At 45.6% G+C, this 57,671-nt stretch carries 49 protein-coding genes and 2 pseudogenes (1 of these 51 running past the window's edge); 25 read left to right on the top strand and 26 right to left on the bottom strand.

The annotated features are described in order from the left end of the window. Positions 1 to 225 carry the 3' portion of a hypothetical protein gene (locus W234_RS0100480; protein ID WP_037058521.1) on the top strand. The gene continues 216 nt to the left of window position 1, outside the view, so only the last 225 of its 441 coding nucleotides appear in the window; its start codon lies beyond the left edge, outside the window; it ends in the stop codon at positions 223 to 225. Between the two features lie 121 nt (positions 226 to 346). Next, positions 347 to 1,879 (top strand): acetyl-CoA hydrolase/transferase family protein, encoded by a 1,533-nt coding sequence (locus W234_RS0100475; RefSeq protein ID WP_025643702.1) that lies wholly within the window; start codon positions 347 to 349, stop codon positions 1,877 to 1,879. A gap of 115 nt (positions 1,880 to 1,994) precedes the next feature. On the opposite strand, the gene W234_RS0100470 is transcribed toward W234_RS0100475, so the two are convergent. Continuing rightward, complete coding sequence (locus tag W234_RS0100470; protein WP_025643701.1) at positions 1,995 to 3,185, bottom strand: glycerate kinase; 1,191 nt, start codon at positions 3,183 to 3,185, stop codon at positions 1,995 to 1,997. 312 nt (positions 3,186 to 3,497) lie between these two features. Here W234_RS0100470 and W234_RS13545 point away from each other — a divergent pair, with 312 nt between their 5' ends. The 3 genes from W234_RS13545 (at position 3,498) to W234_RS0100455 (ending at position 5,454) form a co-directional block, all read left to right on the top strand. Further along, entirely contained in the window at positions 3,498 to 3,824 is a 327-nt protein-coding gene (locus tag W234_RS13545) for a tautomerase family protein (RefSeq protein WP_051397452.1), read from the top strand. A gap of 90 nt (positions 3,825 to 3,914) precedes the next feature. Beyond that, positions 3,915 to 4,490, top strand: coding sequence for a GNAT family N-acetyltransferase (locus W234_RS0100460; RefSeq protein ID WP_037058519.1), 576 nt, complete (start codon positions 3,915 to 3,917; stop codon positions 4,488 to 4,490). Between the two features lie 106 nt (positions 4,491 to 4,596). After that, entirely contained in the window at positions 4,597 to 5,454 is an 858-nt protein-coding gene (locus tag W234_RS0100455) for a universal stress protein (RefSeq protein WP_025643699.1), read from the top strand. A gap of 65 nt (positions 5,455 to 5,519) precedes the next feature. Here W234_RS0100455 and W234_RS0100450 read toward each other — a convergent pair whose 3' ends face one another. After that, positions 5,520 to 6,518 (bottom strand): GlxA family transcriptional regulator, encoded by a 999-nt coding sequence (locus W234_RS0100450; RefSeq protein WP_025643698.1) that lies wholly within the window; start codon positions 6,516 to 6,518, stop codon positions 5,520 to 5,522. 167 nt (positions 6,519 to 6,685) lie between these two features. Here W234_RS0100450 and W234_RS0100445 point away from each other — a divergent pair, with 167 nt between their 5' ends. The 4 genes from W234_RS0100445 to W234_RS0100430 are packed head-to-tail and all read left to right on the top strand — an operon-like array spanning position 6,686 to position 11,159. Then, on the top strand, positions 6,686 to 8,491 hold the full coding sequence (locus W234_RS0100445) for an acyl-CoA dehydrogenase (protein ID WP_025643697.1): 1,806 nt from the start codon (positions 6,686 to 6,688) through the stop codon (positions 8,489 to 8,491). A gap of 46 nt (positions 8,492 to 8,537) precedes the next feature. After that, a complete protein-coding gene (locus tag W234_RS0100440) occupies positions 8,538 to 9,557 on the top strand; it encodes an NADP-dependent oxidoreductase (protein WP_037058517.1) in 1,020 nt (339 codons plus the stop codon). 3 nt (positions 9,558 to 9,560) lie between these two features. Then, a complete protein-coding gene (locus tag W234_RS0100435; protein ID WP_025643695.1) occupies positions 9,561 to 10,364 on the top strand; it encodes an SDR family NAD(P)-dependent oxidoreductase in 804 nt (267 codons plus the stop codon). Between the two features lie 33 nt (positions 10,365 to 10,397). Further along, positions 10,398 to 11,159: an SDR family oxidoreductase gene (locus W234_RS0100430; protein ID WP_025643694.1), complete on the top strand. Its 762-nt coding sequence runs from the start codon at positions 10,398 to 10,400 to the stop codon at positions 11,157 to 11,159. A 145-nt stretch (positions 11,160 to 11,304) separates the two neighbouring features. Here W234_RS0100430 and W234_RS0100425 read toward each other — a convergent pair whose 3' ends face one another. Further along, positions 11,305 to 12,501 carry an aromatic amino acid transaminase gene (locus W234_RS0100425; protein ID WP_025643693.1) on the bottom strand — a complete coding sequence of 399 codons (1,197 nt, stop codon included), beginning with the start codon at positions 12,499 to 12,501 and terminating at the stop codon, positions 11,305 to 11,307. A 247-nt stretch (positions 12,502 to 12,748) separates the two neighbouring features. Here W234_RS0100425 and W234_RS0100420 point away from each other — a divergent pair, with 247 nt between their 5' ends. After that, complete coding sequence (locus tag W234_RS0100420; RefSeq protein WP_025643692.1) at positions 12,749 to 13,462, top strand: DUF6977 family protein; 714 nt, start codon at positions 12,749 to 12,751, stop codon at positions 13,460 to 13,462. A gap of 242 nt (positions 13,463 to 13,704) precedes the next feature. Beyond that, positions 13,705 to 14,685, top strand: a complete 981-nt coding sequence (gene rluF, locus W234_RS0100415; protein ID WP_025643691.1) for a 23S rRNA pseudouridine(2604) synthase RluF — start codon at positions 13,705 to 13,707, stop codon at positions 14,683 to 14,685. 286 nt (positions 14,686 to 14,971) lie between these two features. Here rluF and W234_RS0100410 read toward each other — a convergent pair whose 3' ends face one another. Continuing rightward, positions 14,972 to 15,499 (bottom strand): peroxiredoxin, encoded by a 528-nt coding sequence (locus tag W234_RS0100410; protein ID WP_037058515.1) that lies wholly within the window; start codon positions 15,497 to 15,499, stop codon positions 14,972 to 14,974. A 320-nt stretch (positions 15,500 to 15,819) separates the two neighbouring features. Between W234_RS0100410 and W234_RS0100405 the strand changes: the two genes are divergently transcribed. After that, complete coding sequence (locus W234_RS0100405; protein WP_051397451.1) at positions 15,820 to 18,006, top strand: TonB-dependent siderophore receptor; 2,187 nt, start codon at positions 15,820 to 15,822, stop codon at positions 18,004 to 18,006. A 135-nt stretch (positions 18,007 to 18,141) separates the two neighbouring features. On the opposite strand, the gene W234_RS0100400 is transcribed toward W234_RS0100405, so the two are convergent. After that, positions 18,142 to 19,350, bottom strand: a complete 1,209-nt coding sequence (locus tag W234_RS0100400; protein ID WP_025643685.1) for an SIP domain-containing protein — start codon at positions 19,348 to 19,350, stop codon at positions 18,142 to 18,144. 162 nt (positions 19,351 to 19,512) lie between these two features. Here W234_RS0100400 and W234_RS0100395 point away from each other — a divergent pair, with 162 nt between their 5' ends. From W234_RS0100395 to W234_RS0100375, 5 genes are all read left to right on the top strand, one after another. After that, positions 19,513 to 20,277, top strand: a complete 765-nt coding sequence (locus tag W234_RS0100395; protein WP_025643683.1) for an ABC transporter ATP-binding protein — start codon at positions 19,513 to 19,515, stop codon at positions 20,275 to 20,277. A 66-nt stretch (positions 20,278 to 20,343) separates the two neighbouring features. Beyond that, entirely contained in the window at positions 20,344 to 21,330 is a 987-nt protein-coding gene (locus W234_RS0100390; protein ID WP_025643682.1) for an ABC transporter substrate-binding protein, read from the top strand. Next, a complete protein-coding gene (gene fhuB / locus W234_RS0100385) occupies positions 21,327 to 23,309 on the top strand; it encodes a Fe(3+)-hydroxamate ABC transporter permease FhuB (RefSeq protein WP_037058513.1) in 1,983 nt (660 codons plus the stop codon). The genes W234_RS0100390 and fhuB overlap by 4 nt, the downstream gene beginning before the upstream one ends. 65 nt (positions 23,310 to 23,374) lie before the next feature. Further along, positions 23,375 to 25,231 carry an ATP-binding cassette domain-containing protein gene (locus W234_RS0100380; RefSeq protein WP_025643679.1) on the top strand — a complete coding sequence of 619 codons (1,857 nt, stop codon included), beginning with the start codon at positions 23,375 to 23,377 and terminating at the stop codon, positions 25,229 to 25,231. 175 nt (positions 25,232 to 25,406) lie between these two features. Further along, complete coding sequence (locus tag W234_RS0100375; RefSeq protein ID WP_025643678.1) at positions 25,407 to 27,788, top strand: TonB-dependent receptor; 2,382 nt, start codon at positions 25,407 to 25,409, stop codon at positions 27,786 to 27,788. A 178-nt stretch (positions 27,789 to 27,966) separates the two neighbouring features. On the opposite strand, the gene W234_RS0100370 is transcribed toward W234_RS0100375, so the two are convergent. Beyond that, positions 27,967 to 30,291: a TonB-dependent receptor gene (locus W234_RS0100370; RefSeq protein ID WP_025643677.1), complete on the bottom strand. Its 2,325-nt coding sequence runs from the start codon at positions 30,289 to 30,291 to the stop codon at positions 27,967 to 27,969. A 608-nt stretch (positions 30,292 to 30,899) separates the two neighbouring features. On the opposite strand from W234_RS0100370, the gene W234_RS0100365 reads away from it, so the two are divergent. Further along, complete coding sequence (locus tag W234_RS0100365) at positions 30,900 to 31,178, top strand: peptidylprolyl isomerase (protein WP_025643676.1); 279 nt, start codon at positions 30,900 to 30,902, stop codon at positions 31,176 to 31,178. A gap of 299 nt (positions 31,179 to 31,477) precedes the next feature. On the opposite strand, the gene W234_RS0100360 is transcribed toward W234_RS0100365, so the two are convergent. From W234_RS0100360 to urtA, 20 genes and pseudogenes are all read right to left on the bottom strand, one after another. Further along, positions 31,478 to 31,933, bottom strand: a complete 456-nt coding sequence (locus tag W234_RS0100360; protein WP_025643675.1) for an acetyl-CoA carboxylase biotin carboxyl carrier protein — start codon at positions 31,931 to 31,933, stop codon at positions 31,478 to 31,480. Between the two features lie 53 nt (positions 31,934 to 31,986). Beyond that, complete coding sequence (locus W234_RS0100355) at positions 31,987 to 33,174, bottom strand: NRAMP family divalent metal transporter (protein ID WP_025643672.1); 1,188 nt, start codon at positions 33,172 to 33,174, stop codon at positions 31,987 to 31,989. 71 nt (positions 33,175 to 33,245) lie between these two features. After that, positions 33,246 to 33,980 carry a 5-oxoprolinase subunit PxpA gene (gene pxpA, locus W234_RS0100350; RefSeq protein ID WP_025643670.1) on the bottom strand — a complete coding sequence of 245 codons (735 nt, stop codon included), beginning with the start codon at positions 33,978 to 33,980 and terminating at the stop codon, positions 33,246 to 33,248. Next, entirely contained in the window at positions 33,970 to 34,893 is a 924-nt protein-coding gene (locus tag W234_RS0100345; protein ID WP_037058511.1) for a biotin-dependent carboxyltransferase family protein, read from the bottom strand. The genes pxpA and W234_RS0100345 overlap by 11 nt, the downstream gene beginning before the upstream one ends. Before the next feature lie 47 nt (positions 34,894 to 34,940). Then, positions 34,941 to 35,636, bottom strand: coding sequence for a 5-oxoprolinase subunit PxpB (gene pxpB, locus W234_RS0100340; RefSeq protein ID WP_025643666.1), 696 nt, complete (start codon positions 35,634 to 35,636; stop codon positions 34,941 to 34,943). Positions 35,637 to 35,759: 123 nt separating this feature from the next. Next, positions 35,760 to 37,109, bottom strand: coding sequence for an acetyl-CoA carboxylase biotin carboxylase subunit (accC, locus tag W234_RS13540; protein ID WP_037058509.1), 1,350 nt, complete (start codon positions 37,107 to 37,109; stop codon positions 35,760 to 35,762). A gap of 83 nt (positions 37,110 to 37,192) precedes the next feature. Further along, on the bottom strand, positions 37,193 to 37,744 hold the full coding sequence (locus tag W234_RS0100330) for an acetyl-CoA carboxylase biotin carboxyl carrier protein (RefSeq protein ID WP_025643664.1): 552 nt from the start codon (positions 37,742 to 37,744) through the stop codon (positions 37,193 to 37,195). Between the two features lie 165 nt (positions 37,745 to 37,909). After that, a complete protein-coding gene (locus tag W234_RS0100325) occupies positions 37,910 to 38,215 on the bottom strand; it encodes an IS630 transposase-related protein (protein WP_319802568.1) in 306 nt (101 codons plus the stop codon). 677 nt (positions 38,216 to 38,892) lie between these two features. After that, entirely contained in the window at positions 38,893 to 39,606 is a 714-nt protein-coding gene (locus tag W234_RS0100315) for a HupE/UreJ family protein (protein ID WP_025643658.1), read from the bottom strand. A 176-nt stretch (positions 39,607 to 39,782) separates the two neighbouring features. After that, the gene (gene ureG / locus W234_RS0100310; RefSeq protein WP_025643656.1) at positions 39,783 to 40,436 is read right to left on the bottom strand and encodes an urease accessory protein UreG; all 654 of its coding nucleotides are present in this window, start codon (positions 40,434 to 40,436) and stop codon (positions 39,783 to 39,785) included. A gap of 85 nt (positions 40,437 to 40,521) precedes the next feature. Continuing rightward, the gene (locus tag W234_RS0100305; RefSeq protein WP_025643654.1) at positions 40,522 to 41,358 is read right to left on the bottom strand and encodes an urease accessory protein UreF; all 837 of its coding nucleotides are present in this window, start codon (positions 41,356 to 41,358) and stop codon (positions 40,522 to 40,524) included. Further along, positions 41,351 to 41,965, bottom strand: a complete 615-nt coding sequence (gene ureE / locus W234_RS0100300; RefSeq protein WP_025643652.1) for an urease accessory protein UreE — start codon at positions 41,963 to 41,965, stop codon at positions 41,351 to 41,353. Before ureE ends, W234_RS0100305 begins: the two co-directional genes overlap by 8 nt. 81 nt (positions 41,966 to 42,046) lie before the next feature. Continuing rightward, positions 42,047 to 44,191 carry an urease subunit alpha gene (ureC, locus tag W234_RS0100295; RefSeq protein ID WP_084212585.1) on the bottom strand — a complete coding sequence of 715 codons (2,145 nt, stop codon included), beginning with the start codon at positions 44,189 to 44,191 and terminating at the stop codon, positions 42,047 to 42,049. A 32-nt stretch (positions 44,192 to 44,223) separates the two neighbouring features. Further along, entirely contained in the window at positions 44,224 to 44,526 is a 303-nt protein-coding gene (gene ureA / locus W234_RS0100290; protein WP_025643648.1) for an urease subunit gamma, read from the bottom strand. 307 nt (positions 44,527 to 44,833) lie between these two features. Then, complete coding sequence (locus W234_RS0100285) at positions 44,834 to 45,823, bottom strand: urease accessory protein UreD (protein WP_025643646.1); 990 nt, start codon at positions 45,821 to 45,823, stop codon at positions 44,834 to 44,836. Between the two features lie 72 nt (positions 45,824 to 45,895). After that, positions 45,896 to 46,594, bottom strand: a complete 699-nt coding sequence (gene urtE / locus W234_RS0100280) for an urea ABC transporter ATP-binding subunit UrtE (protein ID WP_025643645.1) — start codon at positions 46,592 to 46,594, stop codon at positions 45,896 to 45,898. 46 nt (positions 46,595 to 46,640) lie between these two features. Further along, positions 46,641 to 47,402, bottom strand: a pseudogene (gene urtD, locus W234_RS0100275) (urea ABC transporter ATP-binding protein UrtD); the annotation flags it as partial. 139 nt (positions 47,403 to 47,541) lie between these two features. Next, a complete protein-coding gene (gene urtC / locus W234_RS0100270; RefSeq protein WP_025643641.1) occupies positions 47,542 to 48,621 on the bottom strand; it encodes an urea ABC transporter permease subunit UrtC in 1,080 nt (359 codons plus the stop codon). 10 nt (positions 48,622 to 48,631) lie between these two features. Then, entirely contained in the window at positions 48,632 to 50,467 is a 1,836-nt protein-coding gene (urtB, locus tag W234_RS0100265) for an urea ABC transporter permease subunit UrtB (RefSeq protein ID WP_025643639.1), read from the bottom strand. Between the two features lie 121 nt (positions 50,468 to 50,588). Next, positions 50,589 to 51,938 carry an urea ABC transporter substrate-binding protein gene (urtA, locus tag W234_RS0100260; protein ID WP_084212584.1) on the bottom strand — a complete coding sequence of 450 codons (1,350 nt, stop codon included), beginning with the start codon at positions 51,936 to 51,938 and terminating at the stop codon, positions 50,589 to 50,591. A 591-nt stretch (positions 51,939 to 52,529) separates the two neighbouring features. On the opposite strand from urtA, the gene W234_RS0100255 reads away from it, so the two are divergent. From W234_RS0100255 to W234_RS0100225, 7 genes and pseudogenes are all read left to right on the top strand, one after another. Next, positions 52,530 to 53,186, top strand: a complete 657-nt coding sequence (locus tag W234_RS0100255; protein WP_025643635.1) for an IS1595 family transposase — start codon at positions 52,530 to 52,532, stop codon at positions 53,184 to 53,186. Between the two features lie 114 nt (positions 53,187 to 53,300). Further along, positions 53,301 to 54,170, top strand: coding sequence for a PP2C family protein-serine/threonine phosphatase (locus W234_RS0100250; RefSeq protein ID WP_025643633.1), 870 nt, complete (start codon positions 53,301 to 53,303; stop codon positions 54,168 to 54,170). 63 nt (positions 54,171 to 54,233) lie between these two features. Further along, entirely contained in the window at positions 54,234 to 55,325 is a 1,092-nt protein-coding gene (locus W234_RS0100245; RefSeq protein WP_025643631.1) for a helix-turn-helix transcriptional regulator, read from the top strand. A 26-nt stretch (positions 55,326 to 55,351) separates the two neighbouring features. Beyond that, entirely contained in the window at positions 55,352 to 56,029 is a 678-nt protein-coding gene (locus W234_RS0100240; RefSeq protein ID WP_025643628.1) for a hypothetical protein, read from the top strand. A gap of 211 nt (positions 56,030 to 56,240) precedes the next feature. Beyond that, entirely contained in the window at positions 56,241 to 56,816 is a 576-nt protein-coding gene (locus W234_RS0100235; RefSeq protein ID WP_025643626.1) for a PD-(D/E)XK nuclease family protein, read from the top strand. Positions 56,817 to 56,821: 5 nt separating this feature from the next. Beyond that, positions 56,822 to 57,262 (top strand): transposase family protein, encoded by a 441-nt coding sequence (locus W234_RS0100230; protein ID WP_025643546.1) that lies wholly within the window; start codon positions 56,822 to 56,824, stop codon positions 57,260 to 57,262. A gap of 8 nt (positions 57,263 to 57,270) precedes the next feature. Then, a pseudogene (locus tag W234_RS0100225) lies at positions 57,271 to 57,654 on the top strand (transposase family protein); the annotation flags it as partial. Positions 57,655 to 57,671 lie beyond the last annotated feature (17 nt).

The following is a 57,671-nucleotide window of genomic DNA, read 5'->3' as shown; positions in this document are numbered from 1 at the left end:
ATTATTTATGATAAAGCACTAGCCAAAGCGCAAGCTATCAATGCCAAGGATCACTTAGCTTCGATAGCTTTTTCGATGGCAGTTTTGCAAATTGAATTAAATCAAACCGATAAAGCTATCGAAAATCTGCAGAATGCTAAAATCGCCGCGAATAAAAGCGAAGATAAAGAATTTAAGGTTGAAATCGATGAGCTGCTAACGACCTTGTTAGCAAAGCAAGATTGATACTACAGCCAGGACTTAGTTTTTCAATATGAAACGGACGCTGCATTTGTAGCGTTGTTTTTACACGCTCTTATTACTGTATTAAGAGTTTAATTTAATAAGGAAGTTGAAGGAAAATAATATGAGTTCAATGAATCATGAAGGTCGCGTACTGCACGAAGGACTAAACAAAAAAATCATGTCGGCTGAGGAAGCAGCTCGCTTTATCAAAAACGATATGAATGTTGGTATGAGCGGATTTACAGGGGCGGGCTATCCAAAAGCTATTCCAGCTGCCCTTGCTAAGCACATGGAAGCGGCGCACGCTCGCGGTGAAGACTTTCAAATTGGTTTATTAACGGGCGCCTCTACTGCTACCGAATGTGACGGCGTATTAGCAGAGGCTAACGGCATCAAATGGCGTACGCCGTATCAATCAGAGCCAGCCTTGCGTAAGCAAATCAACGCGGGTAAAGCCTTTTATTTTGATATGCACTTATCACACGTCGCTCAGCAAAGCACCATAGGCTTTTATGGTGATATGCATATGGCGGTGGTAGAAGTGGCTGGTATCTTGCCTGACGGTCGCCTGATTCCATCGACCTCAATTGGTACGAGTAATGCTTGGCTTGAAAATGCCGATAAGATTATCCTAGAAGTTAATGCTCAGCAGAGCTTAATGCTTGAGGGTATGCATGATGTCTTTAACGATATCGGTATGCCGCCCAATCGTAAGCCAATTCCGCTAGTCACTCCAGGTGGCCGCATTGGTGTGCCCTACTTACATTGCGATTTAGATAAAGTGGTCGCTGTGGTATTAACTGACTCGCCAGATCGTAACAGTAAGTTCGCTGATCCGGACGAAAAATCAAACAAAATCGCCAGCCACATCATTGATTTTTTCCATGAGGAAGTCAAAAAAGGCCGCATGCCGAAGAATCTACTACCGATCCAATCAGGCGTCGGTAACGTCGCTAATGCAGTACTAGCTGGACTTGAGAATAGTCCGTTCGAGAACTTAACCGGTTATACCGAAGTACTACAAGACGGTATGCTCGATCTGATTATGTCTGGTAAAATGACGATGGCTTCGGCGACAGCGCTATCGTTAAGCCCAGTAGCGCTAGAGACTTTTAATGCCAATATCGAAGAGCTGCGCGCGCGCATCGTACTACGTCCACAAGAGATTACCAACCATCCTGAGGTCTCACGTCGCCTAGGTGTGCTTGCGATCAATGCGATGATTGAGTGCGATCTGTATGGCAACGTCAACTCGACTCACGTTATGGGTACGAGCATGATGAACGGCCTAGGTGGTTCAGGAGACTTTGCCCGTAACGCTTACACTTCGTTCTTTGTCAGCCCGTCAACGGCGAAAGACGGCGCTATTTCTTGTATTACGCCGATGGTCTCGCATCATGATCACACTGAGCATGACGTCATGGTAATCGTCACTGAGCAGGGCTTGGCCGATCTACGCGGTTTAGCGCCACGTCAGCGCGCGCAAGCCATTATCGATAATTGCGCGCATCCAGACTATCGTCCGATGCTGCAAGATTACTTCGATCGTGCTTCTGCCGCTGAAAAGGCCGGCATGCAAACGCCGCATATCTTAGAAGAGTCTTTGTCTTGGCATCAGCGTTTCGTTGAGACGGGTGATATGCGCATTAAGTAAGTTTTTTTAGTATAAACCTGAGTAACAAACACCCCTTGGTTATTGCATAGCTAAGGGGTGTTTTTTTTATAAGACTGTTTTTGGATGCGCTACTAAAAGTCTGACTAGCAGCGGCCTAGTTCAGTTTTTCCCCTAAACACATCGCTGCGGCAAGATTTAGAGCAGTGGTCTCGATATTGGTATAAGCGCTATTGAATACCTCATCAATAGGCGCAAGCTGCTGAATACTAGGCATGACCACAGCGAACAAAGTGTTCATGGCAGATTCATTATGAGCGCTTTTATGATAGTCCTCATGGTCAACCGCACCGCAGATTGCGATGACCGGTTTATTTTGCGCTTTTGCCATCAGGCCAACACCATTAGCGACTTTCCCCATCATGGTCTGAGCATCGAGCTTTCCTTCTCCAGTAATGACCAAGTCAGCCTTAGCAATATGCGCTGATAAACGCGTAGCCTTAGCGATAAGATCAAAGCCGGATTGCAGCTCTGAATCAAGAAAAGCCATAAACGCAAACCCTAATCCACCTGCCGCTCCAGCACCTGCTACTTTTTGATAGTCATCATTATCATCTTGCATGTTCTGCTGCGTATAAATATGGGCAAAATGCGCTAGTGCTTTATCTAAAATAGCGACTTGCTTGTCGCTCCCGCCCTTTTGTGGACCGAAGACAGCACTAGCTCCATTGACGCCGCATAGAGGGTTAGTTACATCACAGGCGACTGCAAAAGGGCGCGTACTTTGTGCCAGTAACGCTTTAGTTTTTGGGTGTAAGGTAGAGGTATCGATACGCTGCACATTGGCTAATTGCGCGCCGCCTTGGGTTAACGCATTATCATTCGCATCATAAAATCTAACGCCTAAAGCCATAAGCATACCAAGGCCTGCGTCATTAGTAGCGCTACCGCCCAAACCTATGATAAAGCGCTGTGCACCGTTCTCTAACGCATCTAAGATAAGTTCACCTACGCCGTAGCTACTCGTTATTAAGGGGTTTTGCTCGGCACTCGTCAATAAGGCTAAACCGCAAGCTTCTGCAATTTCTATCACCGCGGTGTTATCCGCTAGCAGCAAGTAATTTGCATCAACAGCTCTCATTAAAGGGTCATGCACCTTGGTCGTTATCCAGCGCCCCTCAAGCGCGTAGGATAGCGCTGCAGTAGTGCCTTCGCCGCCATCAGCCATTGGTAGTAGCGTGTAGGTAGCATCCGTAAATACTTGCCTAAACCCAGATTCGATAGCCCGGCAGACCTCTAAAGCTTCAAGACTTTGTTTAAAGGAGTCGGGCGCAATTAAGATGTTCATAGCTGACCTCTAAGCGTATTATTTAGACCATAATAATAGTCTATCTGCTACCATAGCGGTTTATTTAGCTTACGTTACTTTTTTTGAAGTTTTCTCAATATATAATGAGCTTATTGTCTTAGAGTTTTATTGAGTTTAATGTGACCTTAAGGTTGTATAGATCGTTATTGCTTAACCCAGCTATTTTTGCAACTATGTTTGTCTGCTTTGTTTTTAGCTAAAGAAGTTATTTGTAGTAAAGAGTGGATGACAAACTGAACGTACTTACTTTTTACCGTTAATATACCACTATCAAGGATGATTTTATGACTATTGCTACCTTACTGTATGCAGTCGGTACTAGGGATGCCAGAAGGCAAAAAGGCTCAGCGTTTTGTACCGCTTAATGCGGAAGATTTTTATTATCCTAGTGATCGGTCAGCGGCTTATACCGTCATCGAAATCAACATGATGGCAGGGCGGACGATGGCTACGCAAAAAGCGCTCATCAAAACGTTATTTCAGCAGATTGAATCTCAGCTTGGTATCAAGACGATCGATGTTGAGATTACCATTAAAGAGCAGCCTGCGCATTGTTGGGGTTTTCGTGGAATGACGGGTGATGAGGCGGGTGATTTGAGTTATAGAGTCAGTGTTTAAAGCGATTCAAACGGTGTAAACAATTTATCTATAATTTTTTAGTCCATTCTTCCTCTAGCCCAAAACCCACCTTAATTGCGGTTTCAAACTATGATAAAACCGACTGCGACGCTAGCAACCGAACGTTTGCTGTTAAGGCAATGGCAGCCTAGTGATTTGCCAGTTTTTGCCGAGATGAATGCAGATAGCGAAGTCATGCAGTATTTTCCTAAGGTACTCTCTAAACAGACAAGTAATCTCATCGCCAATAAATGCCAACAACTGATTGAGGATAACGGCTGGGGGTTTTGGGCCGTTAGTCTTAAAGAGGGTGCTGCTGATACCTTTATTGGCATGGTGGGGTTAAACCAAATTCACGCCGATATGCCTTTTACAGGTGTAGAGATTGCATGGCGCCTGCATAAAGACTATTGGCGTAACGGCTACGCGTTAGAGGCCGCACAGGCGGCGCTAAAATACGCTTTTGACGTCTTAGCTCTTGAGGAAGTAGTCGCCTTTACCGCTATAAGCAATCAGCCGTCACAGCGCCTGATGCAGCGCTTAGGAATGACTAATACTAATCAGGTCTTTGATCACCCTATGTTAAATGCCAATCATCCGCTTGCGCCGCATGTACTATATAGAATAAGCCGAGAAGACTGGCAGCAATTACAAATCAGAGATTAGATATTTGTTTTAAATTTTAGAAATACTATCAATACGGGTTAATAATCTGCTATAAATATGAGTATCAATATTAGGATAATGCACTCAGCGTATTTAAGGATAAATTATGGCGACGCAACATATTTTAGCTTGTATTGATGGCTCGGCAGTGACCGAGTCCATTTGTGGTTACGCCGCATGGTACGCTAATCGGCTGAGTCTGCCGGTTGCTTTGTTGAATACAATCGAAGTGCCAGCCTCAGTTAGGCGTGACCTCTCAGGGAGCATTGGCGTTGACAGTCGTCAGATTCTATTACAGGAGTTGTCGGAGATAGATGAACGCCGAGCCAAGGTGGCTAACAATTATAGCGCCGCCTTGGTGAATGACGCAAAAAGCTATATCAATAGCCATTTCGATGTCGCCGTTGATATCTATCAGCGTCATAGCAAGCTATTACCTGCTATCGAGCATTTCAGTGATATGAACCGCGCGATCGTCATGGGGCGCCGCGGTGAGGACCACAAAAATAGCCGCATCAATATTGGCAGTCAAATCGAAACCGTTGCGCGCGCATCGAATGTACCCATTTTGATTTGTTCAGAGCCGTTTCAAGAGCCAAGCAGTTATATGATTGCTTTTGACGCGAGTAAAACTGCTATCAAAGTCATCAAACGCATCGCTAAGAGCGAAGTGCTAAAAAAGCTACCAGGCCACTTAGTGATGGTGGGTAATCACGATAGCACTTCCAAAAATAGCCTATCCGCGGCAGCTGCAGAGTTACTAAATGCAGGCTATAGTATTGACTGTCACCATCTGCCGCAAGGCGATGCAGTCAATGGCCTACTCAATTTTCAACTAGAACATCATATCGATATTATGGTGATTGGCGCTTATGGTCATTCTAAGTGGCAGCAGATGTTCCTAGGCAGTACGACGACTGAGATTTTGGCGAGTACAGTCTCGCCAGTGATTTTAGTGCGTTAATTTTTGGATCAGCTATATTGAATACAGCTATAAAACCTAAATTTGCGGCTTGCAAGACTTCGTCTTTAAATCGCTAGCCGCGAAAACTTATCTCGATACTCCTTTGGCGTCAGCTCGGTCGCTCGCTTAAAAAGCCGGGTAAATGAGGAAAGATCGCTATAGCCAACCTGATAGGCAAGCGACTTGATAGTGACGGCTTGTGATTCAAGCAGCCTCTTGGCCTGCTCAATTCGCACTGCTTGAATATATTCAATAGGGCGCATATCGATACTGGTCTGAAAGCGTCTATTCAGCGTACGCGGCGTGACATTGACAATGGTAGCTAAATCACTGACTTGTAGCGGCTGAGCGAAGTTGTTTTCGATATACTCTTGCACTTGTTTGACTAGTGTATCGCCGTGCGGCTTATGCAGCGTCACGTTGGTATAGCTGTTTTGACTGCCTCTTTTGCTATCAATAATCTGAGTCTTGGCTACTTGCGTTGAGACCTCACGGCCGCAATAACGCTCAATGAGTAGCAGTGCTAAATCATAAAAAGCGCTCCCTCCTGCCGCGCAAAATATATTCCCTGATTGAGTGACAAACTGATTGTCTTGTAAGTCAACTAAGGGGTAATCACTTTTAAATTTATCAGCGTAGCCCCAATGGGTAGTCGCGGTTTTGCCATCGAGGAGTCCTGCCTCAGCTAGAAAAAAAGCGCCGCTACAATTGCTTGCGATATCAGCCTCAGTTGCGTCCAAACGCTGCAAATGCGGTAGCAGCTTTGCGTTTTGTTTGAGTACCTTGTCTATCGAGTCGCCAATGGTTGGGATAAGGAGTAAGTCACACTTGCTCACTGTAGTGATATCGCAGTGTGCTTGAATCACTAGCCGATTACTGGCGGTGATATCCACACCGCCAAGGCTTGCAATCTGCACCTTAAACTTTGGCTTTACTTCTAAATCCAAAAAACGCTGCCAGCTGACGCCAGTAAAAGAAAACAAGTCCAGCGCTCCTGAAAGCACGCTACCGAGCACGCCATCAAATCCGAGGATAATCACTTCATAGGGCTTGGTTTGCGGCATTGGCTACTCTCCTTATTGACTATTATTATGCAGGCACTCTTTATACCAGTGTCATACCAATGTCGTTTTTCACCTCAATTATGTCATAAATGACAATACGGTAAAGCAAAAATTTAGCTTATGATTACTCTAATGCTAATGATGAGCTTTAATAACAAGGGAATATTATGGCGACCGATACTTTGATTAACGAATATGAACTACCTTTCCAGCTCTACGATGTGTTAGATGTTGAGCGTTTAACTGAACATACTAAGTTTTCAGAACATAACCGCGAAACCTTTGATGCCGTGCTAGATACTGCAGATAAGATCGCGACGGATTTGTTTTTACCGCACAATCATCTCGCGGACAAAGATGAGCCGCAGTTCGATGGCAAAACCGTCAGCATGATCGACGATGTCAAAGTCGCCTTTGATGCTTTTCGTGACTCCGGCTTTATCGCTGGTCGTTACTCTTTTGAAGTTGGTGGTATGCAGCTACCTGAGACGGTAATGACCGCAGTCGCAGGTTATTTTATGGCGGCGAATCCGTCGACTACCGCTTATCCGTTCTTGACGACAGCCGCGATCAATGTTATCTCGCATTTTGCCAGTGAGGACGTCAAAGATGCCTTTATGCCGCGTATGCTGACAGGTGAGTTCACCGGTACGATGGCGTTGACCGAACCGCACGCGGGCTCTTCACTAGCGGATATCAAAACAACTGCCACCGAGCAAGAAGACGGCTCATATCGCATTAAAGGCAGCAAAATCTACATCTCAGGCGGCGACCATGAGCTGTCTGACAATATTGTGCATTTAGTGCTGGCCAAAATCCCAGGCGGACCTGCCGGCGTGAAGGGCATCTCGCTCTTTGTGGTGCCGAAGTATCGCTTAAAAGAGGATGGCTCCATCGGCGAGCGTAACGATGTACATTTGACAGGGCTGCTGCATAAGCTTGGCTACCGCGGTACGACGTCTACCGCGCTGAGCTTCGGTGATAAAGGCGAATGTTATGGTTACCTAGTCGGCGAGCCGCACTTTGGTCTACGCTATATGTTCAAGATGATGAATGAAGCGCGTATCGGTGTCGGCTTTGGCGCGGCGATGATCGGCTATCGTGGCTATCAGTACTCGCTTGATTATGCTAAAGACAGAACCCAAGGCCGTATCGCTCCGAACAATAAGCCTGAGCATGACGCTACGGCTATTATCAATCATGGCGATGTCAAGCGGATGCTGCTTGCGCAAAAAGCTTATACCGAAGGCGCAATAGCATTGTGTCTGTACGGCTCAAACTTAATTGACCGTATCAATACCAGCGATGATGACACGCTACAGAACGAGCTATCCGAATTATTAGATTTATTAACGCCAGTGATCAAAGCTTGGCCATCAGAGTATGGGCCCAAAGCCAATGATTTAGGCATTCAGGTATTAGGCGGCGCCGGATATACACGCGAATATCATGCCGAGCAATTCTGGCGTGATAACCGTCTGAACCCTATTCATGAAGGCACGAACGGCGTACAGGCGCTTGATTTGTCATTTCGTAAAATTTGGCAAAATCAAGGCTTAGGGATGCAAGTTCTTAAGCGTGAGATTACTAATGACTTGCAAAGTATCACGACGCCTGAGTCGGCGAAGCTCGCAGGCAAGCTGATGCCTTACACTGAGCATTTGCATGAAGTGCTTGTGCATTTAAGCAAAATACTACCGACCGAAAAAGCGCTGACATTGACGGGTAACGCGCAAGCATTGATGAATATCTTTGCCTCAATCGTGGTGAGCTGGATGTGGATTCGTCAAGCAAGCACAGCTGAGCAGCTATTGGCTCAGGAACAGGCGAGCGATAAGCAAAACTTCTACCATGGTAAAATTCAAGCGGCCAAATACTTTATCGACTGGGAGTTGCCAACGATTCAGCGTGATATTGACTTATTAAACAACGATAATTCAGTCTGTACCGATATGGAAGTAGAGTGGTTTTAGACTCGATAAATGGCACGAACACAAAATTAATTTAAAGGAATAAATAATGACAGCTGAAAATACACCGATCAATAAGCAGTGGCGACTCAAAGAGAGACCGACAGGCAAACCGAGCCGCGATACTTGGGACTATACCGAGACCGAAGTACCTAGTATTGGTGATGGCGAGATCTTAATTAGAATTGATTATATCTCTATTGATCCTGCGATGCGCGGTTGGTTAAACGATGCCAAATCCTACATTGAGCCGGTGCAAATAGGCGATGTCATGCGTGCTGGTACGGTTGGCGAAGTCATCGAAAGTAATAACGACAAATTCAACGTTGGTGATTTCGTCTCTGGTCATAACGGTGTGCAGTCCTATGCGGTCAGTGATGGCAAGGGTTTGTATAAGGTCGATCCGAATCTAGCGCCGCTGCCTTATTATCTTGGCGTGCTCGGTATGCCAGGAATGACTGGCTATTTCGGTCTGCTAAAGACCGGCGAGCCCAAAGCTGGCGAGACGGTAGTGGTCTCAGGAGCGGCGGGAGCTGTCGGCGGCCTAGTTGGACAAATCGCCAAAATCAAAGGCTGCCGTGTCGTTGGTATCGCCGGTGGTCCTGAGAAATGTCAGTTTTTGATTGATGAGTTAGGCTTCGATGCCGCGGTCGATTACAAAAACGAGAACGTCAAAAAAGCGCTTCAGCAAGCATGTCCTGACGGCGTTGATGTATATTTCGATAACGTCGGTGGTGAGATTCTAGATGACGTCTTAACTCAAATTAATGTCCATGCGCGTATTGTGATTTGCGGTGCGATTAGTCAGTATAATAATACGACAGCGGTCAAAGGCCCTGCCAACTATCTATCTTTGCTGGTCAATCGCGCGCGTATGGAAGGCATCGTCGTGTTTGATAATATCAAAGAGTACCCGGTAGCGATGAAAGATATCGCCGGCTGGATTCAAGCAGGAGATATCACGGTAAAAGATCATATCGTCAAAGGGATTGAGACGTTCCCAGAGACGCTAATGATGTTATTTAATGGTGAAAACTTTGGCAAACTTATTTTACAAGTAAAGGAATAACTGATGACTAGCAATGGACTTGCAGCAAACAATTTAAGCAACCTACCTGCCTCAAACGTTGCAGGCAAACGCATTTTGATTACGGGCGGCGCCTCCGGCATTGGTGCGGCGAGCGCTAAGTTATTAGCCAGTCGCGGCGCAAAGGTCGTGATCGGCGATAGAAACGAAGAGCTTGGTGATAGCGTCTATAAAGAAGCGCTAGAGGCCAATCATAGCATTACCTTTAGACGAGTCGATGTCACCGATGGTGATGATGTTCGCGCGCTATTTAAGTTCGCTATGAGCGAGCTTGGTGGCCTTGATGTGGTCATTAATAATGCCGGTATCGACCATGCACCCAAACCGATGCATGAGCTGAGCGATGACGATTTTGATAAAAATATCGCGGTGAATCTCAAAGGCGTTTGGCACTGTATGCGAGCGGCAGTTGCTTGCTTAGCGCCTAATGGCGGCGGCCATGTGATCAATGTGGCCTCTATCGCAGGCTTGCGCTCTGCGCCATTATTATCTGCTTATAGTGCAGCTAAGCATGGCGTTATGGGGCTCACAAAGTCAGCGGCTCACGAGTATGCTCGCGCAAACATTCGCTTCAATGCCGTGTGCCCAAGCTTCATTGATACACCGATGGTACAGAACACCATGGCAAAAATGGATGAGCGTGCTCAGCAGGCCACTATTAAAGCCAGTCCGCTGCGCCGCTTAGGTCAAGTAGAAGAAATCTCAGGCGCTATCGCTTGGCTTGCCAGCGATGAGAGCAGCTTTATGAATGGTCATGCCTTTACTTTAGATGGTGGTATGTTAGCGTAATCATTAGATATTTAAGAATATTATGGAGGAGTAATGAAAGATTTATTTGATTTAACAGGGAAGATTGCCTTAGTTACAGGCGCGAGTCGCGGTATTGGCGAATCTATTGCGCGCTTGCTGGCATCACGCGGTGCGCACGTTATCGTTTCAAGCCGTAAGATTGACGCTTGCCAAGCGGTTGCTGATAGTATTGTAGAGAACGGCGATAAAGCCAGTGCTTATGCTTGTCACGTCGGCGAGATGGATCAGATTGATGCCATCTTTGAGCACATCAAAAGCGAATTTGGTCAAATCGATATCTTAGTCAATAATGCCGCGGCCAACCCTTATTATGGCCATATCTTAGATACTGATTTGGGCGCATTTAAAAAGACTGTCGATGTCAATATTCGTGGTTATTTCTTTATGTCTATTGCAGCGGGCAAAATGATGAAAGAGCAGGGCGGCGGCGTTATTTTAAACACCGCCTCGGTCAACGGCATTGTCGCTGGTGACAAGCAAGGCATCTATTCAATTACCAAAGCTGCTGTTATCAGCATGACTAAATCGTTTGCCAAAGAATGTGGCCCGTTCAATATCCGTGTCAACGCTTTATTACCAGGCCTTACTGATACCAAATTTGCCTCAGCACTGACGTCAAATGATAAAGTATTAAATATGGCACTACATGCGATTCCGCTAGGGCGCGTGGCCGACCCTGATGAGATGGCAGGCACCGTATTGTACTTAGTGTCAGACGCGTCGAGTTATACTACTGGCGCTTGTGTGCTCGTGGATGGTGGTATGCTTGCGTAATCATTACCTTTTTTAAAATTAATTAGCAATTGATTTTAAATAGACTGAAAATGAAAGAGGACAGAATATAGTTATTCTGTCCTTTTTTTAATTAATGATGTGATTAATGTAATTAAAGCGATAAGCTGTTCTGACCGCTCAACTTTTAATTTGTGAGCACCGACGCGATCGACTCAGCGACGTAGTCGACATTATTGACATTAAGACCTGCCATACACATCCGCGAGTTGGACACCAAATAAACCCCAAACTCATTTTGCAAACGCTCAATCTGCGCCGCTGTAAGACCAGTAAAGCTGAACATGCCTTTTTGCCGAGTCAAATAGTCAAAATTATGCTCAGGCAGCTTAGCCTCTAATACCGATTTAAGCTTTAAGCGCATTGCTTGGATACGATCGCGCATCCCATAGACCTCGCTTACCCATTGCTGCTGTAGCTCTTCATCATTCATCACGATGTCGACCACATGACCACCGTGCGAAGGCGGGCTGGTATAGATACGGCGCACGGTGTAGTTGAGCTGCCCGAACACACGCTCAGTCTCATCGCTAGTGGGGCAAACTACAGAGAGACCGCCAACACGTTCACCATATAGTGATAGGTTTTTGGAGAACGAGTTACTAACGAATACCGGCAGACCCATATCAGCCGCTTTGCGTATAGCATAAGCGTCTTGCTCCATATCTTCGCCAAAGCCTTGATAAGCAATGTCCATAAAGGGAATAAGCTGGCGCTGTTTGATAATATCCAATACCTTATCCCATTGCTCAGTAGATAGATCCATACCTGTCGGGTTGTGGCAGCAAGGATGCATAAGCACTACGTCATACGGGTTTAGTTGGTCAATAAAATCGAGCATTGCTTCAAACTTTAGGCGACTAGTAGCGTTATCATAATAAGGGTAGCTGCCCACTTCGATATCACAGCCTGCAAAGATAGCAATATGATTACTCCAAGTTGGGTCACTGACGTAGCATTTAGACTGCGGAAACCATTCTCGAATAAACTCAGCGCCGACCTTGAGCGCGCCTGAACCGCCAAGGGTAGCAATAGTCGCCACCCGCTTCTGTGCTAATATTTTAGAGTCTTGACCGAAGAGTAGGTTTTGACAAGCGACCCGATGCCCGAGCAATCCTGCCATCGGCAGATAGGGGCGCGGGGTGACCGGATTGGCGATCATGCGCTCAGCCGTCTTGACGCATTCAAGCACCGGTAGCTTACCAGCTTCATCGTAATAGACGCCGATGCCTAAATTGACTTTATGCGGATTACTATCAGCGACGAACTTATCCATCAAGCTTAAAATAGGATCGCCAGGGTAGTAGTCGATATGTGCAAACATAATACTTTCTCTTATCAATAAACCATCAAAAAGCATAAGCCAGAACTGCAGTTAACTCAATACTGAATTTGGCTGACGACCGCTTTAATTAAATCAAGAGGCTAACAGGCTAACAGGCTCAGGATAACAATAAACGTTGGCCTTGTAGAGAGGTTGAAGGTTATATCACCCGCGAGTCGTTATCAAAGCCAATATCAACTCAACTCTTGCTATAATGCCTATCGAAATCGAATAAAGACTATAAACCATGCCACAAAATCAAAACGCTGTAGAACAAAGACCGGTATTTATGCCCAGAGTCAATAGTGACAACCTAGTCAAAACAGATATGGTTCGCTTTGAGCGCCATGTCGGATTTGCCAGCCGTCAAAAGAAAAAATCTATCAACGACTTGCATCAGGTCATCCGTAAAAAATACGGCTTTAATAATGTTTTAGAGCTATCAAGTAAATCGGGCAATAAGTTAAGTTTCTTAGTCAGCCCACTCAGTTTGCAGCTCACTGATGAGCACAGTGGCGGGCAATATAGCGTGGAGAATATCTTTCAGGCGAGTAAGGTGTTTGAGCGCGGTGGCCCCTTTACTGACCTGCTTGATGCGCCGCCAAGACAAGCCAAAAAAGATGAGCGCTTACACCATTCAGGTCAGCTTATTGGTTACAATGACTCTGAGATGGAGTGGAATTTAGAGCCGCTAACCATGTTTTATGATTGGCTATACGTCAACGCGCTTAAACAAAATACACAGCTCCATAGCGAGGTAATGCAGTATCAAGCCTTTACCGATATCACCTTCAATCCCAAAAAGTCTATTCACAGCGCCGCTTATGCTTTAGCGCTATTTGTGGCACTAAACAAACGAGATTTGCTCGATAATATAGAAGACCCGATAGCCTTTTATGATTTATGTGAGGGCTTTAAAGTGAGTAATACCGAGCACCTTTTGCAGAGCGGTTGGTTCTAATCGTTAGATGATCGCTACATCTACTGCTCATTCGTATAGGTTTGAGACTTTAAAAGCATCAATAAGATATTTTAAAGTCATTCTGGTTAACCCTATAATGGATACAGGCTGCTCGAAATAAAACTAATACTCAATTTCCTATATAATAAAATCAACTCAGTTCTACTCATACATTACGACTCATTCATTTGATATAAGCTTTCTTGGCAATAAAAGCTTTTCATCAGCTAAAACGGTGCTCTATGTTCAATAACTCGACTCGCTTAAATAAATACATCAGAGAAAGTGGTATCTGCTCTCGTAGAGATGCGGACCGCTTTATTGAGCAAGGCAACGTATATATCAATGGCAAGCGGGCTCAAATCGGCGATCAAGTGATGCCTGGAGACACAGTAAAAGTCAACGGACAGCTCATTGAGCCGCAAGACGCTGATGACTTTGTATTTATTGCACTCAATAAGCCAGTTGGTATCGTGAGTACGACGGAAAAAGCTGAAAAAAATAACATCGTGGATTTTGTCAGACATGGGATACGTATCTTTCCTATTGGCCGTTTGGATAAAGACTCGCAAGGTTTGATATTTTTGACCAGCAATGGTGATTTGGTCAATAAGGTATTACGGGCCGGTAATAACCACGAAAAAGAGTATTTAGTAACAGTAAACAAGCCAATCACTGAGAGCTTTATTAAGGGTATGGCAGGCGGGGTACCGATTTTGGGACAAATGACCAAAAAATGCCCAGTGTCTAAAGTAGCGCCCACGGTGTTCAACATTACTTTAGTGCAAGGTCTAAACCGTCAAATCCGCCGTATGTGTGAGCATTTTGGCTATGAAGTCGTCAAGCTTGAGCGTACGCGGATTATGAATGTCAATCTCAAGGGTCTTGCTATTGGAGACTGGCGCGACTTGACCCAAAAAGAGATGTCCGTTTTACTTAAGTCGATAGAAGGCTCTGCGTCAGAGGACAGTAACGCTTCTAAGAGGTCTGCTAATACACGCCGCAAAAAATCTAATAATAATCGCTCTTCACAATCAAAAGGTACAAACGATAACAGTAATCGCTCCAAGAATGGCACTAAAACTCCAGCGCCTTCTAAAGGCGGTCGCCCTTTTGGACGTGGTAAGGCTACCGGCGGTAAGAGTTCTGGCGGTAATGGTAAGCGACCTACTAAAGGCAGAGGGGGCAAAGGGGGTAGAGGTTCGAAGCGTTCCTCTAAATGATAGAGTCAGTTGAAGATAAAAATGTTATGAATCTATTAAACGCGCTACTGGAATGCTCTTTTTAAAACATAAGTTGCGCAGCATCGAAGGAACGCAGCACGCCAGTAAAATTTATACCAGTAGCGCTATAACACTTTTAAAATGAATGGACTATAGCGTCAGACACGTACATATCATTTAAAAAAACGATTTAACACAACGCAAAAAAATCCTCACTACTTGTCAATGAGTTGTGAGGATTTTTTTTGAGCTATCTTTGAATGATTGTAATACCAGTCAGTAGATATTAGGCGTTGCTCTTTAGATACTCTAACATGGTGTCAGCATCTGATACTTCGAACGGGTCTATTGGGCAGTTGTCACCGAAGTTAGGTTCTTTGAACACCTTTTTGATTTCTTTATTATCGACATACATCGAATAACGCCATGAGCGCATGCCAAAGCCAAGATTGCTCTTATCTACTAGCATGCCCATTTTACGAGTGAACTCACCATTACCATCAGGTAGCAAGAAGACGTTTTCACGGTTTTGCTTGAGACCCCATTGATACATGACAAAGGCATCATTGACAGAAACGCAAACGATTTCATCTACGCCAAGCGCCTTAAACTCCTCATATAGCTCTTCATAACGCGGTAGATGGCTGGTCGAACACGTAGGCGTAAAGGCGCCAGGTAGTGAGAACACGACCACTTTTTTATTAGCGAATAACTCATCCGTGGTCAGGTCATACCAAGTGAAGGGGTTATCACCGCCGATAGACTCATCACGAACACGAGTTTTGAACGTTACGTCAGGTACATGGCTAATCATTATTTTCTCCTATTTGGGGTGTGATCTTTATGGTTTTAATAGTGCATCGATATGATAGTAGTTATTGCAACTTATAAGCAAATTTTTAAGGTTGTAATATGGTTTGAATACTCGTGGTCTATTGTTAACGGTGACTCATTCGAATAAAACTCAGCCATGCTATACACTTTAAATTTATAAATAGTAACGATTATCATTTACAAATGAGAATGTTTATTATATATTCTATCTGCTTTGTTACTCTATGTAGAGTCGATAACGATCTAGTAGCATCTCCATAGTTGCTATTTTCTTTTTCAAAACCAAACGAAGAATATCTTATGCCTAAACCTTCTCACAAGAAACCTTTAGTAAAAGCGATACAGCTCAGTTTTTTAATGAGTATCAGTTATCAAGCCTATGCCGCGACTGATCTTAACGATATGAGTAATGATATTAGTGAACCCGGCACCTCAGCGCAAACCACTGTGCCTAGTACCACTTTAGAGGATATTACCGTCTACGCAGACAGCTATCGCACGACTGGCACCAAGACCGCCTTAGACCCTGAAGATGCGCCTATGAGCTATACCCGCATCGATCAGGACCTTTTACAAAAGCGCCAAGCGGATAGTGTCAATGCTGCTCTACGCTATGAACCAGGTGTGAGCACTGAGAGTCGTGGCACGGTCTCTATCTTTGACGAGTACAACATTCGTGGATTTAAAACCTACTCAAACTTTTATGATGGACTGAGGCTGCCCTACGATGGCGCTTGGAATCTGATGCCACAAGTCGATGTCTATGCGACTGAAGCGGTCGAAGTGGTGAAAGGGCCAGCGTCCTCGCTATACGGCTATGCTTCACCGGGCGGCATGGTCAACCAAGTCGCCAAAGCCCCTAAAAGCACTCAAGAAAATGAAGTACAGCTACGACTGGGTAATCAAAATCTAAAAGAAGTGGCCGTCGATAGTACGGGGCCTATCACAGACACCTTGAACTATCGCTTAGTCGCGCTAAAACGCCAAAAAGATGGTCAGATGCAGACCACAGAAGAAGAGCGATTGTTGATTAACCCTTCGCTTGAATGGCAGGCGACGGATGATGTCTCAATACTTGCCAACTTGTTTTATCAAGATGATCCAGAGATGGTACCTTCTACTCCATTGCCTGCTGTCGGCACCGTCTACAAGGCAAGCTATGGCAAATTGGGTAGCGATGCTTATGCAGGTGATGAATGGAATAAATTTAGCAAAGAAGTATTCATGCCAAGCGTCACCGTAAACTGGGACATCAATGATAAGTTAACGTTTAAACATATCACGCGCTATACCGATGCCGAAGCGCAGCAACGCAATATGTATAATAGAGGGTTTGTAGAAGGTAGTGACACGGTTCTCAATCGCGTGGCCTATACCACGGATGAGAACATGAATAACTGGACCACAGACAATCAACTGGCCTATACATTCGATACTGCCAGTACCTCACATAACCTATTGTTTGGTGCTGAGTATCAAGAGACAGATAGCAATGCAGTTTATTATGATGCGGGCGCAAATGGTACGCCAAACCTTGACCTGTCTAATCCAGACTTCTCACAGATCAATACGGCTACGCTACCGCTGGATACCTATCGTCAGACACAAGATATCGAACAAAGCCAGCTTGGATTTTATGTGCAAGACGAAATGAAGTGGCAGGATTTAACCGTTGTCGCCGGACTACGTCACGACAACTTCGAGAGTACGACTAAGCAAACTGACGCCTCTCAAGGTGCCGTTTATAATAATGAGACGTTTGGTAATGATGCATCAGAGACAAGTGGCCGTTTCGCTGCTATTTATGATTTTGACAATGGCTTATCACCATTTTTCAGCTATTCAGAGTCATTCCAGCCCGTTGTTGGTAGCAACTTTATTACCAATAAACCCTTTGAACCGACAACAGCTGATCAGCTCGAAGCTGGCGTCAAATATCTATCACCAGACCGTGCTACCAAAGGAACGCTAGCCGTATTCGATATCACACAGCAAAATATCATCGTCACCAACCCCGCTGACTATCGACAGAAAGTTCAAACGGGTGAGATTGAGTCAAAAGGCGTTGAGGTATCAGGCAGTCGCATGCTCAATGACTGGGTAGATCTCGCGGCAAGCTACAGCTACACCGATGCTGAAATCACAGAAGATGAGTTCAACCCTGACGTGGTCGGCAACACCCCTGCCCAAACGGCTAAGCACAAAGCCACGCTATGGGCCGACTACTATGCGACAGACAAACTCACTCTCAATGCTGGCATTCGCTACGAAGACGGCATACAGATTGACAAGCAAAACTCAGATGAGCTACCAAGCGTGACGTTGGTCGATATTGGCGGTAATTATCAGATCAACCCAATGCTCGCTGTCGGCGCGAGTATCAATAATCTGTTTGATAAGACCTATGTTGGTGCTTGTTATGATACTGAGAACTGCTGGATGGGGCCTGAGCGTCAAATGAGTGTGAGTGCGACGGCTAAGTTTTAAACTTTAGGTTTCGATATTTTGTTACTGCTACTAACAATAAACCCTGCTGTGTAAATAGCAGGGTTTCATTGCTGATGGTTAAAGGTAAGTGGTTAAAGAGACTATTTTTAATCATGCTCTAGTCGTGTTTTGGTTTTAGTCATGACGCCAATAGACTTTTACCACCATATCACTTCGCTCCAGATGCAATCTGTTTTTGAGCCGTTTACGCAAGGCTTTGGCTGTACTCGCTTCTAATGCACCCCAAACCTTGTCGATGACTAAAGGCTGCTGAGCTAAATAATCGCCAAGCTTATTATCGATAAGCGTCGCCAAATCAGCACCTGCGTTTGTTTTAGCGGTCACTATAGGCACAATCGTAAAATTGCTTTTAACCTCAGAGTTTCGTTTCACCTCATCAAAATAAGCTTGGTCGCCTGTGTCCCCGGTGATACAAAGTACCAGTGGCGGCAAAGGGTTGTCCCAAAGCTCAAGCAGGCGCGCCACTGTCGGTATTGAGGTCTCATCGGCAATAAGTAACGCTTGTCCTTCTTGCAAATGCTCAATTTTTTCGGGGACTTCACGCTTGGTCAGTACGGTATCGCCTGCTTGTAGCGACTTGGCCCAAACACCGCCTGAAGTGTCACCATGCAAAAACACATCGACCCATGCGTGTCTACCCGTATCTGTCTGCCATGCTTTTCTGAGCGTGTAATAGCAGTGTGGTCGCGGTGTCTTTATGTTATCCCTCTTCTGACTATCCTGAATATTATGTTCCAAGTCGAACAAATAAGCATAACCTGGCTCATTAATGGGCATAGGGCTTGAATTGGATTGGTTAGCGGCAGCAGTGTCAGCATCGTTATCTGCATTTTTAGAAGTGCTGGAATCAGGAAGGCTAAGCTCAAGGCGGAGCATGTTTTTGCTTACCATAGTACTGCTCTGCACGCTAAATACCTGCTTGGTCAGCTTAATGGTTTTTTTGCCAAGCTTTTTATCGACTCGTTGTTTGAGCAAAATATACTGAGTTTGTAAGTCTTCAAGCTGGGTAATAGAGGTGGTAAACGGAATAAAGATGAGCTGATTTTGCGAGACTTGCTTTTGTGATGTAGTAGAGCGATTGTCTAAAGGTTTAGGCTGAGCTTGTAGAGCGAAGCCTTCGGCATAAATAGCGCTTAGCTGTAGGTTGAGCTTATCAAGCTCAGCTTTGGAGCGGTCAGTAACAACACTAGCAAAAGCAATGAGCTCATCGAGATGCTCTTCGTTAAGATGAGTGATGATATCAGTCAGTTCAGGCACCTGTATCGGGGTGTACGGCTCTTGAGGAGAACGGTTGTCTTTAGAAGCTGCAAAGGAATTAACCATAGAATACTCACGTATAAAAAATTACCAGTACGTTAATGATAATTGTTTTTGTTATCATTTACGAGTAAAATCGTTTTTTATTGGTTTTGATGACGACTTTAAATAACCAAGCTGAGCAAACCCAGATAGATATTATATTTTTCATTGATAACGAGTGCTTCTATGTTACGAGCTAATAATCTGACCATCAATCGCCAAGGCAATACCTTACTCAATAATGTGGACTGTGAGATTGCCACTAAGCAACTGGTGGCGCTAGTAGGGCATAACGGCTCAGGCAAATCGACGTTGATTAAAGCGTTGGCAGGTGAGATGGCAAGTAGCAGCGGGAGTGTGACCTTAGATGGACGCTCTATCAGCGATTACGGTAGTAAGGAGCTGGCACAGCATATGGCTTATTTGCCGCAGCAACTGCCTGAAGCCGCTGGGTTTACGGTACGTGAGCTGGTGATGCTCGGGCGTTATCCGCATCAAAAGTGGCTGCAAAAACCCAATCAAAAGGATAAAGATAAAGTGGCTGAGGCGTTAAGAGTTACCCAAACCGAAGCGTTCGCTGATCGTATTACCGCGACGCTTTCAGGGGGCGAGCGGGCACGGGCGTGGCTGGCAATGTGCTTGGCACAAGATAGCCGCTACCTACTGCTCGATGAGCCATTAGCGGCGCTCGATATGCACTATCAGCTTGAGGTCATTGGGCTGATTCGGCGTCTAGTCGATGAGCAGGGTCTAAGCGTGGTGATTATCGTACACGATATTAATCTCGCAGCGCAGTATGCCGACCGTATTATTGCGCTCAAAAACAGCCATGTCTGTCACAAAGGTGATATTGCCAGCACCATGCAACCTGACATTCTGCGCAATATCTTTAATGTCGAGATGCAACTGCTTGACCATCCTATTACTGGGCAGCCGGTGGCAGTGGCTTAAGTCTGACACGTTTTGCCTTTTATCTATCGTACTTATTTCTTCTGACCCCTAATAAGATAGGCTGTTATGTTCTCTATTCTGCACGCTTCTCGATATACTAAACCTGCTAAATATATCTTAAAGCCTTGTCTTCTAATAGCTCTAGCCGTCAGTACTATACTGAGTGCCTGTAATAATCAAGCAGCCGAGCAAGATACTGAAATAAAGGCGCAAACACAAACGTCTTTAGCGCATTCTAACTCCAAAATAAATATCGTCTCGCCTGACTGGGGTAATGCTGCCACTTTAATAGCGATGGGTTATGCTCCTATTGCCACCGGTGATGTCAGAGTTTGGCATAAATGGGTTGGCACGCCTAAGCTGCCGCTTACTATTACTGATTTAGGTATTCGTTACCTGCCCAATGCCGAGCTGGTCGCACAGTTGCCCGTAGACCTAGTAGTGGATAATTTCTTTTATGAGCACGCGCGAAACCTGTATGGCGATGTGCCAGCTGAGTCTGTTATGTCTGCTGCGAAAGGTGATACCGCCGTTTGGGAGGATTATACTGAGCCGACACGTAAGCTTGGCGCGCTGATTGAAGAGCCGCAGCTGGCTGAGGATTATATCGTCAAGAGCCGCCAAGATATCGCGACTGCCAGCGAGCAATTACAACAGCGCTATCCTGATGTCGAAAAGTTTGCAGTGGTACAGTTTGCCGACGCCAATAACCTGCGCATGTATGTCGCCAATAGTCTATTTGAACCGGCCCTTAAGCAAATGGATAAAGAGCTTGTCGTGTTGGACGAAGGTAATCAATGGGGCTTTGTGCCACTACGTATGGGGGATTTGGCGCAGTTAGATGACGAGGTGTGCTTATTAATCGTTCATCCCTTGAGTCCGATAACGCGGGCTGAGATTGAGGATAGCTTAGTTTGGCAGCGTTTGGGCTACGGCAACACCCGCTGCATGGGCGAGCTACCGCCGGTGTGGATATATGGCGGGATGTCGTCACTGGTGAGCTTAGCGGATAATCTAGCAAACGTAACATTAAACGGCGGGGCTGCCTCATGAATAAGACGACGTCATGGCGGCTTTGGGTAGCACTTGCCCTTCTTATGGTTTTATCCTTATGGAGTAGTTGGACACTTATAGCGCAAGAGTGGACGCGGCCTATCGGCGATCTGTTTATGCCAAGCTTGCAGCTCGATATTACCAGTATGGCGACCCAGCTGCACCTTGTCGCTACCAGTATCGTAGCGCTCTTGGCAGGAGGACTGCTAGGGGTAGTCAGTATCCTACTGCAGCAACTGGTCAAAAACCCGTTAGCCTCTGATACTACCTTAGGCGTCGGGGTGGGGGCGCAATTGGCGATGCTGATTGTGACGCTATTTGTGCCCAGCCTTGCTATTTATGGCGGGGTTTACGTCGCCTTTGTCGGGGCGCTGATCAGTATGGGGCTAGTCTTTGCTTTAGCGGCGCCCAGCCGCTTTAATCCACTAATTTTAATATTAGCAGGCTTGGTCGTCAATATTTTACTGGCTGCTGTAGCAAATGTGCTGGTGTTATTTTTTGCTGCGCGTAGTAATGGGATTTTATCGTGGGCGGCTGGGTTTTTGGCACAAAACAGCTGGCATACTAGCGTCGTATTGGCAATCACTGCCGCCGTGATGACGCTGGTGTGTCTGCCATTATTAAAGCCGCTAACCCTTATGAGCTTAGACGATGGTCAAGCCAAGCGCTTAGGTGTACCGATTAATGGTATTCGCGCGCTGGTGGTACTGGTTGTGGCAATAGTGACCGCCTTGGTAATCAGTGAAGTGGGGCTGATTAGCTTTATTGGCCTTGGTGCGGCAAGTCTTGTCAATGCACTGGGTATCTCGTCAATAGCTAAGCGTTTAATCGCCGCCTTTGGTCTAGGGGCGCTACTGTTATGGCTCACCAGTAATATTGCTTTGTTGCTTGAGCCGTTACTCGATATGCAGATACCAGCGGGCGCGATGACGGGTATATTGGGCGCGCCCTTGATTATCTGGTTGATATTGCGCCAACGCCGTGAGCGTATAGAGGCGGTGACGCCGATGCTCGCAGGCACGCGCAAACCAGTGGCGTATGGGAGCTGGGCAGCAGGCATGGTTATTATTATCACGTTGGCATGTCTGTTCGTACAAGATATCAGCGGCTGGGGGCTGAGCACTGATTGGGCATTAACCGCGCAATACCGCCTTCCGCGTAGTCTAAGTGCGGCGGCGACGGGGCTAATGTTGGCTGTCGCAGGCGTCCTGTTGCAAACGCTAACGCGTAACCCAATGGCAAGTCCTGAAGTACTCGGGGTCAGCTCAGGAGCAGCGCTTGGCGTTATCTTAGGATTTTTACTCTTGCCTATGCTAGGAGTAACGGCAGGCGCAGGCACGTTACTGCTTTCAGGCTTATCAGGGGCGATAGCGGTGCTGCTTTTAGTGATTTGGCTGGCACGCAAGGTCAGCTCAGGCTATCTATTGCTCGTCGGTATCGGTATTGCGGCAATGATGGATGGGGTCATGCACTTAGTTAAGCTCTCCGGTGACCCGCGCCTGGAGGCGATGCTCAGCTGGCTATCAGGCACGACTTATAGTGCCCAGCCGAGTACCGTTTGGTATCTGATGGCTATTGCGCTTATTTTATTTGCCTTAAGTTTACTGATTATCAAGCCGTTACGTGTATTAGGTCTTGGCACAGGCGTTGCGCGTAATTTAGGTGTGGCAGTGACACCTGTGACTCTGGCGCTACTCATACTGGTGGCAGCACTAAGTACCGCCAGCACTTTAGCCGTCGGGCCACTAAGCTTTGTCGGTCTGATGGTGCCGCATTTAGCCACCTCGCTTGGCGCGGTAAAGCTTGAGCGTCAATTACCGCTAGCGGCTTTGTTAGGGGCAGGAGTCATGGTCATAGCTGATTGGATTGGTCGTTATGTCATCTTCCCTTATGAATTGCCAGCGGGCACGGTAGCAGCCATTATCGGCGGCGCGTATTTCTTATGGCTGATTCGTAAAGTGCCTGCTAGTCACTATTAAGCAATGAATACCTCTGTACTTTTATAGTTAACCATTATTTTTAAGTCGTCTTTAGGAGCTATTTTTTGTCTTACCCCACTGCAAAATCTCTATCTATGCATGCCAATGACGCCTCTAAGCTCACCTTGGGGCAATTATTATGGCGTCAACAGCGTAAAGCCTTATTGACTGTAGTCGTCCTCAACCTGTTGACAGCCGCTGTTGGCATTGGCGTGATTGCTTTTATCAATAGATACTTCTTAGCCGCTAATCCTGATACAAGCGCTTTATTGGCCGGAGCGTCAGGCATTAATGACCGCGCTTGGATGTATACGTCCGCTTTTTTTGCTTTGATTATTTTGCAATTACTGACGACCTTTGTCTCTCAGTTCGCTTTGACCAAACTGGGTCATCGCTTTGTGTATGATTTACGTCGTCAGCTGCTTAAGCGTATTTTAGATACCGATCATGCTCAGCTTGAGAAAGCAGGTAGCGCTAAATTGCTCGCCAGTTTGTCGGATGATATCTTAAACATTACTAGCGCGTTTGTGCGTTTGCCGCAACTGGTACAAGGCACCGTATTAACGCTAGCGGCTATTGTCTATTTATCCTTGATGTCCATTCCGCTGACCATCGTTATGCTGCTATGGCTGACGTTTGTTATCGTAATCGGCATGCTATTGGTTAATAGGGTCTATGCAAACTTGTTACAGATTCGTGGTTTGCAAGATAGTCTATACCAAGATTATGAAACGGCTATATTTGGGCATAAAGAGCTCATGCTCAATCGTCATCGTAGCCGTCAGTTTTATGAGACAAAGTTTGATCATCATGCTGATGACTATCGTCAAAAAATTGTTTTATCCGATACTTACCATCTATCGGCATTAAATTGGTCAAACATTATGATGTTTGCCGCGATAGGTATTTTATTTATATTAGCGACTGCCTTTAACTGGGCCAATCAAGCTACCGTCACTTCATTTGCGCTAACCTTATTATTTATTCAATCACCTCTGCTAGCCGCGGTTGGCGCTTATCCAACGTTACAGACGGCCAGTGTCGCACTTAACAAAATCGTCTCCTTAAACTTGGCAGTATATCGAGCCGACTTTGCTACCAGCGATATCGATAAACTATTAAATTGGCAGCGTATTGAGTTAAGAGAGGTTGGTTATCACTATCCTACTGCTGAACCTACTACAGTAGATACAGCAGAGGCTAGTCCTATTGTCAGCAGTAACATAAATGAGGTGGCAAGAGCGCTTGGCGCTGATAAGTCTGATCATGTCGCACAAGGATTTGGTCTTTATGATATTAACTTGACTTTAAATCGAGGCGAGGTGGTGTTTTTGATTGGTGCTAATGGTAGTGGTAAATCGACTTTAGCCAAACTGTTAGTCGGACTATATAAACCTGATGTTGGTCAAGTCTTGCTTGATGGACAAGTACTGACAGCGACCGATTACACGGACTATCAGCAGCACTTTGCCGCCATCTTTGGGGATGGCTATTTATTTGACTGGCTACAAGGGCAAGGCGATAGCCTGCCTGATGAAGCTATAGTTGCTGATTGGTTAGCGCGACTACAGCTGTCCGATAAGCTCTCGATAGCAGAAGGTACATTATCAAATACTAACTTGTCACAAGGGCAGCGCAAAAGACTGGCGTTGTTACTCGTCATCGCAGAGAGCAAGCCAATATTTTTGCTTGATGAATGGGCGGCAGATCAAGATCCGGTCTACCGCCAGACTTTTTATGAGCAAATCATCCCAAACCTCAAACAGATGGGCAAAACCTTATTCATTATTAGCCATGATGATCGCTATTTTAAGCACGCTGATCGTTTACTACAAATGCATAATGGCAAGCTTGTTGAACTCGACAGTAATGAGCGTCTGCACGCCAGCCAAGATGCAGTAGCGCATTTACATTCGTTATAGTTTAGCCGCAGTGAAGAAACGAGCCAAGAGATAATCAACTTCAAATATACAAAGGTGTAAATAACTATAGAAATGTAAATAGTTATCATTTACAATATTATTAACAAAACTACTATGTTCTGTATCAGAGCTTAAATAAAGCTCATTCCACTATCATTTGATGAAGTGAACTTCAATGAAAAATCATGCTCCTCTTGCGTTATCCTTGCTAACGTTTTGTATCAGCCAACAACTCTACGCTGCACAGGCTGATGTTAACGCTTCAATACCAAATACTTTAGCCACAGAGTCTATAAGCGCTACCGTCGTTGATGAGCCAAGCGTCACTTTAGATGCTATTACAGTTAGTGCCAACGCCAGAACAGGAACCGCTTTGGCACAAAAAATTAGCGAGATGCCAGCGGTTACCCAAGTCATTAGTGAAAAGGAGATTGAAAGGCAGGCTACGGGGGATCGTACCATTGGTGATATTTTAGCGCAGCTCGTACCAAGCCTAGGCGCCAGCAGTGGTTCAACCAGTAATTATGGCACGACGATGCATGGTCGCCCAGTACAGTTTTTACTTAACGGAGTGCCGCTATCAGCGTCGCGCAGTTTGTCGCGTGAGCTTAACAGTATCGATCCCGCCCAGCTTGAGCGGGTAGAGGTGCTCTCAGGTGCGACAAGTATTTATGGGGCAGGAGCGGCGGGCGGTCTTATCAATCTAGTCACCAAGTCTATGCTTGGTTATGGGCCGCTAAGACAAACGCGCATCGGCGTGAGCGCTAGCCGTGAGTTTGAGTCCGACTCCCTAGGCTATCATGTCGGGCAAACTTTAGGGTATGGCGGTGAGCGCGTTTATGGACGCTTGGATGTGGACTTTGATAGTAAAGGCGGTAAGTTTGATAGCCACAATCGTCGTATCAGTCCTGATGTCAACCAAACGGACCAGCAAGATACTGACGCTTTGAGTGTCAATGCCAGCTTAGGTATGGCACTTACCGACACGCAAACCGTTGATCTAGCCGTTACTTACTATAATGACGAGCAAGATACTGACTATGGTCCAGACTACGGTAATAATTTGCAAGTTTTGCTTGCGCCAAATGCTGCGCCGCCATCACTACAAGCTATTGATGGCGCTGATATCCAGCACGAGCCTTATACCACGAAGACTTCAGTGAACCTAAATTATAATAATAGTGATATCTTAGGCTCTAATTTGAGCATTACCGGCTACTACCGCGATGAACAAGGCCGCTTTTATCCTTCTGGTAAAGACTTCACCACACAAGCGGGAGAGGTCTGGGTGGCTAATGGTCTTACCGATGAGAATACGCTAAGACAGTTACTAGGCGGGGCAGTTGCGGTTACCCAGTCAGAAGCGGATATCGAAGTGATAGGGCTGCGCGCAGCTATGCAGACCGAAGCCGAGATTAACGGTAAGCAGGCCCTATTTAGTTATGGCGCTGATTTTGAGCGCGAAGAGAGCGAGCAAACCTACTACGGGCAAGATTTAAATACATTTATTGCTAGTAACGGTCTTACTTCACGTAATAGCGGCACCACTTATAACGGTGGACCTGAGACTACTATCGATAAGTGGGGCGTGTTTGCTAATGCTGATGTCGATGTGACTGATAAGTGGCATGCTAGCGCTGGCGTACGTTATCAAAAGCTTAAAGCCAATACCGAGGGTTTTATACCTATCTATGAGCAGCTATTAGAGGACTATTTTAATGACCCGCGCATCAGTCCAGTAGGCGATGCTTACGGTATTGACTATCAAGCTGGCCGCGTAGAAGAGGGCGATACGGACCATGACAAAACCCTATTTAACCTCGGTACCAGCTATCAGCTCACTCCAAACGACCAAATATTTGCTAATTTCTCACAAGGCTTTACCACTGCTGATATTCAGCGCGCACTGCGGGATGTACGCGCAGGATTCGTGGTTGATTCAAATAACGTCCAACCGATTGAGATTAATAATTACGAGCTGGGCTGGCAAGGTAAGCGCGGCAATACTGCTGGCAAGCTAAGTGCCTTTTATAACGACTCAGATAAGACCGTACGCTTTACCGATAACTATACGGTAGAGGTCGTCGATACTGACGAGCGCGTATACGGTGTTGAGGGATCGTTAGTGCAGCAGATTAGCGATCAATGGCAAGTAGGCGGCAGTATTGCTTATACTCGCGGTCAGTATAAAAAAGATGGCGACTGGCTTGAGCTGGATGCTGTACGCATAACGCCTTTAAAAGGCACAGCGTTTGCGCAGTACAACTTTGATGGTGGTAGCAATATTCGCTTGCAAGCGCTAGCCATTGGCGGCGATGATAAAGCTTTTAAAGACCAACAACAAGATCCAAATGCGAGCGCTCAGCCTATCGAAGGTTACGCCACTGTTGATCTGTTGGGTCAGGTGCAACTGCCTGTCGGTAAAGTAGGGTATGGTATCTATAACTTGCTAAATAAAGACTATAAAACGGTCTATCACCAAACCACTTATGGCGATCTAAACCGTCTGCCTGCTTCAGGGACAACTTACGGCTTGAGCTATACGATTGATTATTAACATGCTGACAAGCTCAGTATTTTGTAGTCACATACTACTGCCTGTCTAAAAGGTTAAAAGTATAGATTTGCTGTAGCACAATAGCAAAAAGACGTCTAATATTAAAAAAGCCCTTTAAACATAGTTTAAAGGGCTTTTGCTTCATTTGGATAGATGATCTAAAGTCATCATAGCAGGATTAAAACCTGTGGGTATAGCCAACCGTGTACGTACGTCCTAAACCTTTATAATCAAAAGCAGAGTCAGGTGCCGCTTGACCATAAAACACCTGCGCTTGTTGTCCCCAGATAGTGGTATATTCTTTATCCAGTAAGTTTTGCACGCCGATACTAAAATCCCCTGAAGGTAAATAATAGGTATAGTCCAGATCAACGGTCGTATAACCATCAAGCTCCTGGGTGCTATCGGTACTGGCATTGTAGCCTGAGACATCGCGCATCATGTTGGCTTGTAGTTTTACGGACTGCATCTCATCCTCCCAGCGAGTCCATAACGAATATTTGCTAGGGCTGGTATCGGTGACGACGGTATCTTTATAATCGCCATCGACCTCAGTTTCGCTCTCGATCCAATGCCCCAGTCCGCCTACACTGACGTTATCATTGATAAAATAATCGCCTTTTAGCTCAACCCCATACACGCGCTTTTTATTATCGCTTTGAGTGATTAATAGCGTTTGGCGGTCGTAATCGATACTACCATCAGACACACTATAATAGCCCGTTAATTGGCCTGCAAAATTGGTGGTATTAAACGAAGTACCTAGCTCATAACTGTCCGTTTTGATGCCGTCAAGCTTAGTACCTGAGACATTAGAGCCATTGACTAGCTCATAGTAGTTATCAGCATTTTTAACATACTGACCTTGACCATAAAACTTAGCAGGATCAGGTAGCTCAAATCCTTGCGAGAAGTTGGCGAAATAGCGACGGTTACTCGTCGGCTTATAGTTTAGCCCGACATTAAATAAGCTAATATTGTAGTCGTTACTGCCGCCCGGTATCGCATCACCGCCAGCGGCCAGACCCAAAGCAGTCTCAGTCTGCACTCTATCAGCGACAAAATCATCGATTTCATTATCTAAACGCTGATAGCGATAGCCTGCCGTAGCAGTAAGCGTATCGGAAAAGTCATAATCACCTTGTAAAAATCCGGCGATAGAATCGACTTTAGTTCCTGGGTAGCGTCCGACGATTGCAAACTCCTCATTGACTAGGCCACCTGTCGCTACGCTGGTACGCGGGTCAAAGATCATCTTATTACTGTCAAGATCATCTCGGTAGCCGTCGATACCGTAAGTCAGTTTTAGCTTATCTGTCCAGTCTTTAGATAACGCCAAACGAGCTGAGGTTACATCAGTAGATTGCTCAGAGGCGGCAAAGTATCTACCGTAATAAAACGGGATAAAACTAAGCTCTTCTGTGCGGTGGGAGAGCTGTGCGTAGACATCATGACCGAATAGATCTTGGTGATGATAATTAGCATTGTACTGCTGACGCTTAGTTTCGGCTTGCCGATCGCTCTTAAAACCATCGCTGATAGTAATATCTAGAGGAGCACCTTGCAGAGCCTCAGCCAAATTGAACTTAAGGCCATTATCTGTATCTTGTTCGCTATTATAATACTGCGCTGATACATCTAGCGTTTGGTTATTATCAATTTGCCATTGGGTACTGGCGAGCACATCAACGGTTTCGTTATCTTGCAAAGAGCCTTGAGTAATATCAGGAACGATAAGCCGGCCTTTACCATCAAAAAAGGAGCCTGTTTGTTCATAAGTTACTGCTAGATTACCTGTTAGCTCCTCTGTACCGCCGCCGATAGAAACATGGCCTTTATAAGAGATATCGTCTTCGTCCTGAAAGCCTGAGGTCGCCTGAATCGCTGTATTGATTTGCGATGCACCGGCTTGCCCTTTTTTGGTTTTAATATTAATAATACCGCCTGTCGCGCCGCCGCCATAAACCGCTGATGCGCCAGAGAGCACTTCAATACTGGCGATGTTTTCCATACTAATAGAATCAAGATATCGGCTGATGGCCCGTGACGAATTGAGCGATACGCCATCAATCATCACTTGCATATCGCGCCCACGTAGGTTTTGCCCCGCGTTAGTACGACCGCCGCTACCAAAGTCTAAAGAGGGCACTTCTTGAGCAATAAAATCACCTAAGCGCTTACCGGTACGTGCCGCCTCATCCACTTGAGCCTCATCGATATACCACACTGTCGCTGGAATATCAGAGATAGCTGTTGGCGTTTGATTGGCGACAACCACAATAGGGTCTAAGGTCGTACTAGGCTCGTCTGTTAGGGTCTGCTGCATACTAGTAGTATTTGGCGGCGTCACTGCTGCTACAGCTGGAGTGAGCTGAAGCATAGCGCTAGCAGCGGCGTATAGTGGCAGCTTTTTGGTACGAGAGACGGCCAAGATAGCGCGGTTAAGTCTAGTAAAAGAAGGGTTGCAGCTAGATGGGGCAGCAGAGTTATCAGATAAAAACATAGAATGTCCAATATAAATGATGGAATTTGTAAACGATAATGGTTATTGTTAATAATACCTTTATCATTATACACAGTCTACAGAATTCTTAATGATGAAGTTAAGTTGAGGCGGGTTTATCGTAAGTATTTGAGTTGTTCTTATGTCATAACGTTCAAACTTATTTATGACTGAACCTACCTAAAAAATACGAAGGGAGTAATGTAAGTGAGCAGCACCGCTAATACCTTTGACAACAGTAATTGCGTTGTCATCTATTCCGATTGGGTCTGTTCTTTTTGCTTGCTGGTAGAGCAGGTACTATCTGAGGCAGTCTTTTCAGAGCACAATCCAAGAAAATTACATTTCTATCAAAAAAGCGAAAGAGGACTCCACCCGACATTAGGGTGGAGGTGAATTTCGCAGCACTGGCTAACCTCGCTGGTTCTGTATAGATGACGCAACATACCATGGGAAAGACTAAGTATATCCGTACTCTGGGTAGTCAAGATAAGCTGTTGTTACGCACTGTCAGAAAACCCAGACAACTAAGCTGTCTGGGTTTTTTTTCAGACTCATAAGTAGTGATATAATGCCGTGATAATTAATACTTTATAAAGGGTAACGTCATGGCTCGTACTGCTAGCGCATTACACATTTTAGTAAAAGACAAAGAGCTGGCGGAGGATATTATCGCTAAGCTGAAAAAGGGTGTCCAGTTTGATGTGTTAGCTAAGAAACACTCAACCTGCCCATCAGCTAAAAAAGGTGGCAGCTTAGGTGAATTTAAAAAAGGCCAAATGGTAGGGCCCTTTGATAAAGTCTGCTTCAACGGTGAGCTGTTTACCCCGCATTTAGTGAAAACCAAGTTTGGTTGGCATGTGGTGAAAGTGCTCTACAGAACGTAAGATTAGCGCTAGTAGTGACGGTCTTTGTCTTATAGGCTTTTATTATCCAAGCTAAGTGTGGTCGCATAGCAATGAAAAAAACAACGCCCATCAAGGGCGCTGTTTTTATAACAGTAAAATGAGTGGTTAAGGACGGTGATGATGAGGGGATACTATACGGACATTTTTTACGCTGTCAATATCTATCAATAAAATATTAGAAGCTAAGCTTGCTGGTAGAGGGTTTAGACAGTTCAGTAGGTTACAACCCGTCAATAGCTAGTTATCTAACCTATTTATTACACATGACTTGTTACTCTTTATTCAGTTAATTGCAAAATCGGCTGACCATATTCTACGACTTGGCTTTCTTCAACTAAAATCTCATTAACCGTGCCGGCTTTATCGCTAGTAACGGGTAGCAGTTTCGTCAATACTTCAACAAACCCAATGGTTTGACCTATCTCAATTGCATCACCTTTTTGTACCACATTATCCGTCGCGCCATCGGCACTTAAGCGCATATAGCCAACGTGAGGAGAGCGTACTTGTAAAGCCTCTTGGTCTTGGGCATTGTTATTTTTTGCCTTAAGAGAGGAATTAGTATTGTCGCCTGCCTCGATTGATGATGAGTCTATAGGATTTCGAACAGAGCTTTTAGCGGTACGAGAACCATTAACCACACTAATAGATTGATCGTTATCCTCAATGGTTATTTGATACACCTGACTTGCTTCTGTCAGTTTTACTAAGCGATCAACGGCAGCGATATCCATAATATTATCCTTATCTACTATATCTACTATTTAAAATCAGTTAACTCATACCCCTAACTAATACCTAAGTACTGAGCAATAGTCATCGCACTAAGCACACTCATAGCCACAGCGATAACCCAGCCAAACGCGGCGATCCAAATGGGATGTTTGTAATTACCGATGATATTCTTTCTATAAGCGGCGATCAGGATAATCACCATTGCTATTGGGAGTACCAAACCGTTCAATGTACCGACCAGCACCAGCACTTGCGCCGGCTTACCGATAGTGGCAAAAACTAGGGTGGAGATGACGATAAAACCAATGATAAAAAAGCGCTTATATTCTTCGATAAAGGGGTGAAAATTGGTCATAAAAGACACTGAGGTATAAGCGGCGCCAATGACTGAGGTCACAGATGCCGCCCAAATGACGATACCAAAGATGATTTTACCGACGTTACCTAAGATATATTGAAAAGGTGACATCGCAGGATTGGTTGGGTCTAACGCGTAACCTTGTGAGACCACGCCCAAGACGGCGAGGAATAAAAACACCCGAACGATAGAGGCAATTAAAATACCTGAGACCGAACTTCTCGTCACCGAGTCAAGATTCTCTTCACCGCTGACCCCCGCTTCTAATAATCGATGCGCGCCTGAAAAGGTAATATAACCGCCGACCGTGCCGCCGACTAGAGTGACGATAGCCACCGCGTCGATCTTATCGGGCATAATGGTTTTGGTAGCGGCTTCAGCTAACGGCGGATCAGATTTAAACACCACATAAATGATAAGTATGATCAAGATAAATCCCATCAGCTGGGCAAATCTATCCATAATAGGCCCGGTCTCTCGGCCTAAAAAGATGGCGACCGCGATAACCCCGCTAATGAGCGCGCCGGTAATGGGAGAGATGTTAAACACCGACTCCATGCCTAGCCCCGCGCCGCCAATATTACCGATGTTAAAGGCCAGACCGCCAGCGACAATCAAAAAAGATAGCAAATAGCCCACGCCCGGGAACACTAAGTTGGCAATCTCTTGCGCGCGTTTTTTGGAGACAGCGACCACGCGCCAAACGTTAAGCTGTACCCCAATATCCATAATAATAGAGATTAAAATCACAAAACCGAAGCTTGCCAGCAAGCTTTCGGTGAAAGTAGCGGTTTGGGTCAAAAACCCGGGCCCTACCGCTGAGGTTGCCATCAAAAAGGCCGCGCCCAAAATGGCGGTATTGTGTTTTTTTATGGTGCTCATAAACGTCCTTGTTTAGGTTTTTTATTATATGTTGACTCTATAACGACTACTGACTATCTATTATTTACTATCTATGCCGATATCTCAATACCTTGCTGCTGCAGCTGCTCTTTGATACTTTTAGCAAAGGCTACCGCATGTTCGCTATCACCGTGCAGACAGATGCTTTGCGCCTCGACCGGGACTTTTTTGCCGTCAACACTGGTCACTACCCCCTCGGTAATCATCTCAAGCGCGTGCCGGCTGGCCTCTTTAGGATCGGTGATCAACGCGTTGTCCTTGGTGCGTGATACTAGCGAGCCGTCATTTTCATAGTTTCTATCGGCGAATACCTCAGAGATCACTTGCATATCGTGCGCTTTGGCGGCTTTAACTAAATGACCGCCTGATAGGCCCATGATTTTAAGACTAGGGTCAAAGCGTTTAATCTCACTGACCACGATATCTGCTAAGTCTTTATCAACCGCAGCTTGGTTGTATAGCGCGCCGTGCGGTTTGACGTAATCAAGCGTGACGCCGACCATATCGCATACCGCTTTGGTAGCCCCAAGCTGGTAGCTGATAAGGGCACGGTAGCCATCTTCGTCTAAGTCTTGCTGCACCCGGCCAAAGTTTTCTTTGTCATCAAGCCCCGGATGCGCGCCGACGCGCACGTTATGTTGTTTTGCCAGCTTGAGGGTGGCGAGCATCTCGGCATAGGAGCCGGCGTGCAGACCACAGCTGACATTGGCAGAGCTGACTATAGTAAGTAGTTTAGCATCTTGGCCGCAGCCTTCGGCGACATCAGCGTTTAGATCAATTTTCATGAGCGTACTCCTTGATACGTGCGATATAACGTTCTCTGTTTTGGCGCTGCACTAAAGCGTCTTTTATGGTCAAAAGCTCGAACTGACACTCCTTACCATATCGAATTTGCGCCAGTAGGCCAATATCGGCGTCGATGACGCTGGCGATTTTGGGATAACCGCCTGTGGTTTGCGCGTCAGCCATCAGAGCGATAGGCTGTCCTTGCGGCGGGACTTGAATCATACCGATATCGACGCCGTGCGAGCTCATTTGTAGCGGCGCGTTAAGCTCAAGTGCTTGTTCGCCTTTAAACCGGTAACCCATACGGTTACTACTTGTTTCTATCTTCCAGCGCTGCTTAAAAAATAGCTTTTGCGAGGCACTAGTAAAGGAGTCGTATTCGCTGTTTTTGACGACTCGAATGATACGAGTATCGGGTAAGGCGGCAACGCCTATGTTGGATAATTGGGAAGAGGTGTTTAATTTAATGACATCGTTTTCTTGAATGAATCGACCTTTAAAGCCGCCAAAACCTGCTTTATCATTGGTGCTAGAAGAATTTAAAATTGGCTCGACAGCAAAGCCGCCATGGACACAAAGGTAGCTATACATGCCTTTTAGGGGGCGGACTAGTTTTAATATCTGTCCGGCTTTGGCATTGATGCGCCAATAGCAAGGGATACGCTTATCATCTAAAGAAGCTTCGTATAAAGCGCCTGTGATACAAAAAGCAGTGTCTTTAGTAAATTTTAGCGTCAAGCCGCCTAATGTGATCTCTAAAGCCGGCTCGTTTAATGCATTTTTGATTAAAGCGTTACCGGCTGCAAAGGCCCAGCGATCCATCACGCCACCTCGTTGCACGCCCGTACTACGATAGCCAAATCTACCGAGGTCTTGGATACTAGCAAGGGCATTGCAGGCTAAAACTTTCATCACTACCGCCTATTTTTATCGTTAATTTGTTGTTTTGAGATTATTCATCACTCATAAATATCAATAGCGCTAAATTTAAGCGTATCACCGGCGCTTAATAGCGTAGGCGACTCCTTGGATAAATCAAATAACTTGGTTTCTGTTTGTCCGAGTAGCTGCCAACCGCCCGGAGAAGCAAAAGGGTAGATACCCGTTTGCTCGCCGCCAATACCGACCGAACCTGCTGGAACTTTGGTGCGCGGATTGGTATGTCTTGGGAAGTAAAGCGCTTCCGCTAAGCCACCAAGGTAGGGAAAGCCGGGCTGAAATCCAATGAAGTACACCGTATACGTCGCTGCCGTATGCTTCTCGACGACCTCTTCAACAGATAAGCCTAATTCAGCGGCCATAGATTTTAGATCAGGGCCATACTTGCCGCCGTAATGTACAGGAATCTCGACATGCTTACCTTGAATCTGCTTTTGCTCGGGGTTGGCGCTTAATTCGGTGAGCGTTTGTTGCAGGTTTTGAAGCTGTTTATAAGTTAAAGGGCTGGTAAACACGCTCAGCGTATTCATACCGATGACTACCTCGCTCACCTCTGGCAACTGTTGCACGCTATCTGCCAGCGCCCAGCACTGTTGCTGCTTGGCAAGCGTGGTCGGCTTAGGAAAAAATAACACCAAATTGGTTTCGCTACACAGCTGCCACTGCGGCGGCTCAGATACTGTGGTTTCTGTAACGGTTGCGTCTTGAGTAGCCATAGATCGCGATTCCTTTTGGTTCTTGTTTCTACATTCTAGTTTTAGTTAAGACCATTTAAAAATGCTGCACATGATAAAAAATATGTCAGTTGTCTTTGATAATGCTTTTTACTCAATTACTTTTTACTCAATATTCTCAGCGATCCACTGCGATAGATAATGAATACTTACTTGGCCTTTGTTAAATTCGGGATCAGCAAATAGTTTTTGGTGCAAGGCAATATTAGTATCAATACCTTGTATCTCAGCTTCTGATAGCGCCGCTTGCATCTTGTCGATAGCTTGCTCTCGCGTTGGCGCATAGACGCAGATTTTGGCAATTAAGCTATCATAAGAGGGCGGGACGGTATAGCCCGATTCGATATGGCTATCGACGCGAATGCCAAATCCTGCTGGCAGGTGACAATAATCGATATGTCCGGGGCTGGGCATAAAGGTATAAGGGTTTTCAGCATTGATTCGGCATTCAAACGCATGACCGTTAATTCTGACGTCTTGTTGCGTATAGCTCAAAGGCTGGCCTGCTGCTACCAATATCTGCTCTTGCACGATATCGATACCAGTCACCAGCTCAGTAATGGTATGCTCAACTTGGATACGGGTATTCATCTCAATAAAGAAAAACTCGCCGTTTTCATATAAAAACTCAAACGTCCCTGCGCCAATATAATTCATCTTTTGACAAGCCAGCGCGCAGCGTTCACCGATTTGTACGCGTTGTTCAGCGCTAATGCCGGGAGCAGGGGCTTCTTCAATCACTTTTTGATGACGGCGCTGCATCGAGCAATCGCGCTCGCCTAAATGAATGGCGTTGCCATGGGTATCAGCAAGGACTTGAATCTCGACATGACGCGGCGCTTGTAGATAGCGCTCTAGATAAACCACGGAGTCGCCAAAATTGGTTTTGGCTTCCGCTTGGGTCATTGAAATGGCGTTTATCAGGTTCTCTTCACTCTCAACCACGCGCATACCGCGCCCGCCGCCGCCACTTGCCGCTTTAATAATCACCGGATAACCGACTTCTCTAGCGATTTTAAGCGCGGCTTCTTTGTCGCTTGGCAGTGCGCCATTAGAGCCGGGCACACAAGGGACGCCAGCCTCTAGCATTTGTTTTTTTGCCGCAACCTTATCGCCCATGCTTTTTATGTTGTCTGAGGTTGGACCAATAAAGGTTAATCCAGCTTGGGCGACACGCTCAGCAAAAGCGGCATTTTCTGCCAAAAACCCATAACCCGGATGAATGGCCTCAGCGCCCATAACTTCGGCAGCGGAGATGATCGCTTCTTGGTTTAGGTAGCTTTTGGTAGCAAGGGCAGGACCGATACAGATCTTTTCATCGGCAAGTTTTACGGGCAGCGAGTCTTTATCGGCTTTGGAGTAGACGATGATGGAGGTGATGCCCAGCTGTTTGCAGGCACGGATGATACGTAACGCAATCTCGCCACGGTTGGCGATAAGAATTTTTTTAAACATGAAGCTGTCCTTGCAAATATAGTCCATTTGATGGCTTAAATACGGTTAGTAATATAGGCAATATCTAATCCAGCTAATATATCCTAGCTAGGACTAATCATAAACAGCGCTTGGTCAAATTCAACCACATCACCGTCTTCGACCAAAATCTCTTCAATACTGCCGGCGCGATCGGCTTTGACTTCATGCATGATTTTCATCGCTTCTATTACGCATAACGTATCACCTGCTACCACGCTATCGCCAACGCTTACAAAGACATCGGCGCTCGGGTCAGAGCGGCGATAAAAGGTGCCGAGCATCGGAGCGGTGATTTGGTTGTTTTCGCTGGCTGTTTCTGTAGTTGGTTTATCTTTAGCAGCGCCAGCAGAGTCGATATCTTGCGCAGAAGAATTGCCATTAGGGTTTGTAAAGGAGTTTGTAGAGGTATGATCTGTGCTAGTAAAACTGTTTCTACTATTGATATGACTACGGTCTTGATTGCTGCTTTGATTAATTTGATTACCGCTTTGATTAAAAGGAGGCTGACAAATGATAGAGATACGCTTACTGCCGTCAACGACTTCTAGGGAATCAATGTTGGCACGTTCAGCAATGTTAATGAGCCTTTCTACATCGTTAAAATTGATATTCATATTTTCATCCATATTCTTTGCCGTTTTATTAAAGTAAAAGGCAGATAATAGTCCATTACTGTTTATACTAAGTCATTTGTAACTATTCATAAAGTAATAAAATATTGCGCTTAGTAAGTCGTTGCTAAAATTAATGGGCTTACAATGTATAAGTCACTAAGATACTCATATTGAGTTATTAGCAACAATACGCTTTAAGGCTTTGCTGATGCCTGTTGGGCTACAATTAAAACGCTGGGCTCGCTCATAGTGATAATCGTCAGGGTGGTCTTTGACGTCTTGAGCTAAGACTTCATCCTCTATTTTGTAAGGAGTGATGTCTCGAGTGGTTTTACTGTGAAGACGCTTTTTCCACTTCTGTATGGTCGTTGGACTAATATCATAGAAAACAGCAGCTTCGGCAAAGGTCATGCCCTCATCTAAGCTTTTTAAAACTTGTTTGCGATAATCTAGAGAGTAAGTCATGGTCATTTATACTGGTAATCGTTTAGTTGATTTATTGTATAACACTTTTGTGGTCAGGTGACTATACAACAATAAGCATCTATTGCTATGGTCGAAACTGATGATTTGTAGAGTAATTGAGACAGTGTTTAGTTAGTAAATCATAAAGGCTTTTCTTCGTTAAAAATGGCTAATTACCACCAATAAGTTGGATACTGTCTGTCCTTGCCTAAACTATTGTAAAATAGTGGTCAACTAATTTTGCGTGTGATAAGAAGTAGGCTAATCATATAGCCAAGTAGCACAACACTGAGGTGAGATAATGGTTATTCGAGAAGTATGAACAGGTAAGCGCGGAAAATACCAAGCAGCAGTCCGATATGTTATTTATATTTGGTGAAGGTCTTATTATAGCGGCGCAAACACGCCCTAATATTACCAGTGCTATAAATTTTACTTGCGTGCTGTGTCGTCGCAGCCAGAGGCTGCGCAACCCATATTTTAAAAGCAAGCATCCCAGCAGCATTGTATCGGTTTTATAGTGATTCAACTATACTGGAAACCTAAAAATTTTTAGCTAGCATTACCTGCGTGTATTCCGAGAAGTATAGAGTTAAACGCTTTTCTATTTTGATTGATAGTTGGCAAAGACAATCGTCTATACTTAGCAAAGTGTTTAACAAAACTGCTAATGTCTTATAAAACTAAATAAACAACACGCCGCATAGACCAACCACCGCCAGTACACGCTGGATCATCAGGCTGTCTTGCAAGTGAGTATTTAGGTAAGTGGCAACGCCTCTACCCACAGTATACAGACCAAGCATGGCAATAATCATACCGATGAAAAAGCCTGTTGTGCTACTGTTAGCGGGCACTTCGATAGCGTGCGCTGCCCCATGGAGCATAGCGAGTGCAGCAAAGCCTGCGATGGCTAAGTTATGCCACGTTTTTACCGACGCTTCATTGCTTTGATTAATGCCGTTATTATTAAGCCTGATATTAAAGTAGCGGCTCATCAGTGCCATGGTGAGTAAGACGATAGACAGTACAATGCCGGACTCAATAAACGTACTGTTTAAGCTCATATTTAAGCTTAGGGCAAAACCTGCCACTAAACCTAAGCTCAAAGACACAAAGCCTTTTTTAAAGCTGTGCATTTGCGTCAAGAGCATACCCATACCGAGCGCTAGTACAAGATGATCCAGCCCCGTCAAAGGGTGCATGATACCTGACAGTACTGAGTTGCCAAAGGCTCCATCAGCTGTCATCACCCCATGCCCAGGGTGAGCAAATACTAGTGTTGGCAGTCCCGTTAACAAAGATGACAGTGCTAGAGTGCGAGTCATTGCCGCCTTATCGATTAGATTTTTAGCTGTCTTATTTTTAGTCATGGTTTTTGAAGCTTGTGTGCTCATGATGTGTCCTTAATGGTTTAATAAGTCGATATATAGTCGAACCACTATTAAAGTGTTACAGCGTTAGACTCGTTTTGCCTACTACTGTAGTACTTGCACTCGTCTGCCTTGTACCACTTTTAATATTGATTGACTATAGTCAGGGGTTTGTAGAACATCTATTTATACGCAGCACCTTATGCCGCGCTAATCATGCCTTTATCTAGGATAAAGGTAACGATATCATCGAGACCTTCGCCGGTTTTCATGTTACTAAAGACCACGGGCTTATCGCCGCGCATCTTTTTGGCATCGCGCGCCATCACCTCAAGTGAGGCGCCTACTAAGGGGGCAAGGTCGGTTTTATTGATAATAAGTAAGTCAGATTTCATAATGCCAGGTCCGCCTTTACGAGGGATTTTATCGCCTGCTGAGACGTCGATGACATATAGGGTTAAATCAGATAATTCAGGGCTAAAGGTCGCCGCCAAATTATCGCCGCCAGATTCGATAATAATAAGCTCAAGCCCTGCAAATTGGTGTTGTAGTTCAGCGATGGCAGATAAATTGATGGAGGCATCCTCACGGATAGCAGTATGCGGACAGCCGCCCGTTTCGACACCGCGAATACGCTCGGCTGGCATGGCCTCGTGACGCGTTAAGAATTCAGAGTCTTCTTTGGTATAAATGTCGTTGGTCACCACTGCCATATTGACGTCATCACGCAAGCGTTGACACAATCTTAGCGTGAGTGCGGTTTTTCCTGAGCCAACGGGACCGCCAATACCTAAACGTAGAGGAGATAAGCTAGTCTCTGAATGGGTATGGTCGGCTTTGGGTGTAAGTGCCATAAATAAATATCCTCAATAAAGTCGTGAGTAATTAAAAGTTTGGTACAAATAAATAGTGTTTAAGTGAAATAGTGTGGGTTAGCACTCAAGAGCGAAACAAACGGCTATATTGTCTTTCATGCTGACATGACAGTATCGCTAAATTCGGCAAGTTAGCTGACATATGCAGCTCTTGATAAAGCAGGTTTAGCTTTAAGATGCTAGTCTCCTCTAGGCTGTTAGCCGCTAACGATAGTTTTTGCACCTGCAAAAAGCTTTGCTGAACGCTAGCCGCTAAGGGCGGTATGCGCTCACTTAATAACTGCTGCAACTGCCAGATGATACGCTGACCTGCCATTTGTCCAAGTGGTACAGTCTTGACCGCCGCCAGCACCATGTTCTCAATTTGCCCAAAAGCATAGGTAGTCATAGCTTGCGCAGGCTCAAGTTGCCAATACGAGCTGATATGCGCAAATAAGGGTAAAAACCCATGAGCAAGCAGACGATCAGGCACGTCAAGCTCAAGCACATCACCAAGCCAAGCCGATAAAGACAGTGCCAGTTGGCTCGACTCATAGACAAACTCTTTGCTTTCGCGGCTGGCGTGGTAATCGGCACCTAAAGCATCAGTAAGGGCGTTATCATCACTCATAAGCGCTGCCATCATAAGCGCCAATAGCGGTAGCTCGTAACGACATAATGCCAGTGCTAGATAGTCGCTCATAAACTCCAAGCCACTGGCCTCGTCACAAATAAGCCCAGACTCAATAGCAGGTTCTATACCTTGTGAATAGGTGTAACTACCGATCGGCAGGTTACTTGACGCCAGCATAAGCAAACGTCCGGTGACGTCTATATCTATAGAGTTTAGCGCAGTTATCGCGTCTATTGCGTCTACCGCGTTTGCGCTCGATTGCGCTAAGGGCGTATCATGATTAGTCATAAGCGTTGCCATCGCTATGCGAATGTCCGTTATCGCTTTGAGCGCTGTGAGTATGAGCATATGCATAAGCATGGCTGTGATGAGCGTGACTGTGTCCATGGCTATCAGTATGGCTATGCGCATGACCGTGAGCGTGTCCCCCATGCTCACCTTTATAGGCTCCCGTTTCTGGTTCAAACGCTGCTTGTACCGCTTGAGTATGTAGGCCAAGCTGACCCAGCATCGCCTCTAACACGTGGTCAGGCTCAAAGTACAGGGCGTCAGGGGTAATCATTAAAGGCACGTGACGGTTACCTAGATGATAAGCGCCCCTCATAAGATCGAAGCTATTATCAGCGGTGACTTTGATTAACGCTTGCTTAGCGGCCATCACCTGTATCAATTCGCCTTGATTATTAGCCAGCACACTGCCATTTTTGATGGTTTCTGTGCGCGGTAGGTCAATACCGACGGCTTGTTGCTGCTGCGTTTGCGCTTTAAAGCGGCTACGCTGACGGGTATCGAAATCGAGATATAAAAAGTGCTGTGCCTGTTTTTGATCATCAATAACGGCTTGCTGCTTGGCGCTAAGCGCTGCTGGGTCGAGACGCTGTGTATATATTTTCATAAATTGCTTTATCGTCCGTTCAAATAGGGGAATAGAGGGTTGATGTCTAGTGAGCTGAGTTAGCATTACTATAAAAGCCCTTTAGAATAAAAAGTAACGCTGAGCCATTGGTAAATAGTCAGCAGGCTCACAGGTCAACAGCTCCCCATCAGCATGCACCTCATAAGTCTCTGGATTGACTTCCATAATCGGGCAGTAGCTGTTAAATTTCATATCTTGTTTTCGCATTTGACGAATGTTGTGTACTGCTTTAATGACTTTATTTAGTCCCAACTGCTTATCAACACCTTTCTCTAAGGCAGTACGCGACATAAAGGTGATACAAGTTTGCGCTACCGTTTTAGGGAAGCTGCCAAACATAGGGCGATAGTGGACAGGCTGCGGGGTAGCAATGGAGGCGTTAGGGTCGCCCATAGGCGCGGCAGCTATCAACCCGCCTTTGATAATGTTGTCCGGTTTTACCCCAAAAAACGCGGGTGACCATAAAATCAGATCCGCCCATTTGCCAACTTCAATAGAGCCGACCTCATCGCTGATACCGTGGGTAATAGCGGGATTGATGGTGTATTTAGAGAGGTAGCGTTTGATACGAAAGTTATCATTACCGCTATCAAAGTCGGTATGACTTAAGGTGATATGTTCTGAGGACTGCTCCGTTTTGGCCGTTTGGTCAGGTGCTAAGTGACCACGCTGCGTTTTCATTTTATCAGCGGTCTGCCACGTGCGAATAATGACCTCTCCTACGCGCCCCATCGCTTGCGAGTCGCTGCTCATCATGGAGATGGCGCCCATATCTTGCAAAATGTCCTCAGCAGCAATAGTCTCGCGGCGGATACGACTCTCAGCAAAAGCCACATCCTCGGCGATGGCTGGGCTTAAGTGGTGACAGACCATAAGCATGTCGAGGTGTTCATCGATGGTATTGACCGTAAAGGGACGCGTCGGATTGGTTGATGACGGCAAGACATTAGGCTCACCAATGGCCTTTAGGATATCTGGCGCATGACCACCGCCTGCGCCTTCGGTGTGAAAGGTATGGATGCAGCGCTCTTTAAAGGCAGCTAACGTGCTATGCAAATAGCCACTTTCATTTAACGTATCGGTATGGATAGCGACTTGCACATCGTACTCTTCAGCCACACTCAAGCAATTATCAATAGCCTGCGGTGTTGAGCCCCAGTCTTCATGCAGTTTTAGACCGATAGCTCCCGCTGCAACTTGTTCGATAATAGGCTCAGGTAAGCTAACGTTACCTTTACCAAGCAGCCCAATGTTCATAGGAATAGCATCGCTGGCTTTTAGCATACTTTGAATATGATAAGCGCCTGGCGTACAAGTGGTGGCTAGAGTGCCTTCGGCAGGCCCAGTACCGCCGCCAAGCATGGTGGTGACTCCAGACATCAAGGCCGTTTCACATTGCTGGGGAGCAATAAAGTGAATGTGACTGTCAATACCACCAGCGGTTAGGATTTTGCCTTCTCCAGCGATAATCTCAGTCGCTGCGCCAATCGGCAGAGTCACATTGGGCTGAATATCAGGGTTGCCGGCTTTGCCAATACCGCTAATGCGACCCTCTTTGATAGCCACGTCGGCCTTATAAATACCGGTATAGTCAACAATCAAAGCATTGGTGATAATGGTGTCGGCTACTTGACTACCAAGCAGCTGTGATTGGCCCATGCCATCACGGATGACCTTGCCGCCGCCAAACTTCACCTCCTCACCGATACTGACGCTACACGTATTAGGACGCTGGTCGATGTGGCTGGTCAAATCATACTCCACTTCAAGCCATAAGTCGGTATCGGCCAAGCGCACTTTGTCGCCTGTGGTCGGGCCAAAGTGCTCGGCATGGATGCGTCTATCCACGCGTTTTTGCGAGGTGTGTGGCGTGCTCTTGATATCGGCCGCTCCCATCACTTTACCTGCAAAACCATAGATGTGCTGACGACCTGCGATGGCAACCAGCTCTACTTCGCGCGCTTGCCCCGGCTCAAAGCGTACCGCAGTTCCGGGTACGATGTTGAGACGGTAGCCAAGCGTGGGTTCTCGATCAAAGCTTAATGCCTCGTTGACCTCAAAGAAGTGATAATGCGAGCCGATCTGAATGGGACGGTCACCTGTATTGACGACCTCTACGCTTTGCACGCAGCGACCTGCATTTAGGGCCATATCACCTGCTTTGATTCTATATTCGCCTGCTTTTATCTTTTTATTTTTGCTCATTTTTGTCATCCTTCATTGTTCTATAGGTCTTACTAGACAATAGGGTTGTGTACGGTCACAAGTTTGGTGCCATCAGGGAAGGTGGCTTCGACTTGTACATCGTGAATCATCTCAGCAATACCGTCCATGACATCATCAGTTGAGAGATAAGTCGCGCCTTCACTCATTAGCTGCGCTACGGTTTTGCCATCGCGGGCGCCTTCCATAAGCAGCATACTGATATAAGCGATGGCTTCTGGATAGTTGAGCTTGACGCCGCGCTCTTTACGACGTTCAGCGACCATGCCGGCGGTAAATAGCATGAGTTTGTCTTTTTCGGTAGGGGTTAGTTGCATCGGATTATCCTTAATAGCCTTAATAATGAGTGGTCATATTATTTGTTTATTTACTTAACACATTAGGGCGTGTCCCTAATTCAAGCGTTTATGACTAAATGGGCTAAAAATGGCTAAATCTTTGGCAAACGGTGTCAAGTAGCTGGTCAATATCTTGATATTACCTGCGCTATTTTCCTTGTTTGCCTTTAATTTATCTCATTTTTATCACCATTTTTAAAATAGGGACACGCCCTAGTCACATCGCTGTTGATCAATAGAGTCTATTGTCAAAAGCTATCGCTTTAGAATAGGTCAGAATTAAAAACTAAGTGTCCCAAATCCTTGGTCGATGCGGCTCAAGCGCATACCATTTGCGCCTGATAAGCTCGCGGGCTTGGTAAAAGGCTTCAAAACAAGCTCGTACATCAGACCCTAGGTAGCGACAATTGATCCCTTGATAGTTGTGCGTACAATAAATGGGTAGCGACTGTTTATCGGTAAGACTGCGTATCTCGCTGATCGTCTCATCTAAATACTGTCCCAGCTTTAATGGGTTGTTTTGTAGCTCTGCTTCAATGGTATCAATGCTGGGTATGGCCCAAAACGAGCCATGCACGTGCTGATTATTTAGCCCGAGTGCTGAGGTAAACCAGCGGGTATCGGCCTGCTGCGCGGTATGCTCTTTGACCAATAACACGTTATCTCGCCATATCTCTAAACGATTGGCATAGTGACCATGAGCAAAAGTCTCTCGGTACGCTTGACGACCAAACACGGCGATATCCCAAGTGAGCAAACTGGCGGTTTGGGTTAAATAAAAGCGGTTAGTAGCGTTAGAGACAGAGTGATCGTAATAAATGCTCTCTTGGGGCAGCCACTCAAGGATAGCGTGGTCATCGAGGTAGGCGCTGATATGTTGTACGGCCTCAACCGTAGCGCTTAATAAGCGCTTATCAAGCAAAGTGCTGCTACTGCTGTCTATAGGCTGACTTGGTTTGCTACATTTTTGTGCTTCGCCATAATGCGCTTGGCGCTGCGCCTGTCGTTGCCCGTACCATTTGCCCGCGCCTGGGGTAGTAATCACCGCGTGACTATTGGCCTCTAGCTTGTACTCCAGTGTTAAGCGGTCATCATCCGCGATACCAGCGGGAGGATATAACACATAGATATGACAAATCCCTGCTTGGTGATCAGGCTCAGGATACAGTGCGCGTTGTACCATCAGTGCCCCAGTATGGGCACGGTGATACAGCCGAGTTTTTGCCGCGTCAGCTGTATGGTCAAAATAAAGATGTAGCGTAGATTGCCAAGTCAAAATAAAATGTTCCTTTTGAGACGTATGCTATTAAAAAAGCTCTTTTAAAAGCATTCTTGAAAAAGTATGCTTTTAGATGGCTACCAATTCTTGAATGCGGTTGTTTGCCATATCCTCTCCTGCGCCCTGAGCGACCACTTGTCCGCGTGAGAGCACAGTGTAGTTATCCGCCAGCTCCTCTGCAAATTCATAGAACTGCTCAACCAGTACAATCGCCATATCCCCTTGATAGCCTAAATCCTTAATGACCCGTCCGATATCCTTGATAATTGAGGGCTGGATGCCTTCGGTAGGCTCATCGAGTACCAGCACGCGCGGCTCTGAGGCCAGTGCGCGTGCGATTGCCAACTGCTGCTGCTGACCTCCTGACAGATCGCCGCCGCGCCGGTGCTTCATCTCATCGAGTACCGGAAAGATGTCGTATAAGTGTTTGGGAACGCGCCCCGCTTTGCTGCGGGAGAACTTGGCCATACCGATCAAAATATTTTCCTCTACCGTCAGTGTTGAGAATATATCGCGCCCTTGGGGCACGTAAGCGAGTCCGGCGCGCACGCGCTGCTCAGGAGTGAGCTTACTGATGTCTGTACCATCGAGGACAACCTGTCCTGACTTGATTGGGAGTATGCCCATCAGACATTTAAGCAAAGTGGTTTTGCCAACGCCGTTACGCCCGAGTATTACACTGCACTCGCCAACCGGCGCAGTAAATGACACGTCACGCAAAATATGACTGCCGCCGTAGTACTGATTGATTGCCTTAACGTCTAGCATAGAGGCTCCTATGTTTAAATGGTTTTAAGCAGTAAAAGTCAAGCCGTTAGCGTCCAAGATAGGACTCAATGACCGCCTCATTTTCTTGCACCTCAGCTAAAGTACCTTCGGCTAAAATAGCCCCTTGGGCAAGTACCGTGACCTTTTCACTAATGGTATCAATAAAGCTCATATCGTGCTCGACGACGATTAAGGTATGATTTTGTTTGAGGCGCAGACATAGCTCAGCGGTGTGCTCGGTTTCAGCGTCCGTCATACCAGCGACTGGCTCATCGAGCAAGATAAGCTTAGGACTTTGCATCAGCAGCATACCAATCTCCAACCACTGCTTTTGCCCATGCGAGAGGAGGCCTGCGGGCAGGCGGGTTTTGTCTGTCAAGCGAATCTGCTCAAGAGTCGCCTCAAGTGTGTTTCGAGTATCGGCATCAAGCCTACGGCGCAAACTGCCCATTACGCGTTTGTCCTTGGGCGCGGCAAGCAGTAAATTATCGAGCACGCTAAAGTTCTCAAACACCGTCGGTTTTTGAAACTTGCGCCCGATACCCGATTCTGCGATTTGTTCTGTTGACATAGTCGCCAGATTATAGGTTTGCCCAAAGAACACGCTACCTTCGGTAGGACGGGTTTTACCGGTTATCACATCCATCAAGGTTGTTTTGCCCGCGCCATTAGGACCGATAATACAGCGCAGCTCTCCTTCTTCGATGTACAAGGACAAGTTGTTCAGCGCCCGAAATGAGTCAAACCAGACGCTCACTTCCTCTAAATAGAGCGCAATACCGTGGCTAAAGTCTGCGCCGCGAGTCTTAGGGTGACTCAAACCGTCGCTGTGGTCGTCATTGTAGTCGTATTCATCAAGCGCCTGAGCTGTCATAGCTAGCGACCTCTTAGGCGCTTTATTAGGTAAATTGCTAGACAGCTTAGAGACAAGCGATGTTGATAAATGATTATTGAGCATCAGATTTTTCCTTTTTAAAGCGTCCAAGCAGACCAATAATGCCGTTTGGTAAAAATAGGGTGACAACGACGAACAGACTGCCAAGTATTAATAGCCAGACCTCAGGGTAGGCGACGGTAAAGTAAGTCTTGAGCGCGTTGACTACGCCTGCGCCTAAGATGGCACCGATAAGATTACCGCGGCCACCAGCAGCGACCCACACGGCCATCTCAATGGAGTTAATCGGGTTCATCTCGCCAGGATTAATGATGCCCACTTGCGGGACGTACAGCGCCCCTGCGATACCAGCGATAACCGCTGATAGCACCCATGCCGATAGCTTGTACCAAAGCGTGCGATACCCTAAGTACTGCAAGCGGTTTTCACTATCGCGAATAGCGCCAAGCACGCGCCCGTAAGGCTGACCCATCAAATAACGCAGGCCAGCATAAGATAGCAGTAGTGCCAGTGCGGTCACAAAGCACAAGGTAGCGCGCGTGGAGGCGGCAGTAATGTCGTAGCCCAAAAGAGTGGTAAAACCGGTAAAACCATTGTTGCCACCAAAGCCTGTCTCATTACGAAAGAACAGTAAGGCCGCCGCGTACGTCATAGCTTGGGTAATAATCGAGAAGTACACGCCTTTTATTTTTGAGCGAAAAGCAAAGAAGCCAAAGATAAAGGCAACGATACCTGGCACCAATAGCACCAAAGCGCTCGCCCACCAAAAGTGCTGCGTCCCTGCCCAATACCACGGCAGCTCAGTCCAGCTCAAAAAGCGCATAAAATCAGGGATACCGTCGCCTGCGGTCTCGCGCGTGAGGTACATACCAAAGGCATAACCGCCAAGCGCAAAGTACAGCCCATGCCCTAAGCTCAAAATACCCGCGTACCCCCAGACTAAATCTAGGGCCAGCGCCACCATCGCTAGCGCCATAATCTTACCAATAAGGGTAATCCAGTAAGCGGAGAGGTGAAAAGGAGAGGTGATAGGCAGCAGATGCAGCCACGGTACGATAAGTAATAGCAAAAAGCATAAGCCGATAAATACAGCGCTGCGCGGGGTATCAGATAATAATGTGATGATTCTCATAGCCTTCTCCTTAATCAACAAAACGGCCTTTTAGTGCAAATAAACCTTGTGGCCGCTTCTGAATAAACAGAATCACAAGAACCAGTAATACAATTTTGGCGAGCACCGCGCCAATACCAATCTCAAGCACCGTACCACTGACGCCTAAACCTAAAGAGGCGAGTACTGCGCCCCATACTTGACCGACACCGCCGACGACGACAACTAAGAACGCGTCGATGATATACGTCTGACCTAAGCTGGGTCCGACGTTGCCGACTTGCGCGAGTGCGCAGCCTGCCAATCCTGCCAGCCCCGAGCCAAGCCCAAAGGCCAGCATATCGATGCGCGCAGAGGAGATACCAACCGCGCGTGCCATCTGCCGATTTTGCGTTACCGCGCGTACAAATAGCCCAAAGCGCGTTTTGTTAAGTAAATACACCAATAGCAGCAGAATAATGACCGTAAAGCCGATGATAGCGATGCGGTTATAGGGAAGGGCAAGGCTTGCAGACACTTGATACGCGCCGCTAAGCCATGAGACATTGCTGACCTCAACGTTTTGCGCGCCAAACACCATGCGTATCAGCTGCATCAAAATTAAACTGATACCAAACGTCGCCAGTAGGGTCTCAAGCTCACGCCCATAGAGCGGACGGATCACGATACGCTCGATGACCATACCGATCACAGCGCTAACCAAAAACGCACTGGGTATCGCGGCGAGTAAGTACCAGCTTGCCATCTCAGGCAGATAGGCTTGAAATAGGTTTTGCACCACATAAGTGGCGTACGCGCCAATCATAATCAGCTCGCCATGTGCCATATTGATGACGCCAAGCAGCCCAAAGGTAATTGCAAGCCCTAGCGCTGCTAGTAGTAAGATACTGGCGGTACTAAGACCGGTGAACAGATGCCCCGACCATGTGCTGATCGAGATGCGCTGCTCAATACTTGCTTCAGCCGCCAGCAACGCCGTCTCAAGATTAGGATCAAGATTGTCGTTTGCCAACGCCTGTTTGACATCGATTAACACCTGCGGGCTATCGCTGTCAGCGAGCACGTCAAGCGCGGCGATTTGGGTAGCCACATCGCCATCGCGAAAATTTAGCCTCGCCTGCAAGGTACTAAGCGCGGCGCTCACCTCCGCGTCATCTTCGCGCACGGCTGCTGCGCTGACGATTGCAGGATCTATTTGTTCGATGTTATCAGCAAGGATACTCACCGCTTGCAAGCGCTGCGCCGGATCGTCTGAATCCAGCTTCACTTTTGCTTGCCCAAACACCAGTGCGGAGCGCAGGGCATTAGTCAATGTTACTTGCGCCAGATCGCTTGGCCATTCGTCCGTCAGATCTCTATCAGGATAGGTAAACAGCTCGTCATCAGCGTTTAGCAAATAAGTTTGCCCACCGTTGCCTTGATACAGCTCATCATTATCAATCAGCTCAACTAACGTATCGAGACTCTCAGCGGAGCCTGGCCACTGACCCAGCATCGCTTGGCGCTGACTAAAGTCTGCAGCCACAAACTGCTCAATGGCATCGCCCTGATTGTTAATTGGACTGGTAACTGGACTGGTAACTGGACTGGTAAGCGCGGCAGGCGTAGTCAAAGACTGCGCATTTTGCGTAAGCAAACTCTTATCATCGCTGGCAAGATTAGAGGTGGTCGCTACTGTATTGGCAGGAGAATGACTATCTACTGCGGTGTCGTCAGCCGAAGCGGGAAGCGGGGTTAAAGCGAGCATAAATGCTAAGCAAAGAAGCACAAATGATAGACTAAGACTAACAGCACTAAAGGCCTTGTTAAAGCCGCTAGCCTGCGCGTCATATATAAAAGCATATATAAAAGAGGGATAAGGCGACATAGTGGAATCCTTTTTTATAATCAACACTCCTCCAACCCTGCCAAGCTAGCCTATAGCTTGGCGGGACTATCAAGGTTTGCTGATATTGATACCAATAAGAAAGTAAAGCTTAGGATAATCCTTACTTAGGAATGTATTGGCTCCACGGTGAAGCTTGGATAACCTCGGGTGTCTTATAGACCACATCAAATTGACCATCGGGGCGAATCTGACCGATCATGACCGGTTTCCACAAGTGATGGTTCTCTGCATCCATCTTTAGCGTATAGCCTGAAGGAGCAGCAAAAGTCTGACCGCCCATACTGATACGGACTTTGTCCACATCTGTGCTACCCGCGTCCTCCACCGCCTGCTTCCACATATTGATACCGACGTAGGTGGCCTCCATAGGGTCGTTAGTGACGACATTCTCGGCATTGGGTAAGTTGTTATCGAGCGCATACTGCTTGTACTTTTTGGTAAAGTTGTTATTGGTTGGGTTTTTGACCGACATAAAGTAGTTCCATGCCGCTAAGTGCCCTTGCAGCGCGCTAGTATCGATACCGCGTAGCTCCTCTTCACCAACTGAGAATGCCATGACTGGAATATCAGCGGCGTCAATACCTTGATTACCAAGCTCGCGATAAAAAGGCACGTTGGAGTCGCCGTTGATGGTCGATATGACTGCTGTCTTTTTGCCCGTGGCGAAGTTTTTGATATTAGAGACAATGGTTTGATAATTGCTAAAGCCAAATGGCGTGTACTCTTCCATAATGTCGCTATCGGCAACGCCTTTAGACTGTAAAAAAGCGCGTAGTATCTGGTTGGTGGTACGAGGATAGACATAATCTGTGCCTAATAATACAAAGCGCTCAGCGCTACCACCTTCAGGACTCATCAAGTATTCAACGGCAGGAATAGCTTGCTGATTGGGCGCAGCACCAGTATAAAAGATATTTTCGGACTGCTCTTGACCTTCGTACTGCACCGGATAAAACATCAAGCCATTGAGCTCTTCAACAACGGGCAATACCGACTTACGCGACACTGAGGTCCAGCCCCCAAAGATGACATCTACTTCATCTTGTGTGAGGAGCTGGCGCGCTTTTTCAGCAAATAACGGCCAGTCAGAGGCAGGGTCAACGACGACAGGCTCTAACTGCTTGCCGAGTACCCCGCCGTTGGCATTAATCTCCTCAATCGTCATTAGCGCGGTGTCCTTTAGCGAGGTTTCAGAGATGGCCATCGTCCCTGATAAAGAGTGCAAAATACCGACTTTAATAGTATCGCCATTAGCCGCCGCTGCGCTTTGAGTGGTGGTATCGCTAGCTGTCGTCTCCGAGCTCGTCTCGGCTGGCTTTTGACAGCCAGCAAGGCTCAAACTACCTACAACGGCAAGCGCCACTATAGATAAGCGTGAGGTCAATCGTAAGTCGGTACGAGGGGCGCTATTCAGTGTGGTAGCGGTAGCAAGGGTCGGCAATAAAGACATAAACTTCTCCAAAAAGAGTAAAATAGCAACAAGGTGAGTCAATCAATGGCTTTGACTGTTTTACTATTTTTATTACTTCAATATCTATGCCAGCCAAAAATATAGAAAATTGCACCACTGTGGTTCTTTATTGAGTAAGAAGCCTTCTTTTTTTGCACCAAAATAGACCTATAGGCTCCTATGCACCACGATGGTTTATGAATACTTGTGAATAAAAGCCATTGTTTCCTTAAGGGGCTAAAACTGGGCAGAACAAATGTGTTGGAGGGGTAAGGAGTTCTACTGTCTTGATAAGTCTAAATATCAAAATAGAAGGTTTAAGTTGGTAAAGAAGCGCTGTTGACAGGTTCAGTTAATTGTAATTCGGCAATAAAAAACCCTTATAGCTCAAGGCGTATAAGGGGTAATCATTAAGAGCTTTTATTTTGAACAACAAATTTAACAACTTATATAGCGTTATAAACTCACCATCCTCTCAATATTAGTTGTTATATCACAAGCAACCTGCTTTAATAAATTTTTCTTCATGTCATAGTTGTCGATAATAGTTAAAGGGGCTGTAGTAGATAAGCACTATGCTAGACTACTTCTATGAAGATAACCCGTTGTAAACTCAGTAAAAAAGCACAGAGACGACTGTTAGAGTTTTTCACAGCTGAAGTGACTGCTAGAACAGCCGCAGATTTGCTCAATATTCAGCCTAACACTGCTGCACTTTTTTATCATAAAATAAGACTTGTCATAGATTACCATCTCTCATTAGAAACTGATGAACTTTTTGATGGTGAGGTCGAATTAGATGAAAGTTACTTTGGCGGCGTACGCAAAAGCAAAAGAGGTCGCGGGGCTGCTGGCAAAACCGCCATATTTGGTATTCTAAAACGAAACGGTAAGGTGTATACCATTGTCGTAGCAGACACCAAACAGACTACCCTAATGCCTGTTATTAAGCGTAAAATCAAGCCTGACAGCTTTGTTTATACGGATAGCTATCGAAGTTACAACGCATTAGATGTGAGCGAGTTTAAACATTTCAGAGTCAATCACTCTATAGAGTTCACTTGCGGTAAAAACAATCACATCAATGGCATTGAGAACTTCTGGAATCAGTCTAAACGAACTCTAAGAAAGTATAATGGGATCGATAAGAAGAACTTCCATTTATTTTTAAAAGAGTGTGAGTTTAGATTTAACTATGGTTCACCATCTAATCAGCTGAAAACCTTGAGAAAATGGTGTGATATTTAATCCTTATCTACTACAGCCCCAAAATTAATTAATCAATCTATGTATCAACCTAGAAAATAAAACACTAGGTTGTTCGCTATACTTGTCTATAAAGAATAATATAGGCAAGCTGTCATGACGATTTTTCAGAACAATAACGATTCAAATCCTACTCAATTCATAGCTAAAGCCTGTGCCATTACTTTTCAAGGTAATGCTAGTAATGGATTACAACAAGATGCGTTTTTCTTTTTAGATCACTGGTATCAAGAGGACTTAGGGGTGATGGCAGTGACGTCAGTGCAAGCGCCATTTTGTCTTGCGGTATCGGATGGCGTTGCCAGCTCTAATCAGTCGCAGCACTGCTCAAAGGCAGTGGTCAAAGCAATTAAAGCGCTATGGGATGACAAACAAGCAAACGTCCAAAGCATGACCTCAGATCATATCTATAAACAACTGAGCCAAACCAAACATACCAAAAAACGCTATGGCGCTGCGGCAACCCTCGCTATGATCGTCGGGACACTAGACGACAATAAATCAATTAATATAGATATTACCCATGTCGGTGATAGTCGTGTATACAAGCTGGGCAAAGAGGCGAAAGAGTGGCAGTGCTTAACTCGCGATCATAACTTATTAAATGAGCTAGTCGATGAGCAAGCCCGTACAGAAGGTCGTCAAGTCAATTTTGATGAGTACAATCGCACAGATATGGCAGGCAGCTTATATAGCATTACCGAATGCTTTGCACTAGCAGTAGATAGCGATGATCCAAGTAGCGAGCCGCCAAAGAGCGACAAGCGAACAATCACAGTGCAAGCAGGTGATAGCCTTGTCATTTGTACTGACGGTATTCATGATTTAGTATCGTGCTACGAGTGGTCACTTATCGATAATCAAACGGATTTACAAGGATGGCTACAGAAGCTTATGCAGCAAGTATACGACTCGGATGGCAATGCTTATGATAATGGCACAGCTATTGTGGTACGGTTTGACTAGATACTGATAGGAAACACGTTGTTTATTAGTTATTTGCCCATTCTGCAATAGAGCGAGTTTGTTATGCTTAATCACTCAATAGCAACTTATAACAAGTCAGAACGCCTATTTGCGCTCTATCAATTTCTGCCGCGGGATAAAGCCAACGCAATGTCCCTAACAGAGTTAATGAGTGTCTATGGCGATAATCCTGAACGCTACGCAAATGAGCGTAAAAACTTAGAAAACGATCTGAGTCGTCTCAATCAAATATTTAACGATATTTTTTATAGTCAGGCTTTGGTCAGAGAGCCAGTGTGGGGTCAGAATATTAGCGGACAAACGGCACGGTTTTATATTGAGCCAAGCTTTAGTATCGATGTCATTAATGAGCAAACGGTGTTCTTTTGGCAGATGCTTGATAAATATACGGCAAACTATTTACCAACGTCTTTTAAGCAAAGTATTAGCGATAAGTTGAACCAGTTAGATCGTCAAGATAAGACCAGCTTCAATCAAAGCAAGCTGGGGCAGTGGCAAGATCATCTCATTACCCTGTCGAGTATCGTACAAGCACCAAAGCTTGATAGTGGGGTGCTGGCTAGCATCCATCAGGCGTTATTACAAAACCGTCAACTGCAAATCAGCTATCAAAAAAAATGGGACGATAGCGTGAGTGAAAAACGAATCTATCCGCGTGGTTTGGTCTTTATCGATAACATGATGTACCTGACTGGCTTTTATCCGGTAGAGGATCATATTGATGACAATGTCTTGTTGAAGGCGCACCGTAACTTTGCAGTCAATCGCATTACCGAGGCAGTAGTCATAGACAGGCGAATACCTGACTGGGTAGGGCGTGACGTTTTTACATTAGAAAGTTTGCAGAAGCTAGGTAAGCTAGAGTTTGGTGAAAATATTGAAATCAATTTGGTTTTAAAAGTGCAGAAATATGCCTGTCAGCACCTCTATGAGCGGCCGTTATCATCTACTCAAACGATTACGGTTATCGATGACACTTGGAATGAAGTGCGCGCAACGGTTGCTAATACGCAGCGTTTGCAAGATTGGTTAGTGAGCATGTCGCAATTGGCAGTGGTGATTGAGCCTGCTCAGTTAAAAGAGGTTATTTTAGAGCGCCTAGAAAGTGGGATAGCGCTTTACAACAATGATTAATAGAGTTATTTAATAAGGAACCAGATATGACAGCAAATAGTACTTCTAACTGTAGTGAGTCTCTAACAAATAATATTGCTCAAGAAGCTGATAACAAGCTTCAGAAAAAGCGAGTAACCTTTACCGCGCTATACAAGCCGCATGAAGAGATATCCGTTTTATCTGAGGTTGGGTTAATTGTTATCGAAGACGGCTGGGATGAGGAGTCATTACTAGCGTTAAAACAACAAGCAGAACTCGGCACATTATTTGCTATACAAACCACAGATCAGCAGATTGAGAAGTTCGAGATTATAGATCGTATGATTATTTGCACAGCCGATGAAGTCGAGCAAGTGGTAAGCGTTTTTCAATCAGTATTACCGTATCAAGGTTTTATAGCCATTGATTATAGAGATATTAAAAAACCCTGGGAAGCTGACAAAGCTGCCAGATATGTACAGACTAAGGTGACGGGCATGCCAAGCGCAAAACTACTGGAATATGCCGTTAATCAACTGCTAAAACAAATTCCTAAAAGTCTTAATATTAAGTCTATGGTACTTAATATGGAAAGTGGTCATAAGATATCACAGGATGAATTTTCTGGTGTACCAGATATTATTGATAGCCGAATTTCTGATGATGCAGAAGTGTTTCACGGCTCAAGAGTCACTGATAAGCCTAACTACTATAAGTTAGAGGCGATATATGTGGCAGGTTAGCGAGGCACTAAGTATAGACTAGAGCAAGCATGAGAATATTTGTAGATTGATATTATTTGCTTTACTAGTAGGGAATAATAGTTTGCTTGAGCAATTACTAGATCAGTCTTTTGCAGGTAATAATGATACCTATATAGCTAAAACATCAAAATATCAGTGGATCGTAGTTTTAATAGATATGATTTAACAAGTCTTAATAGGAGGTATAAATATGAGCGCAGTACAAGGTTTGATTGATGAGGTTAGTCAAAAGGTAAGAGCGCTACAAACCGCGCAAGCACTCTATAGTCGACAGCTTGCGCCAAACTTCAACACTTTTGACTATATAAATACGGATGAATTAGGGCTTAGCCGAATACTCGCTGACCTGCTCAACCCACAAGGTGGCCACGCTCAAAAAGCTGATTTTTTACGTTTATTTATTCAGTATTGCTTACCTAGTATATATAAAGATGCTCATTGGCAATCGTTTGTAGAGCACATTGAACAAACTAAGGTCATTATAGAAGAGACAACGCGGGTAAGTGAGACCTCTCGGCGTATGGATATTTATCTACAATGCCGGGTAGGAGATGACAGCTACGGCATTTGTATTGAAAATAAGCCTTACGCAACAGATCAGTTTGAGCAAATAAAAGATTATGCTCAAGAGCTTAAAAATAGAAGGCTTACGCAGTGGCATATTGTTTATCTTAACGAAAACAGTGAAACTCCAGATGAATATAGTAGACCTCTTGCAAAAGTAGCAGAGGGAATTAAAATAAGAAGAACATTCATCGTTGTCTAAGAACCATGCCAAACATAGATAAGCTACTCAAACAAAGTGACGCTGGTTTTAAACGCTACACTGGCATTCATAAAGCCACCTTTTATGACATGCTTGATGCCATGCAAGAGCATGAAGCATCTAAGACCAAATCAGGTAGACCAAGTGTGCTCAGTCTTAAGGAGCAGATACTACTAGCCCTGACTTATTGGCGTGAATACCGCACGCTTTATCATATCAGTATGGACTTTGGTATTCATGAGTCTTCTGCTAGCCGTATCATTCGTAAAGTAGAAGACACACTGATTGACTCTGGCAAGTTTGAATTACCTAAAAAGCTGCCTAGTCGTGTCGATGACGACATCAATTGGTCAGTCGTCATTGTTGATGCTACCGAAACCCCTATTGAGCGTCCAAAAAAAACCAAAGAGACTACTACAGCGGTAAGAAAAAACAACACACCTTAAAAGCGCAGGTTATCGTTCATTGGCAAACTGGTTTGATACTTGATGTGCAAACCTGTAAAGGGTCAATCCACGATTTTAAGCTGTATAAAGATACTTGTCCTGACTGGTTACCTTGTGACGCCAAGCTACTAGCCGATAGTGGTTATCAAGGGTTAGCAAAGTTACATGAGCAAACTTTCACGCCATTTAAGAAACCTCGTGGTGGTCAGTTATTAGAGATATGCAAACAGGCCAATCACTATCTGGCAAAGTTCCGTATTGTGGTTGAGCACAAAATAGGCTTAATCAAGTTGTTTAAAATCGTGGCTCATAAATATCGCAACCGTCGTCAGCGCTATGATCTTAGAATGAAGCTGTTTGCTGGTATCATTAATTCCGAGCTTAAATTATGACTTTTGCAAGAGGTCTA

It is taken from the genome of Psychrobacter sp. TB15 (assembly GCF_000511655.1).
Lineage (GTDB): Bacteria > Pseudomonadota > Gammaproteobacteria > Pseudomonadales > Moraxellaceae > Psychrobacter > Psychrobacter submarinus.
This window is presented reverse-complemented; position numbering and strand designations above follow the sequence as displayed.

What these genes read in the sequence shown, in the direction of transcription:
- W234_RS0100315 (WP_025643658.1), bottom strand. Translation starts at nt 39,606, where the DNA reads ATGAGCACACAAGCTTCAAAAACCATGACTAAAAATAAGACAGCTAAA.
- W234_RS0100370 (WP_025643677.1), bottom strand. Translation starts at nt 30,291, where the DNA reads ATGTTTTTATCTGATAACTCTGCTGCCCCATCTAGCTGCAACCCTTCT.
- W234_RS0100345 (WP_037058511.1), bottom strand. Translation starts at nt 34,893, where the DNA reads ATGAAAGTTTTAGCCTGCAATGCCCTTGCTAGTATCCAAGACCTCGGT.
- W234_RS0100455 (WP_025643699.1), top strand. Translation starts at nt 4,597, where the DNA reads ATGGCGACGCAACATATTTTAGCTTGTATTGATGGCTCGGCAGTGACC.
- W234_RS0100355 (WP_025643672.1), bottom strand. Translation starts at nt 33,174, where the DNA reads ATGAGCACCATAAAAAAACACAATACCGCCATTTTGGGCGCGGCCTTT.
- W234_RS0100245 (WP_025643631.1), top strand. Translation starts at nt 54,234, where the DNA reads ATGCTTAATCACTCAATAGCAACTTATAACAAGTCAGAACGCCTATTT.
- W234_RS0100475 (WP_025643702.1), top strand. Translation starts at nt 347, where the DNA reads ATGAGTTCAATGAATCATGAAGGTCGCGTACTGCACGAAGGACTAAAC.
- W234_RS0100305 (WP_025643654.1), bottom strand. Translation starts at nt 41,358, where the DNA reads ATGACTAATCATGATACGCCCTTAGCGCAATCGAGCGCAAACGCGGTA.
- W234_RS0100425 (WP_025643693.1), bottom strand. Translation starts at nt 12,501, where the DNA reads ATGTTTGCACATATCGACTACTACCCTGGCGATCCTATTTTAAGCTTG.
- W234_RS0100250 (WP_025643633.1), top strand. Translation starts at nt 53,301, where the DNA reads ATGACGATTTTTCAGAACAATAACGATTCAAATCCTACTCAATTCATA.
- urtA (WP_084212584.1), bottom strand. Translation starts at nt 51,938, where the DNA reads ATGTCTTTATTGCCGACCCTTGCTACCGCTACCACACTGAATAGCGCC.
- W234_RS0100360 (WP_025643675.1), bottom strand. Translation starts at nt 31,933, where the DNA reads ATGGATATCGCTGCCGTTGATCGCTTAGTAAAACTGACAGAAGCAAGT.
- urtB (WP_025643639.1), bottom strand. Translation starts at nt 50,467, where the DNA reads ATGTCGCCTTATCCCTCTTTTATATATGCTTTTATATATGACGCGCAG.
- W234_RS0100230 (WP_025643546.1), top strand. Translation starts at nt 56,822, where the DNA reads ATGCCAAACATAGATAAGCTACTCAAACAAAGTGACGCTGGTTTTAAA.
- W234_RS0100365 (WP_025643676.1), top strand. Translation starts at nt 30,900, where the DNA reads ATGGCTCGTACTGCTAGCGCATTACACATTTTAGTAAAAGACAAAGAG.
- accC (WP_037058509.1), bottom strand. Translation starts at nt 37,109, where the DNA reads ATGTTTAAAAAAATTCTTATCGCCAACCGTGGCGAGATTGCGTTACGT.
- W234_RS0100325 (WP_319802568.1), bottom strand. Translation starts at nt 38,215, where the DNA reads ATGACCATGACTTACTCTCTAGATTATCGCAAACAAGTTTTAAAAAGC.
- W234_RS0100445 (WP_025643697.1), top strand. Translation starts at nt 6,686, where the DNA reads ATGGCGACCGATACTTTGATTAACGAATATGAACTACCTTTCCAGCTC.
- ureG (WP_025643656.1), bottom strand. Translation starts at nt 40,436, where the DNA reads ATGGCACTTACACCCAAAGCCGACCATACCCATTCAGAGACTAGCTTA.
- W234_RS0100235 (WP_025643626.1), top strand. Translation starts at nt 56,241, where the DNA reads ATGAGCGCAGTACAAGGTTTGATTGATGAGGTTAGTCAAAAGGTAAGA.
- W234_RS0100435 (WP_025643695.1), top strand. Translation starts at nt 9,561, where the DNA reads ATGACTAGCAATGGACTTGCAGCAAACAATTTAAGCAACCTACCTGCC.
- urtE (WP_025643645.1), bottom strand. Translation starts at nt 46,594, where the DNA reads ATGCTAGACGTTAAGGCAATCAATCAGTACTACGGCGGCAGTCATATT.
- W234_RS0100420 (WP_025643692.1), top strand. Translation starts at nt 12,749, where the DNA reads ATGCCACAAAATCAAAACGCTGTAGAACAAAGACCGGTATTTATGCCC.
- W234_RS0100460 (WP_037058519.1), top strand. Translation starts at nt 3,915, where the DNA reads ATGATAAAACCGACTGCGACGCTAGCAACCGAACGTTTGCTGTTAAGG.
- pxpA (WP_025643670.1), bottom strand. Translation starts at nt 33,980, where the DNA reads ATGAAAATTGATCTAAACGCTGATGTCGCCGAAGGCTGCGGCCAAGAT.
- W234_RS0100330 (WP_025643664.1), bottom strand. Translation starts at nt 37,744, where the DNA reads ATGAATATCAATTTTAACGATGTAGAAAGGCTCATTAACATTGCTGAA.
- pxpB (WP_025643666.1), bottom strand. Translation starts at nt 35,636, where the DNA reads ATGGCTACTCAAGACGCAACCGTTACAGAAACCACAGTATCTGAGCCG.
- ureE (WP_025643652.1), bottom strand. Translation starts at nt 41,965, where the DNA reads ATGAAAATATATACACAGCGTCTCGACCCAGCAGCGCTTAGCGCCAAG.
- W234_RS0100240 (WP_025643628.1), top strand. Translation starts at nt 55,352, where the DNA reads ATGACAGCAAATAGTACTTCTAACTGTAGTGAGTCTCTAACAAATAAT.
- urtC (WP_025643641.1), bottom strand. Translation starts at nt 48,621, where the DNA reads ATGAGAATCATCACATTATTATCTGATACCCCGCGCAGCGCTGTATTT.
- W234_RS0100405 (WP_051397451.1), top strand. Translation starts at nt 15,820, where the DNA reads ATGCCTAAACCTTCTCACAAGAAACCTTTAGTAAAAGCGATACAGCTC.
- W234_RS0100450 (WP_025643698.1), bottom strand. Translation starts at nt 6,518, where the DNA reads ATGCCGCAAACCAAGCCCTATGAAGTGATTATCCTCGGATTTGATGGC.
- ureC (WP_084212585.1), bottom strand. Translation starts at nt 44,191, where the DNA reads ATGAGCAAAAATAAAAAGATAAAAGCAGGCGAATATAGAATCAAAGCA.
- W234_RS0100440 (WP_037058517.1), top strand. Translation starts at nt 8,538, where the DNA reads ATGACAGCTGAAAATACACCGATCAATAAGCAGTGGCGACTCAAAGAG.
- W234_RS0100390 (WP_025643682.1), top strand. Translation starts at nt 20,344, where the DNA reads ATGTTCTCTATTCTGCACGCTTCTCGATATACTAAACCTGCTAAATAT.
- fhuB (WP_037058513.1), top strand. Translation starts at nt 21,327, where the DNA reads ATGAATAAGACGACGTCATGGCGGCTTTGGGTAGCACTTGCCCTTCTT.
- rluF (WP_025643691.1), top strand. Translation starts at nt 13,705, where the DNA reads ATGTTCAATAACTCGACTCGCTTAAATAAATACATCAGAGAAAGTGGT.
- W234_RS0100255 (WP_025643635.1), top strand. Translation starts at nt 52,530, where the DNA reads ATGAAGATAACCCGTTGTAAACTCAGTAAAAAAGCACAGAGACGACTG.
- W234_RS0100395 (WP_025643683.1), top strand. Translation starts at nt 19,513, where the DNA reads ATGTTACGAGCTAATAATCTGACCATCAATCGCCAAGGCAATACCTTA.
- W234_RS0100470 (WP_025643701.1), bottom strand. Translation starts at nt 3,185, where the DNA reads ATGAACATCTTAATTGCGCCCGACTCCTTTAAACAAAGTCTTGAAGCT.
- W234_RS0100410 (WP_037058515.1), bottom strand. Translation starts at nt 15,499, where the DNA reads ATGATTAGCCATGTACCTGACGTAACGTTCAAAACTCGTGTTCGTGAT.
- W234_RS0100375 (WP_025643678.1), top strand. Translation starts at nt 25,407, where the DNA reads ATGAAAAATCATGCTCCTCTTGCGTTATCCTTGCTAACGTTTTGTATC.
- W234_RS0100400 (WP_025643685.1), bottom strand. Translation starts at nt 19,350, where the DNA reads ATGGTTAATTCCTTTGCAGCTTCTAAAGACAACCGTTCTCCTCAAGAG.
- ureA (WP_025643648.1), bottom strand. Translation starts at nt 44,526, where the DNA reads ATGCAACTAACCCCTACCGAAAAAGACAAACTCATGCTATTTACCGCC.
- W234_RS0100430 (WP_025643694.1), top strand. Translation starts at nt 10,398, where the DNA reads ATGAAAGATTTATTTGATTTAACAGGGAAGATTGCCTTAGTTACAGGC.